The sequence below is a fragment of the Mesorhizobium sp. B1-1-7 genome (assembly GCF_006442705.1).
In the GTDB taxonomy this organism is placed as follows: Bacteria; Pseudomonadota; Alphaproteobacteria; order Rhizobiales; family Rhizobiaceae; genus Mesorhizobium; species Mesorhizobium opportunistum.
The window spans coordinates 115,343-170,383 of record NZ_VFWQ01000003.1 but is presented as its reverse complement, the minus strand read 5'-3'; the positions used below and the strand labels follow the sequence as shown (position 1 = coordinate 170,383).

Annotated in this window: 62 protein-coding genes (2 of these 62 only partly in view); 19 read left to right on the top strand and 43 right to left on the bottom strand. The window is 63.5% G+C overall.

Annotated features, from left to right (window positions below):
• On the top strand, positions 1–306 hold the 3' portion of the coding sequence (locus FJ978_RS05585; RefSeq protein WP_140570844.1) for an N-acetyltransferase. 264 nt of this gene lie to the left of the window's left edge; 306 of the gene's 570 nt are visible here — the last part of the coding sequence; the start codon falls outside the window, past its left edge; it ends in the stop codon at positions 304–306.
• An 80-nt stretch (positions 307–386) separates the two neighbouring features.
• On the opposite strand, the gene FJ978_RS05580 is transcribed toward FJ978_RS05585, so the two are convergent.
• The 4 genes from FJ978_RS05580 to FJ978_RS05565 form a co-directional block, all read right to left on the bottom strand.
• Complete coding sequence (locus tag FJ978_RS05580; protein ID WP_013529756.1) at positions 387–671, bottom strand: SCP2 sterol-binding domain-containing protein; 285 nt, start codon at positions 669–671, stop codon at positions 387–389.
• A 208-nt stretch (positions 672–879) separates the two neighbouring features.
• Positions 880–1,395, bottom strand: coding sequence for a hypothetical protein (locus tag FJ978_RS05575; protein ID WP_013893172.1), 516 nt, complete (start codon positions 1,393–1,395; stop codon positions 880–882).
• 29 nt (positions 1,396–1,424) lie between these two features.
• Positions 1,425–1,847, bottom strand: a complete 423-nt coding sequence (locus tag FJ978_RS05570) for a hypothetical protein (protein ID WP_013893173.1) — start codon at positions 1,845–1,847, stop codon at positions 1,425–1,427.
• A 13-nt stretch (positions 1,848–1,860) separates the two neighbouring features.
• A complete protein-coding gene (locus FJ978_RS05565; RefSeq protein WP_181176702.1) occupies positions 1,861–2,472 on the bottom strand; it encodes a rod-binding protein in 612 nt (203 codons plus the stop codon).
• A 137-nt stretch (positions 2,473–2,609) separates the two neighbouring features.
• On the opposite strand from FJ978_RS05565, the gene FJ978_RS05560 reads away from it, so the two are divergent.
• From FJ978_RS05560 to FJ978_RS05545, 4 genes are all read left to right on the top strand, one after another.
• Positions 2,610–4,187, top strand: a complete 1,578-nt coding sequence (locus FJ978_RS05560) for an HD domain-containing phosphohydrolase (protein ID WP_140570840.1) — start codon at positions 2,610–2,612, stop codon at positions 4,185–4,187.
• Positions 4,188–4,277: 90 nt separating this feature from the next.
• Positions 4,278–4,550, top strand: coding sequence for a hypothetical protein (locus tag FJ978_RS05555; protein WP_140570838.1), 273 nt, complete (start codon positions 4,278–4,280; stop codon positions 4,548–4,550).
• A 74-nt stretch (positions 4,551–4,624) separates the two neighbouring features.
• The gene (locus FJ978_RS05550) at positions 4,625–5,758 is read left to right on the top strand and encodes a substrate-binding protein (protein WP_140570836.1); all 1,134 of its coding nucleotides are present in this window, start codon (positions 4,625–4,627) and stop codon (positions 5,756–5,758) included.
• A 325-nt stretch (positions 5,759–6,083) separates the two neighbouring features.
• Positions 6,084–6,575: a DUF1772 domain-containing protein gene (locus FJ978_RS05545; protein ID WP_140570834.1), complete on the top strand. Its 492-nt coding sequence runs from the start codon at positions 6,084–6,086 to the stop codon at positions 6,573–6,575.
• 7 nt (positions 6,576–6,582) lie between these two features.
• Here FJ978_RS05545 and FJ978_RS05540 read toward each other — a convergent pair whose 3' ends face one another.
• From FJ978_RS05540 to FJ978_RS05530, 3 genes are all read right to left on the bottom strand, one after another.
• Positions 6,583–7,104 (bottom strand): hypothetical protein, encoded by a 522-nt coding sequence (locus tag FJ978_RS05540; protein ID WP_140570832.1) that lies wholly within the window; start codon positions 7,102–7,104, stop codon positions 6,583–6,585.
• 304 nt (positions 7,105–7,408) lie between these two features.
• Positions 7,409–7,696, bottom strand: a complete 288-nt coding sequence (locus FJ978_RS05535) for a hypothetical protein (RefSeq protein WP_013893181.1) — start codon at positions 7,694–7,696, stop codon at positions 7,409–7,411.
• A 215-nt stretch (positions 7,697–7,911) separates the two neighbouring features.
• Complete coding sequence (locus tag FJ978_RS05530; RefSeq protein ID WP_140570830.1) at positions 7,912–9,897, bottom strand: BTAD domain-containing putative transcriptional regulator; 1,986 nt, start codon at positions 9,895–9,897, stop codon at positions 7,912–7,914.
• A gap of 150 nt (positions 9,898–10,047) precedes the next feature.
• On the opposite strand from FJ978_RS05530, the gene FJ978_RS33090 reads away from it, so the two are divergent.
• The 5 genes from FJ978_RS33090 to FJ978_RS05515 are packed head-to-tail and all read left to right on the top strand — an operon-like array spanning position 10,048 to position 12,738.
• On the top strand, positions 10,048–10,341 hold the full coding sequence (locus tag FJ978_RS33090) for an EamA family transporter (protein ID WP_246678067.1): 294 nt from the start codon (positions 10,048–10,050) through the stop codon (positions 10,339–10,341).
• A 14-nt stretch (positions 10,342–10,355) separates the two neighbouring features.
• Positions 10,356–11,045 (top strand): DMT family transporter, encoded by a 690-nt coding sequence (locus tag FJ978_RS05525; RefSeq protein WP_246678065.1) that lies wholly within the window; start codon positions 10,356–10,358, stop codon positions 11,043–11,045.
• A complete protein-coding gene (locus tag FJ978_RS33375) occupies positions 11,029–11,160 on the top strand; it encodes a hypothetical protein (RefSeq protein WP_013893184.1) in 132 nt (43 codons plus the stop codon). Before FJ978_RS05525 ends, FJ978_RS33375 begins: the two co-directional genes overlap by 17 nt.
• Positions 11,157–11,852, top strand: a complete 696-nt coding sequence (locus tag FJ978_RS05520) for a hypothetical protein (protein ID WP_246678064.1) — start codon at positions 11,157–11,159, stop codon at positions 11,850–11,852. The genes FJ978_RS33375 and FJ978_RS05520 overlap by 4 nt, the downstream gene beginning before the upstream one ends.
• A 40-nt stretch (positions 11,853–11,892) precedes the next feature.
• On the top strand, positions 11,893–12,738 hold the full coding sequence (locus FJ978_RS05515) for a DUF1194 domain-containing protein (protein ID WP_140571254.1): 846 nt from the start codon (positions 11,893–11,895) through the stop codon (positions 12,736–12,738).
• A gap of 94 nt (positions 12,739–12,832) precedes the next feature.
• Here the strand turns inward: FJ978_RS05515 and FJ978_RS05510 are convergent, their stop codons facing one another.
• The 3 genes from FJ978_RS05510 to flhA are packed head-to-tail and all read right to left on the bottom strand — an operon-like array spanning position 12,833 to position 16,054.
• Complete coding sequence (locus tag FJ978_RS05510) at positions 12,833–13,216, bottom strand: hypothetical protein (protein WP_140570826.1); 384 nt, start codon at positions 13,214–13,216, stop codon at positions 12,833–12,835.
• A 1-nt stretch (position 13,217) separates the two neighbouring features.
• The gene (gene fliR, locus FJ978_RS05505; protein ID WP_023778482.1) at positions 13,218–13,970 is read right to left on the bottom strand and encodes a flagellar biosynthetic protein FliR; all 753 of its coding nucleotides are present in this window, start codon (positions 13,968–13,970) and stop codon (positions 13,218–13,220) included.
• Positions 13,967–16,054, bottom strand: coding sequence for a flagellar biosynthesis protein FlhA (flhA, locus tag FJ978_RS05500; RefSeq protein WP_140570824.1), 2,088 nt, complete (start codon positions 16,052–16,054; stop codon positions 13,967–13,969). Before flhA ends, fliR begins: the two co-directional genes overlap by 4 nt.
• Before the next feature lie 116 nt (positions 16,055–16,170).
• Between flhA and FJ978_RS05495 the strand changes: the two genes are divergently transcribed.
• Together FJ978_RS05495 and FJ978_RS05490 are read left to right on the top strand one after the other, a co-directional pair.
• Positions 16,171–16,470, top strand: a complete 300-nt coding sequence (locus FJ978_RS05495) for a putative quinol monooxygenase (protein WP_013893190.1) — start codon at positions 16,171–16,173, stop codon at positions 16,468–16,470.
• Positions 16,471–16,600: 130 nt separating this feature from the next.
• On the top strand, positions 16,601–18,382 hold the full coding sequence (locus tag FJ978_RS05490) for a chloride channel protein (RefSeq protein ID WP_140570820.1): 1,782 nt from the start codon (positions 16,601–16,603) through the stop codon (positions 18,380–18,382).
• Between the two features lie 15 nt (positions 18,383–18,397).
• On the opposite strand, the gene FJ978_RS05485 is transcribed toward FJ978_RS05490, so the two are convergent.
• From FJ978_RS05485 to FJ978_RS05335, 31 genes are all read right to left on the bottom strand, one after another.
• Positions 18,398–20,041, bottom strand: a complete 1,644-nt coding sequence (locus FJ978_RS05485) for an MFS transporter (RefSeq protein WP_140570818.1) — start codon at positions 20,039–20,041, stop codon at positions 18,398–18,400.
• A 335-nt stretch (positions 20,042–20,376) separates the two neighbouring features.
• The gene (fliQ, locus tag FJ978_RS05480) at positions 20,377–20,643 is read right to left on the bottom strand and encodes a flagellar biosynthesis protein FliQ (RefSeq protein WP_013893193.1); all 267 of its coding nucleotides are present in this window, start codon (positions 20,641–20,643) and stop codon (positions 20,377–20,379) included.
• A 12-nt stretch (positions 20,644–20,655) separates the two neighbouring features.
• Positions 20,656–21,051, bottom strand: coding sequence for a flagellar hook assembly protein FlgD (flgD, locus tag FJ978_RS05475; RefSeq protein ID WP_031250183.1), 396 nt, complete (start codon positions 21,049–21,051; stop codon positions 20,656–20,658).
• A gap of 11 nt (positions 21,052–21,062) precedes the next feature.
• On the bottom strand, positions 21,063–21,506 hold the full coding sequence (gene flbT, locus FJ978_RS05470; RefSeq protein ID WP_013893195.1) for a flagellar biosynthesis repressor FlbT: 444 nt from the start codon (positions 21,504–21,506) through the stop codon (positions 21,063–21,065).
• The gene (gene flaF, locus FJ978_RS05465) at positions 21,503–21,850 is read right to left on the bottom strand and encodes a flagellar biosynthesis regulator FlaF (RefSeq protein ID WP_013893196.1); all 348 of its coding nucleotides are present in this window, start codon (positions 21,848–21,850) and stop codon (positions 21,503–21,505) included. The genes flbT and flaF overlap by 4 nt, the downstream gene beginning before the upstream one ends.
• Before the next feature lie 28 nt (positions 21,851–21,878).
• Positions 21,879–22,922: a flagellar hook-associated family protein gene (locus FJ978_RS05460; RefSeq protein WP_140570816.1), complete on the bottom strand. Its 1,044-nt coding sequence runs from the start codon at positions 22,920–22,922 to the stop codon at positions 21,879–21,881.
• A gap of 4 nt (positions 22,923–22,926) precedes the next feature.
• Positions 22,927–24,381 (bottom strand): flagellar hook-associated protein FlgK, encoded by a 1,455-nt coding sequence (gene flgK / locus FJ978_RS05455; protein WP_140570814.1) that lies wholly within the window; start codon positions 24,379–24,381, stop codon positions 22,927–22,929.
• 27 nt (positions 24,382–24,408) lie between these two features.
• On the bottom strand, positions 24,409–25,665 hold the full coding sequence (locus FJ978_RS05450; RefSeq protein WP_140570812.1) for a flagellar hook protein FlgE: 1,257 nt from the start codon (positions 25,663–25,665) through the stop codon (positions 24,409–24,411).
• A 79-nt stretch (positions 25,666–25,744) separates the two neighbouring features.
• On the bottom strand, positions 25,745–26,413 hold the full coding sequence (locus FJ978_RS05445; protein ID WP_023765757.1) for a response regulator transcription factor: 669 nt from the start codon (positions 26,411–26,413) through the stop codon (positions 25,745–25,747).
• Positions 26,414–26,634: 221 nt separating this feature from the next.
• Positions 26,635–27,222, bottom strand: a complete 588-nt coding sequence (locus FJ978_RS05440; RefSeq protein ID WP_246678062.1) for a transglycosylase SLT domain-containing protein — start codon at positions 27,220–27,222, stop codon at positions 26,635–26,637.
• Entirely contained in the window at positions 27,152–28,543 is a 1,392-nt protein-coding gene (locus FJ978_RS05435) for a flagellar hook-length control protein FliK (RefSeq protein WP_140570810.1), read from the bottom strand. The genes FJ978_RS05440 and FJ978_RS05435 overlap by 71 nt, the downstream gene beginning before the upstream one ends.
• Positions 28,540–29,907 (bottom strand): chemotaxis protein MotC, encoded by a 1,368-nt coding sequence (locus tag FJ978_RS05430; protein ID WP_140570808.1) that lies wholly within the window; start codon positions 29,905–29,907, stop codon positions 28,540–28,542. Before FJ978_RS05430 ends, FJ978_RS05435 begins: the two co-directional genes overlap by 4 nt.
• Positions 29,904–31,289 carry a MotB family protein gene (locus FJ978_RS05425; RefSeq protein WP_140570806.1) on the bottom strand — a complete coding sequence of 462 codons (1,386 nt, stop codon included), beginning with the start codon at positions 31,287–31,289 and terminating at the stop codon, positions 29,904–29,906. Before FJ978_RS05425 ends, FJ978_RS05430 begins: the two co-directional genes overlap by 4 nt.
• A complete protein-coding gene (locus FJ978_RS05420; protein WP_140570804.1) occupies positions 31,286–31,912 on the bottom strand; it encodes a hypothetical protein in 627 nt (208 codons plus the stop codon). The genes FJ978_RS05425 and FJ978_RS05420 overlap by 4 nt, the downstream gene beginning before the upstream one ends.
• A 3-nt stretch (positions 31,913–31,915) precedes the next feature.
• A complete protein-coding gene (gene fliF / locus FJ978_RS05415; protein WP_013893205.1) occupies positions 31,916–33,565 on the bottom strand; it encodes a flagellar basal-body MS-ring/collar protein FliF in 1,650 nt (549 codons plus the stop codon).
• Positions 33,566–33,696: 131 nt separating this feature from the next.
• Complete coding sequence (locus FJ978_RS05410) at positions 33,697–34,770, bottom strand: flagellin (protein WP_013893206.1); 1,074 nt, start codon at positions 34,768–34,770, stop codon at positions 33,697–33,699.
• 280 nt (positions 34,771–35,050) lie between these two features.
• Positions 35,051–36,037, bottom strand: a complete 987-nt coding sequence (locus FJ978_RS05405; RefSeq protein WP_013893207.1) for a flagellin — start codon at positions 36,035–36,037, stop codon at positions 35,051–35,053.
• A 353-nt stretch (positions 36,038–36,390) separates the two neighbouring features.
• Positions 36,391–37,122: a flagellar type III secretion system pore protein FliP gene (gene fliP / locus FJ978_RS05400; RefSeq protein WP_013893208.1), complete on the bottom strand. Its 732-nt coding sequence runs from the start codon at positions 37,120–37,122 to the stop codon at positions 36,391–36,393.
• Positions 37,119–37,613 carry a flagellar basal body-associated FliL family protein gene (locus FJ978_RS05395; protein WP_140570802.1) on the bottom strand — a complete coding sequence of 165 codons (495 nt, stop codon included), beginning with the start codon at positions 37,611–37,613 and terminating at the stop codon, positions 37,119–37,121. The genes fliP and FJ978_RS05395 overlap by 4 nt, the downstream gene beginning before the upstream one ends.
• A 16-nt stretch (positions 37,614–37,629) precedes the next feature.
• Entirely contained in the window at positions 37,630–38,340 is a 711-nt protein-coding gene (gene flgH, locus FJ978_RS05390; RefSeq protein WP_013893210.1) for a flagellar basal body L-ring protein FlgH, read from the bottom strand.
• Positions 38,337–38,921 carry a MotE family protein gene (locus FJ978_RS05385; protein ID WP_041164050.1) on the bottom strand — a complete coding sequence of 195 codons (585 nt, stop codon included), beginning with the start codon at positions 38,919–38,921 and terminating at the stop codon, positions 38,337–38,339. Before FJ978_RS05385 ends, flgH begins: the two co-directional genes overlap by 4 nt.
• Positions 38,922–38,924: 3 nt before the next feature.
• Entirely contained in the window at positions 38,925–40,013 is a 1,089-nt protein-coding gene (locus tag FJ978_RS05380; RefSeq protein WP_224730695.1) for a flagellar basal body P-ring protein FlgI, read from the bottom strand.
• A gap of 149 nt (positions 40,014–40,162) precedes the next feature.
• The gene (flgA, locus tag FJ978_RS05375; RefSeq protein ID WP_140570800.1) at positions 40,163–40,699 is read right to left on the bottom strand and encodes a flagellar basal body P-ring formation chaperone FlgA; all 537 of its coding nucleotides are present in this window, start codon (positions 40,697–40,699) and stop codon (positions 40,163–40,165) included.
• A gap of 2 nt (positions 40,700–40,701) precedes the next feature.
• Positions 40,702–41,490: a flagellar basal-body rod protein FlgG gene (gene flgG, locus FJ978_RS05370; RefSeq protein WP_013893214.1), complete on the bottom strand. Its 789-nt coding sequence runs from the start codon at positions 41,488–41,490 to the stop codon at positions 40,702–40,704.
• A 10-nt stretch (positions 41,491–41,500) separates the two neighbouring features.
• Positions 41,501–41,824: a flagellar hook-basal body complex protein FliE gene (locus FJ978_RS05365; RefSeq protein ID WP_181176703.1), complete on the bottom strand. Its 324-nt coding sequence runs from the start codon at positions 41,822–41,824 to the stop codon at positions 41,501–41,503.
• On the bottom strand, positions 41,821–42,237 hold the full coding sequence (gene flgC, locus FJ978_RS05360; RefSeq protein WP_140570798.1) for a flagellar basal body rod protein FlgC: 417 nt from the start codon (positions 42,235–42,237) through the stop codon (positions 41,821–41,823). The genes FJ978_RS05365 and flgC overlap by 4 nt, the downstream gene beginning before the upstream one ends.
• Before the next feature lie 2 nt (positions 42,238–42,239).
• Positions 42,240–42,620, bottom strand: a complete 381-nt coding sequence (flgB, locus tag FJ978_RS05355; protein WP_013893217.1) for a flagellar basal body rod protein FlgB — start codon at positions 42,618–42,620, stop codon at positions 42,240–42,242.
• Positions 42,621–42,790: 170 nt separating this feature from the next.
• On the bottom strand, positions 42,791–43,636 hold the full coding sequence (locus FJ978_RS05350) for a hypothetical protein (RefSeq protein WP_140570796.1): 846 nt from the start codon (positions 43,634–43,636) through the stop codon (positions 42,791–42,793).
• Positions 43,617–45,017, bottom strand: coding sequence for a flagellar protein export ATPase FliI (fliI, locus tag FJ978_RS05345; RefSeq protein WP_140570794.1), 1,401 nt, complete (start codon positions 45,015–45,017; stop codon positions 43,617–43,619). Before fliI ends, FJ978_RS05350 begins: the two co-directional genes overlap by 20 nt.
• A 1-nt stretch (position 45,018) precedes the next feature.
• Entirely contained in the window at positions 45,019–45,741 is a 723-nt protein-coding gene (flgF, locus tag FJ978_RS05340) for a flagellar basal-body rod protein FlgF (RefSeq protein ID WP_013893220.1), read from the bottom strand.
• Positions 45,742–45,743: 2 nt separating this feature from the next.
• Entirely contained in the window at positions 45,744–46,865 is a 1,122-nt protein-coding gene (locus FJ978_RS05335; RefSeq protein ID WP_140570792.1) for a DUF1217 domain-containing protein, read from the bottom strand.
• Positions 46,866–47,024: 159 nt separating this feature from the next.
• Between FJ978_RS05335 and motA the strand changes: the two genes are divergently transcribed.
• From motA to FJ978_RS05305, 6 genes are read left to right on the top strand one after another with little or no spacing between them, the layout of a single operon-like run.
• Positions 47,025–47,900 carry a flagellar motor stator protein MotA gene (motA, locus tag FJ978_RS05330; RefSeq protein ID WP_013893222.1) on the top strand — a complete coding sequence of 292 codons (876 nt, stop codon included), beginning with the start codon at positions 47,025–47,027 and terminating at the stop codon, positions 47,898–47,900.
• Between the two features lie 32 nt (positions 47,901–47,932).
• Positions 47,933–48,880 carry a FliM/FliN family flagellar motor switch protein gene (locus FJ978_RS05325; RefSeq protein WP_140570790.1) on the top strand — a complete coding sequence of 316 codons (948 nt, stop codon included), beginning with the start codon at positions 47,933–47,935 and terminating at the stop codon, positions 48,878–48,880.
• Between the two features lie 18 nt (positions 48,881–48,898).
• On the top strand, positions 48,899–49,285 hold the full coding sequence (fliN, locus tag FJ978_RS05320) for a flagellar motor switch protein FliN (protein ID WP_013893224.1): 387 nt from the start codon (positions 48,899–48,901) through the stop codon (positions 49,283–49,285).
• A 46-nt stretch (positions 49,286–49,331) separates the two neighbouring features.
• Positions 49,332–50,342, top strand: a complete 1,011-nt coding sequence (locus tag FJ978_RS05315; protein WP_013893225.1) for a flagellar motor switch protein FliG — start codon at positions 49,332–49,334, stop codon at positions 50,340–50,342.
• Positions 50,343–50,345: 3 nt separating this feature from the next.
• Positions 50,346–51,428 carry a flagellar biosynthesis protein FlhB gene (gene flhB, locus FJ978_RS05310; protein WP_013893226.1) on the top strand — a complete coding sequence of 361 codons (1,083 nt, stop codon included), beginning with the start codon at positions 50,346–50,348 and terminating at the stop codon, positions 51,426–51,428.
• Positions 51,425–51,859, top strand: a complete 435-nt coding sequence (locus tag FJ978_RS05305; protein ID WP_013893227.1) for a hypothetical protein — start codon at positions 51,425–51,427, stop codon at positions 51,857–51,859. Before flhB ends, FJ978_RS05305 begins: the two co-directional genes overlap by 4 nt.
• A gap of 45 nt (positions 51,860–51,904) precedes the next feature.
• Here FJ978_RS05305 and FJ978_RS05300 read toward each other — a convergent pair whose 3' ends face one another.
• The gene (locus FJ978_RS05300) at positions 51,905–52,675 is read right to left on the bottom strand and encodes a helix-turn-helix transcriptional regulator (protein ID WP_140570788.1); all 771 of its coding nucleotides are present in this window, start codon (positions 52,673–52,675) and stop codon (positions 51,905–51,907) included.
• Positions 52,672–53,382 (bottom strand): helix-turn-helix transcriptional regulator, encoded by a 711-nt coding sequence (locus FJ978_RS05295; protein WP_013893229.1) that lies wholly within the window; start codon positions 53,380–53,382, stop codon positions 52,672–52,674. Before FJ978_RS05295 ends, FJ978_RS05300 begins: the two co-directional genes overlap by 4 nt.
• Before the next feature lie 506 nt (positions 53,383–53,888).
• Between FJ978_RS05295 and FJ978_RS05290 the strand changes: the two genes are divergently transcribed.
• A protein-coding gene (locus FJ978_RS05290) for a TMEM43 family protein (protein ID WP_140570786.1) crosses the window boundary here: on the top strand, positions 53,889–55,041 show its 5' portion. Its footprint extends 41 nt past the window's final position; the window shows 1,153 of its 1,194 coding nt (coding positions 1–1,153); it begins with the start codon at positions 53,889–53,891; its stop codon lies beyond the right edge, outside the window.

Genomic DNA, 55,041 nt, shown 5'->3' with positions numbered 1-55,041 from the left:
CTTGGCCCGCTTGCGGTCGACCCATCGCTCAAGAATGCCGGCATCGGTTCGGCGCTGATGCGTCACGCCATCGCCGAGGCGGCGCGCCTCGGCCACGCGGCGATCCTTCTGGTCGGCGATGCGCCCTACTACGGACGCTTCGGGTTCTCGGCCGCCAGGACCGGTTCGCTCGCCATGCCCGGACCTTATGAGCGGCATCGCCTGCTGGCGCTGGAACTGGTGGACGGGGCGCTGGATGGTGCCGTGGGCACGCTGAAGGCTGCCGGCCGCAAGCTGAAGGCGCAGGCGCCGACGCTGGCGGCCTGAGGCACCAACCCCTCAAACGAACGCCGCCGAAAGGCGGCGTTTGTCTGACCTCAAAGAGCCGCGTTCAAGCGGCCGCGCACTCAGCCGATCAACTGGCTCAGCGCCATGGCGACCGTCATGTCGCCTTCGACTTTGATCTTGCCGGTCATGAACGCCATGGTCGGGTTCAGATCGCCCGCGATCAGCGAGTCCAGGTCGTCGAGCGAGAGCTTGATGGTGCAGTCGGTCGGGGCATCGGTGTTCGAGACGGTGGCACCGTCGATGACGATGACGCCGTCGCTGCCGGTGTCGAACTTCACGGAACGATCGAACCCGCTGCTGGCCACGCGTGACTTGATCTTCTCGGCAATCTCCTGAACGCTCACGCTGTTCTCCTGTCTGGTTGCATCTGCTTGTCTGGTTGTATCTGTAGCGCAGGGCATTTCGGTCCGGCGGAAGTCCGTGCCGCATCTTTGGCGATCATGATCGCTGCCGCATATAGCTTTGGATTGACGTTTACGTCAACGCGGTTTGCAGGGGCTGGTTCCTATCGCCGCACATGCCGGCGTCGGCACGAGTAGCACCTTGCGGGGCTCAATGGTCCTTGAACGCCTTGGTCATCTCGCTTGCCGTCTCGCTTTTCTTGCGGCGCAGCCAGTTGTCGCGGATTTCGTCCTTCGACAGGAAGTTGACCTGATCGATCAGGACCTCATGCACCAGGTTCGCGCCGACACGGGTGTTGATGGTGTCGCGGATCGCGGCGCGAAAGGCATCGAGGTCGATCGTTTGCTTGTTGGTGAAGTCGATCTGGGGATTGGAATAGAGGTAGGTGTAGACCTGATCGGTGATCAGCGCGTCGGCCGGGATCGACAGCTTCTTTATCTGCTCCGGCTCGACAGTGTAGACGAGCTTGGTCAGGAAGTAGCCGTCGATCGAGGCGTTGTGGATCAGCGGCACCGAAATGATGTCGGTCTTGACGTAGTCCAACCCGCCCAGCATCGGCTTCGGGGTTTCGCCGACACCTTTTTCACCCGCTGCCTGGAACGAATAGAACACCGCGCCGAGCGTGGCGGCGCAGATCCAGACCGCGATGGCAATGACCTTGATCATCGAGAGCCCGAGCCCGAAATCATCGCGCCCTAACCTTTCCTGCCGAATTCAACGGCGGAGTAGGTGCCGTCGGTCTCGGCGCGCTGAATGGCCGTCCGCAACAGGCCGGCAACCTCGTTGACGGCGGAGAGATGCGCCAGGATCGCCGCCTCGTTCCTCGCCAGCTTCTGGCGCAGCCTGGTCAGGCCCTCGCGGTGCTGCTCGAGGAATTCGACCTCGCTGCCGCCCTTCATGGCGCGAGTCAGTTCATAGAGATAGCGGCTCTTGCGGGCGTTCGACGCCTTGAGGTCGTAGCTGGTGTCGCTACGGATGCCGGCGGTCTCTTCCTCGACCACTTCCTCGATGCGGCCGATGATGGCGGCCAGGTTTCCAGGCCGTGCGAACTGGATCGGCGTTTCCGATTCTGTCGTGCGCGCCGGCAGGTTTGGGGTGAATTCCGTGATGTCGGCCATGGCGTTTCCCAGTTTAGATCTTGATGTCTGTTTTTGTGGTTATCTCGTCGCCGGTCATCGACCTTGCGGCCTTGCGCTGCAATTCCTGGACGAGCGAGATGGACAGACGGGTTTGCTGGTCGATCTCGGTCTTCTCCGGTCCATTTGAAACCGGGCCGATCGGCACCTTGCGCTTGCCGTCCATGTAGTGGTCGGCGAGCAGCGACTTGGCGATGCCGATGCCGCCGCGATCGGCCATGACGTCGGCGACACGCTCGGCAAGCTGCGATTTCCACATGTCGCCGGCGAGACCCGTGCCGTAGACGCCTTCGGTGTCCTTGGGCAGCATGTTCTGGATGAAGGTCTGCAAGACCATCGCTTCGAACTTCTTGAATTTCTTGGCCGGGTCGGCTGTCGCGGCCGCCTTGTCGGCCGTGGCGCGCGACAGGATCGAGCCGGCATCGACCGACGCGGCGGTATCGACCGAGAACGTGCCCGCAGCACCGCCGGCGCGCTTCGTCAGCGCGGCGCGGGCAGCCTCGATGTCCGCCGGCTCCGCGGCTCGGGCAACATCCATAACGATGTCGCTGGGTGGAGAAATTGCCAAGAAAGTCCGCCTTTTGCCGGGTTTCCTTGGCCAGACCATGCCTCAACAAGCTTGTGGCAGGCTTGCGAGGGAGAGGGGAGGCGGAATGCAGGCGCGCGTCAATACGTCAAGCTTGCGATTTTCCCTAGGTATTGACGGCCCACGGGGCTAGCATAGAGCTCACTGGGGGGTGTGCGATGACAGACGTCTCGATACGCCGCGCGGACTTCATGATGGTCCTGGCTTATGCTTCCGATCTCGCCACTGGCCATTCTCGCGACTTCGCGCTGAAATCTTGTGTGCTTGCAATGCGGATCGCCGCGCTCGGGGGTGTTTCCGATGAGGTTCGGCGCAATGCCTACCATCAGTCGATGCTGCGCTATGTCGGCTGCAATGCCGACACGGACCTTTTGTCGGCCACCTTCGGCGACGAAATCGCGCTCCGTCAGGATCTTGTCGGTCTTGACATGGGCAATCGGGCGGAACTGGGCAGGGTCTTCGTGCAGGCTTTCAAGCGGTTCTACTACGATCTCGAGCCTGACGCGCAGGCCAGGGCGATCGAGGCCGCGATGTCGCAGGCGCTCGCGGTCGCGCGCCCGGTGCTTACCGCGCATTGCGAGGTCGCGCAGCGGATCGGCCAACGGCTCGGCCTTTCCGAGGAGATTCGGCACAATCTCGGGCAGATCTACGAACGCTGGGACGGCAAGGGCCTGCCGCGTGGATTGAGCGGCGAGGATGTCCTGCCAGCCGTGCGCCTGATTACGCTGGCGCAGGATGCCATCGCGCTCAGCGAAGCCGTCGGCATCGAGGAAATGGCCGAAACCATAGCCAGTCGCGCGGATGGCCCATACGAAGCGGATCTGGCCCGGCTCGTCTCAGCCAACGCGCCGGCGCTGATGGAGGGGATCGGCGCGACGGTCGACCGCGAGACGATACTGGCGCTCGAGCCCGATCCGCCGGTGACGCTGGACGAGGCAGGCTGCGACGAGGCGTTCCTTGCTATCGCGGACATGATCGATATGCGCATGCCGCTTACCTACGGCCATTCACGGATGGTGGCGCAACTGGCCGAGGGAGCCGGGGGACAAATGAAGCTTCCCGCCGCCGACCTGCGTGCGCTGCGCTGGTCGGGTTGTATCCACGACATTGGCGAACTCGTGGTGCCGGTGGCGACTTGGATGCGTAACGGCCCGCTGTCTGTCCGTGAGCGCGACGCGGCGCAGCTGCATGCCTATTACGGCGAGCGGGCGCTGGCCTCGTTCGGTCGCGAGGGCGAAGCGATGGCCGCTCTCGTGCTTCGCCATCACGAACGCCTGGACGGCTCGGGCTATCACCGCAAGGTCCACGCCTCCGACCTGTCCCCGGCGGCGAGGATCCTGGCCGCTGCCGAAGCATTCCAGACGTCGCGAGAGGAACGCCCTCACCGCCGGGCACTGTCCAGTGATGCGGCGGCAAGTCAGTTACGCGCCGCCGTTCGCGAGGGCTGCATCTGCCCTGACGCTGCCGAGGCCGTGCTGTCCTTCGCCGGGCAGCCGTCGCGCCGGACGCCGCCCCGGCCGCTGGCTGGAATGACGCCGCGCGAAATCGAGGTGCTGCGCTTGATTGCCGCCGGCCTTACGGCGAAGGAAGCGGCGCGCAAGCTGGATATCTCGCCCAAGACCGCCGACCACCATATCCAGAGCGTCTATGCCAAGATCGGTGTGACCACCCGCGCGGCAGCAGCGCTCTATGCGGTCGAGCATGGCCTTGTCCGGCCAGGCGAGACGCAGACATAGGGAATCCACCCCATGTGCGCCCGCTCCGGGGCGCGCATCGTGATCCTGTCGACGGACCAATGGTGGCCGCGACCGACAGGAGGAAATCAAATGCTTCTCGCAACGACCAAAGTGGCTGATATCGACCACTTCATCCGTATCTTTTCGACCAAGGGCGCCGATAAGCGCCGGCTGCACGGCTCGAATGGTGCGACCGTCTTCCGCGACCCAAGCGAGCCAGACCGCATCTGGGCGATCTTCGACTGGGACGCCGAGGGCTGGAAGAATTTCGTGTCGGATCCGGAGGTGCCCGCGATCCTGCAGGAAGCCGGCCATGTCGGCAAGCCGCAGGCGGCATTCCTGCTCGGCCATTACGAGGCCTGAGGTCCCCTCGCTGAGCGCCGCCTGCCACCGGCGGCGGCGCGCGCCCGACGAACCCCCAGATTTGGAGAGATCAAATGAATCCGAAACCCATCAAGATCGGCCTTATCGCCGAACTCACCGGCCCGTTGTCTTTCATGGGCATCGCCAATGCGAACCTCACCACCATGCTCGTCGACGATATCAACGCCAGGGGCGGCTTGCTCGGCCGGCCGCTGGAGCTTGTCATCGAGGATGGCGAAACCATCGACGGCGCCGCCAAGGCAAGGACCGCGAAACTGATCGACGTCGACAAGGTCGACCTGGTCGTCGGCGGCATCTACAGCTCAACCCGACAGGCCATCAAGAGCGAGGCGGTTACGCGGGGCAGGACGCTCTACATCTATACCGAGCAGTATGAGGGACAGGAAAACCATCCCCTGATCTTCTGCACGGGACCCGTCCCCGCGCAGCAGGTTGAGCCATTGATACCGTGGCTCATGAACAGCACCGGCGCGAAGCGGTTTTATTTGCCGTCGGCCGATTACATCTGGCCCCATTTGCTGAACAAGGCGGCGAGCCGGATGGTGCGCGCCAATGGCGGCGAGATCGTCGGCGAGGAGTATTTTCCGCTGGACACCGTCGATTTCAGGCGGACTGTGCATCAGATCATGGCGAGCGGCACCGACGTGATTTTCAATACCATCGTTCCGCCGGGCCTGACACCGTTCTTCGAAGAGCTGTACAAGGCCGGTTTCGGCAAACGCGGCGGCAAGATCGTCTGCACCTACTTCGACGAGAACTTCTTCAATCTCGTGCCGTCCGAACAGATCGAAGGCCTCTACAGCTGCCTCGACTACTATCAGGAGCTCGAGGATCCGTTTGGCCGAGCGCTCCTGCGTCGCTACCAGGACCGATTCTCCGGCAGCGCCATGTTGACCGCAGGCAGCGGCTGCACTGGCCACTACCGGGCAATCAAGATGTGGGAAGCAGCAGTGAACGAAGCCGGCACGCTCGATCAGGGCGCGGTCATCCGGGCACTCGATCACGCCCGCATCAGCGAGGGCCCGGGTGGCCCGGCCGAAATGGTCCCCGGCCAGCACCATGTTCGCATGAACATGTACATCGCGCAGGCGCAGGGCGGTCGCTTCCGGGTCGTCAAGAACCTGGGTCCGATCGATCCCAACGAACGTGTACTTGCCGATGAACTCCACCTCAGCAAAGCTGGCTGAGCCACGGCGTCGATCAGTGTTCCTGGAGGGTGGCGGACGGGTGGTTGCCCTCGCCACCCAACGGCACAGAATTCCGCGGCTACTCCTGACTTCGCTTCTGCGCGATCAAATTCAGCCGTTCGCGGTCTGAGCGTTCGCGTTCGTCTCGGTTGCGCACGTCCTTGCAGGCGCGCTCGACCTTGTTTGTGTGCGCGTTTGCCATGGCAATCAGGCCGGCCTGTTGCCTGGCGCCAAAAGGCCTCAAATCCAGATGCTACAACGGAACATCGCGCGCCCATCGGCGTTCGCCCCATAGTATTGTCGATGGCGAACCCGGAGGCGAGGAATGTTCAGCCTGCTGCAAGTCGTGGCTGTCGTGATCGCCGCGCTGCCCATGGCGCTATCGGTCGCGCACGCCCTGGAGCTTCCAGGCAAGATGCGCCTCGACGAGCGCACATATCGCGCCGTGCAGCACATCTATTATCCCGGCTTTACGATCGGCGGCGCGGCCGAACCGCTGAGTGCCGTCGTGACTGGTCTCCTGCTATTTCTGGTCCCGGCTGGAACCACCGCCTTCTGGGCTGTCCTGCCCGCTTTTTTTGCCTTGCTGGCAACGGTCGCGATCTATTGGCTCGCGATCCACCCGGTAAACAAATACTGGATGGAAGGCGCGCCGGTGGGCGCGCCTGGCGCAGCCTTCTTCAGGGCTGGCGGGAAGCGCGACGGTCCGCAGCCGGATTGGACCGAACTTCGTGATCGTTGGGAATATGCCCATGTAACGCGGGCCGTTCTCACCAGCATCGGCTTGCTGGCTTTGGTGATCTCACTTGTCGTTTAGTCGCAGCCTATTCAACCGTGTGCTCAATTGTGATTCGCGATGCGTCATGCCCGTTGCGAACATAGATTCTCAGATTGTGAGCATAGAGTTTTGGCCAAATGCCAAACAAAAAAGCTACCCGCTCGTTCCACAAAGGATGTCTGTTCTTGCCTTTGATCACGAACGATGCGATCACCACCGCTTCGGGTGAGGGGTTGTGAAAGCCAGATTTGTCAACCTTTACTTCAAAACCTTGGCATTTAAGCCAAACGGAAAAGTCATTTAAGTTCCCAATGTCTGCTAACTGTTTTCTTAGGAACAGCTTTGCTTGCGCCGGATCGGCAATACCTTTCCAAACTAGATACGGATCCTGGTTGCGACCAAGGGGGCAGCGCACGTCCTGCTCTTCTGAGGAGTGGGCCACCGCCGGGCAAAACTGCATGCTGACGCTTACGGCTACAACTGCGGCTCGTTTCAATATACAGAAGGACCGGAAGCTGTTTCGCAACGCTCCCTCGAAACTCAACAAAAGCTCACTTGGCGCGAACATTGGTCTCTACCGAGATGTTTAGGTCCCAGATATGCTGGTGCTAGGGGCGTAGAGGTGGGCCTCCTGGCCCATCGCGAACAGAGGCCAAGCGGAGAACTGACCCCACCCGCGTGAATTTCAGCAGACGCAAAGGCAACAATGCCAAGCGCAATGCCCGAAGCATTGACAACCTCGGCAGAAGGCAGCTTCGGCTGTCCCGACGTTTGATGGCAACGGATGACGCCAGGGGTGCACGCCACGGCGGCGAGCCCGACACCAGACCGCGGGCGATCGGCGCGACCAGCGCCAACGGCCGTACCTGAAGCTATGTTCCCTTCACGATTCTCGGTTTAGCCGGTCGACGGGATTGAGCCGCGCTCTCGAGGGCCAAAACCAACCGCTTCTCGTCTTCGATGGCGCGATCGACGGCCTCGATTTCCTCCTGGAGCGCCTTCAGCTCGGCTCCGTAGCTAGAGCCGTCGCTGTCTCCGATCTGAAAGCCGCTTGCCCGCATCGCGTCGCGAGTATGGTGCACGTTGCGGACTCCTTCGCGTCGAGTCGCGATCAGGATTTCCCTGAACTCTTCAAGACGTTCAACGTGATTGCGAGTCATTGCGTTCTCCTATTTCATCGTCATCGTCGCCGCCGGCGATTCAGAACGGCTAAAACTTTCGGCGCAGGAGGTTCAAGTGATTACAGGAGATACTCTCGACAAAGCGTGAGTACGGAAGCTCAAATTTGAACGTCTTGGAAGAAACTGGAGAGCGGCAGGCGGAAATTGGCTTGAGGCCAACCGATCACTGACCGGCCGCGATCTCTCACCTTGCTCTAGGAATTGGGAAGGCCGGCTCTCGACAACATTTCAAGGAATCTCGAGTGCTGATGATCCTTCACGTAACGTGGCACAAAACCAGGGCAGACATTGCCCAGGTTGAGATGTGGAAGTTGTGAGAGGCAATGGTGGATGGCCCGGGACGCCTCTTCGTTGTTTCCGGTTGCCGACGCGGCCGCTGCCCAATATAGGGCGCCTCGAACGAAGCCCGGCTTTGTCCTGACCACCCTGCGGGCGACTTCGAGCGCCCGCTGATCGTCTCCGCCGGCAAACAGCGCCACAACCAAGCCGTGGTGACGCCAGAAGTCGATGACGTCATGCGCCCCGAGCCGAATTGCCTCGTTGGCCTCGCGGACTGCTTCGCTGATCTGTCCGCGGAGGGCAAACAGCATCGCAATATCGCCGTGACCGCTTGGATAGTTCGGGTTGAGGCTGATTGCATGGCGGGACTCGACGACCGCCTCGTCGATACGGCCAGAACTTTCGAGTGCGAATGACAGGATACACCGGGCAATTTCATCGTCCGGCACGGCCCTCACCGCGGCTTCCGCAAGCTGAAGCGCACGCTCGATCAGCCCTTCCTCCCGAGGCAGTGCGCCAAACGCCACGCCCATGGAGGTCACGATCGAGAGCGTCCGCTTTGCACGGGCGTTGTCGGGACCTATCAAGAGAGCCTTCTCGGCGAGTTCAATCCCGACCAACAGCGAATCCTGGGTCATCTCAAAATACTTCATGAGAGCCTCGTTCACCAACCTGCGCACTTCAGGGGGACCAGGCGGGCTTTTGTCACGGACTTTCCAGTTGGTCAGTTGAAGTTCGAGGATCACGGCCAGAACAACGGACTGCGCGATCCTGTCCTGGAATTCGAGCGCGTTCTCTGAGTTGCCGTCGAATTTCTGGGCCCAGACATGCTGGCCGCCCGCGGTATCGACAAGCTGGATGTTCACCCTCAGCCCATTGCCGGATCTCTGGACACTGCCGCTGAGCAAATATTGCGCCCGGAGCATTCCCGGCGTTTTGTCTTCTTCGCCGAGGCCTTTCTTCTCCATGGACGGAGGCGCGGACAGTACGACGTAGTCGGCTACCTCGGAGAGGGCCGTGGTGATGTCCTGGACGAGCCCCCTGGCGAAAAAATCATCGCCTTGTTTTCCGGTCAGATTGGTGAAATCGGCAACGCTGATAGACGGGCGCCCGAGGCGCTGGCCGGTCGGAATACCATTTGCCGACGGAACATTTGACGCCGTGTCGGCAGCAAGGAGCAGGGATTGCCAAAGCGCCCGCGTCTCAGGGCCAGGTTCGACACCGAACTCCTTCTTCAGCATGCTTCTGCAGGTCTCGTATGTCTTGATCGCCCTGTCGCGTTGGCCACGTGCGAGGAATAATTCCATCTTGAGCCGGTAAGATTCTTCCCGCGTCGGTTCCATGGCCAGAAGGCGATCGGCAAGGACCAGCCCGGTTTCAGAGTCGACAAGGCGAGCCAGTTTTTCGAAAGACACAAGAGCGCGGCTGAGCAGCCTGTCGCGTTCCGATGCGACCCAGTCATCGAACGCACTGCTTCCCAAATAAAGTCCGTCGAGAAATGGGCCGGTGTAGCTCTCCAAAGCCGTCTCGAGTTCGTGCGCGGACCGGGCCGCGAGACCCGCTTCGAACTCCTGCACGTCGACCCGAACCAGCTCAGGCCTGAGATTGATGGACTCCCCGCTCGATTGGATAAGATCCACTCCTGCAAGCGATAGATCCCGGCGCAAGACGCTGAGGGTTTGCCGAAGACTATTGCGCGAATGTTCGCTATCGCTGTCGCCCCATAACAGGTCCGCCAGCCTCTCCCGTGTCGCCGCCATACCCGGACTCAGGGCCAGATAAGCAATGATTGCTGGCCCCCGTTTCCCGGTCAGCCGAAGCGGACCGGCCGTTTCATTATCAATCCGGAACCCGCCGAAGAGTGAGATTCTGTTTGCAGCGCCGCTGTCCTCACTTCGCATTCGCTATCCCAGCCTGACGAAATCCTAACTCGAAACTAACGTTTCGCCGCCGTTGGCCCCCGCGCTCAAATGCTGCCGTAACGGCAAGTAACTTAGGCTTTCCTAAATTAGGGGAGCCAAGTCAACGGAAGACTTGGTTTGGGGGGGCGAGTGTCCAGGACAAAAGCCAATTTGCTGCTGCTATTTGCAGCCGCTTTGTGGGGCTTCGGCAATGTCGCGCAAAAGACGGTGCTTGTTCATCTCGACGCGCTGAGTGCGGTAGGCCTGCGCTGCCTGATCGGTGGGCTTCTTGTGCTGCCCTTCATCATGACCGAAAGGCGGCTGCCGGTTGGGCTGGGCTATTATTCCAGCTTGGCCAGGGTGGGGGCGTTGTTCGCAATCTCCATCACGCTTCAGCAGCTTTGCTATGTCGGCGCCTCGTCACCAATGCAAGCTTCCTTGTGAGCACGGCAACGGTAATGACGCCACTAGCCGCCTGGGTGCTCATCGGCGAACGCCCGACAGCGAGCCTCACAGTCGCTGCCGGGCTGACCGTGGTTGGAGCCCTGCTTTTGTCGGATGGGACCACCGGCCTTAGCGGCGGCGATCTAACCGCCATCCTGTCGGCTGCCTGCTATGCGCTCTGGACCATCGAATTGGGCCGGCACATGCAGACCCACGCGCGACCGTTCACCGCCGCCGCGACACAGTTCCTCGGTGCCGCGGCCTTTGCCCTGCCGCTCGGGGCAACGCAAGGCAACCTGTCGCTGGCCGCTGCATTCGCTGCCGCCCCGGAGCTGGCGGTCCTCGGCCTGTTCTCCACCGCAATTGCCTTCGGCATACAGACGGCTGCCCTCCGCTTCACGCCGGCGAGCCACGCCGCCGTGATCGTCAGTGCCGAATGCGTTTTCGGGGCACTGGGCGCGGCGATCTTTCTCGGCGAGCGTAACTCATCGGCGAGCGTATTGGGTGCCGGCATCATCCTGGGTGCGATCCTGTCCGTCGCAATGTCGAACCGAACGCCGCAGGCAGGCGGGCCCTTGCGGGTCGCTTCGAATGATCCCTTGGACACGGCTTCTGCCTTTGCAGCCGTGCCTGCAACCTGGGCAGGCGATCGTCGCCCCAACAGTTCAGGTCCAGTGGAGGAACGCAATGTCCCTTGCCGTTGATGCCAACTTGTTCCAGATCCGGCTGCCGCCCGGTACGGCGCCGATGATCTTGATCGGCCAGGCGGCGTTCGCCCTGTCGATGGCGGCCGGATTTGTCGCGAGGGTGCCGTGGTGACCGCGCCAGCAAACCTTCTTTCGCTCGCACAATTGGTATCGGCGCTTCGCGCCCGCATGAGGGGACCCGGCGGCTACTACAACAGCGGCAACGCGCTCGGCCTCGTCGTCGGTTTTGCAATCCAGATCGCCGTCGCGCCTGTCGGCTTGCAGGAGGGAAGCGCTGTCATCACGGCGATGATGGACCATTTCGCTGGCAGCCGTGGCACGGTTGCGCTGACCTTGGCTACTCTGGTCTTCTTCTGCGGCGGCGAAGCCTATCACCGAGCTTGGGCAAGGCAGGATCCTCCCGATCTCGCCCTCAACCGTCTCGGCGACTTCCTGTCAGGCCTGGGCGCGATCGGGCTCGGCATCGCCCTGTTGCTGCTCGGCGATCCTCTGCTTGCGGCGACGTCCGGCCTGCTGCACGCCCTGGGCAAATTCGGCAGCACCTTCCACACACCGGGCACTCAGGTTCCGGTGTGGCCGGCCGCCTGGCCCGATCCATTCCGCAGCGCGGTGCTTGCCAGCCGGTTGCCCGCGATCTTGGCGGCGGCCGTCGCCCTGGGCTGGGCCTTGCAGGAGGTCTGGTCGGGCGGATCCTTCGCGGTACTCGCCATGCCGCTGACCTTGCTTGGTTGTTACGCTCTGTGGACCAGGGCCGATCTGCTGCTGTTCGGCGTGGGGATCCCTCGCCAAATTTCCACATGCTGAAAATGACCGCTTTGAAACGACTGTTCGAATGGAGAATGACATGTGCGCAACTGTGCATCAGGACGTAACTGGCTTGTCTGTGACAGGCTCCTTTCACGAGCAGCCGCGGATGAGAGGGAAAGGCATTCCGAAGCCGGCGAAGCGATCGGTCAGGTGGCCGGCAAAGCGGGCTAGCTCGTACTTTGGACTGGCGGGAGCACTTGCCGCTTCGATGTTTTGGGGACCGCAAGCACATGCCGCCGATGTCGATGTCGCCATCGTCTTCGCGGTCGATTTCTCGTCCTCGATCGATCCGAAGATTGCCGACCTGCAGCGCGAGGGTCATGCCGCCGCACTCACGTCGCCAGAGATCATCGCGGCCATCGCGCGGAACTATGTTGGCTGCATCAGCGTGGCTTACTTTGAATGGTCGAGTCCCGGACACGCACGCACTGTGCTTCCGTGGACAAACATCTGCGGGCTGGAAGACGCCAGAGCGGCAGCATCGGTGATCAGCAAGAAAGGCGATACCGGGATCACCCGCAGAGGACGCAGAGGAACATCCGTTTCCTCAGCCATCGACATCGGCAGTCTTCTGCTCGACCAGTTTCCTGGAAAGGCGGCCAGGAAAGTAATCGACATCTCTTCCAATGGCGAGAACAACGATGGGCTTCCTGTTCAGCCGAGCAGGTTGAACGCCATTGCCAAGGGATACACGATCAACGCGATCGCCATCCCGATGGAAGATGAGAATCCCGACAATACGTTGGCATCCTATTTTGCCAAATCGGTCATTGGCGGTTCCCAGGCCTTCGTCATAACGCCGAAGGGGCCGGACGACTACATCATGGCTCTTCGCCGCAAGCTGGTCACTGAAGTAAGTATGAACGTCGACCACCCGCTGTGAAGGCTAGGCGGTGCGCCGGGAGATGGCGCAGCAGCAATCTCCAGCATGGTCGCTGCCAGCGTCAGCTTGCAGGTCATAGACAGAATTCCCCCGGCTACTCCTGGCTTCGCTTCTGCGCGATCAAATCCAGCCGTTCACGGTCGGAGCGTTCGCGCTCGTCGCGGTTGCGCACGTCCTTGTAGGCGCGTTCGACCATGTTGGTGCGCGCGTTTGCGGTGGCAATCAGGCCGGTCTCTTGCCTGGCGCTTTCCAGGCTTTCTTCCTGGCGCACGACGGCCTGGGCGATGCGCCGGTGGTAGAGATCGGGGAACAGGCTGGAGAGGGAATTGTCCTGGTCGAAATGGCCGATCAATTCCCTGGCCTCGGCCTCGGCGGCGTTTGCCGCGGCCAGGAAGGTGGCGTGGCGGGTCTCGTGCAGCGCCTTTAGCTGTTCCTGCACCTTGACCAGTTTCCGCAGGCGGTCCTTGCGCATACTCATGTCACCTCGCCAGCGTCAGGTCGACGAAGCCGTCGACAAACAGCGACAGCATGGTGCCGATGGCGAAATAGAAGATGATCATGCCGCCAGCGATGACGAAGGGCTGCGAGATGAAGTAGATCGGGATCTGCGGGGTCAGCTTGTTGACGAAGCCGATCGTCAGGTTGACGAGAAGGGCGTAGGCGACAAAGGGACTGCCGAGGCGGATGACCAGGAAGAATGTGTCCGACACCGTGTCGGCGACATCGACGAGGGCCGCCTGCGGGTTGAAGAAGATGTTGACCGGCGCGACCGTGTAGGACGTCACCAGGGCGCGTATGATTTCGTGGTCGAAATCGAAGACGAACAGCATCAGCAGCGCCGAGAACGAGATGATGGCGGCAAGGGCTGCCTGCGGTTCGGGCTCCTCGATCGCTGGTCCGCCGGAGCCGCCATAGCCGATCAGCATGGCGATGGCCGAGCCCATGAAGCGCAGCGCTTCCATGTAAAGCCTGGTCATGGCGCCGATCAGCCCGCCGACCAGAAGTTCCGAGATGATCATCGGCACCAGGATTTGCGGGCGCGCATCGACGAAGGGAAAGATCTTGTCCCACAGGAAGGCGAGCAGGCCGCCGGTGGCGGCGACTGCCACGAACAGCCTGACCTGGACCGGCACGCGGGCGCTGGACAGGCCCGGCATCAGCATGAAGCAGGCGCCGATGCGGCAGAAGGCGAGGAACGCCGCGATGACGACGCTCTGCGAGAGAACGCTCACGATATGGTCCCGAGCACCCTGATCTCGACGCCCTTGGCGATTTCGACGTGGGAGAGCACCGGCAGCGTGGTGAACAGGCGCTCGATGATCATGCGCACATAGGGGCGGGCGTCGGGCGCGGTGACGAGGACGAAACGCTCGCCGGCTTCGAGGAATTTCTTGATCGCCTTGGTGGCGTCCTGGCCGAATTCCTCGAGCTGGCGCGGATCGATGTCGAACTCGCGCACCTCGCCCTTGGCGTCGCGCTTGAGGCTCTGGTGGAAGGCGAGGTCCCAGCGGTTGCCGAGGCGCAGCACCTTGAGTACGCCGCCCTCCGAGAGGTCGCCGCAGATCTGCTGCGCCATGCGGATGCGAACATGCTCGACGATCTGCTCGGTGCGGCGCACATGCGGCGCGATCTCGGCGATGGCCTCGATGATCAGATGCAGGTTGCGGATCGAGACGCGCTCTGCGAGCAGCAGCTTCAGCACCGCCTGCAGGCCGGGATAGGAGATGTGCGTGGTGCAGATCTCATCGGCGAGCTTGCGGTATTCCTGGTCCTGGCGCTCCAGCAGCGCCTTCATGTCCTTGTAGGACAGAAGCTGCGGCAGGTTGTTGCGGATGACTTCCGAGAGATGGGTGAGCAGCACCGACATGTTGTCGGCGAAGGTGTAGTTCTCGCGCTTCAAATCCTCGGCGAAGGTTTCCATGACGGAATAGGCGCGCATGCCGAAGGCAGGCTCGCGGATCTCCTCGCCAGGTATTTCAGGCACGTCGCGATTGCCGAGCAGCACCATGATCTCGCCGACCCGCATCTGGTATTCGGCGACTACGGTGCCGTGCACCTTGATCTGGTAGCTTTTCGGCGGGATGGCGAAATCGTCGGCGACGCGCACTTCCGGCACGACGAAGCCGTATTGCTGCGCGAATTTCTTGCGCATCTTGGACATGCGGAAGACCAGCTCCTGGTGAGATACCAGGAGACGGGTCGAAAGCTGCTTGCCGATGAGAAGCTCGATCTCGGCGGTGGCGAGCGAGGCCTTGACCGAGTTCTTCTCCTCTTCGACCTTGCTTGCCTTCTCCTTGTCCTTCAGCGCCTCGGCCTCGGCGAGGACGCGGTTGGCGCGCATCGGGATGATGTAGCCAAGGCCGGCCATGCCGCCGGCCAGCGCGAAGAACGGGAAGAGCGGCAAGCCGGGCATCAGGCCGAGCAGCACCAGCAGCGCCGCCGCGACATAGAGGGCTCGCGGATGGGCGCCGAGCTGGCCGAACACGGCCTGGTTGGTCGAGCCGCGGGTGCCGCCCTTGGAGACGAGCAGGCCGGCGGCGAGCGAGACGATGAGCGCCGGGATCTGGGTGACGAGGCCGTCGCCGACCGACAGCTTGATGAACACGTCGGCGGCCTGGCCCATGCCCATGCCGTGCCTGATGTAGCCGATGGCGATGCCGCCGACGATGTTGATGGCGGTGATGATGAGGCCGGCGATGGCGTCGCCGCGGACGAATTTCGAAGCGCCGTCCATCGAGCCGAAGAAGGAGGACTCCTCCTCCAGTTCGCGTCGCCGCAACTGCGCGGTCTTGTCGTCGATCATGCCGGCGGAAAGGTCGGCGTCGATCGACATCTGCTTGCCGGGGATGGCGTCCAGCGTGAAGCGGGCGCCGACTTCGGCGATACGGGTGGCGCCCTTGGTGATGACGATGAAGTTCACCACGATCAGGATCATGAAGACGATCAGGCCGATGACGAAGTCGCTCGCCATCACCAGCTTGGAGAAGCCGGCGATGACGTAGCCGGCGGCGTGCGTGCCCTCATTGCCGTGCGACAGGATCATGCGCGTGGTGGCGATGTTGAGTGATAGCCGCAGCATGGTGGCGATGAGCAGCACGGTCGGAAACGAGGAGAAATCGAGCGGCCGCTGGATCCACAGCGCCACCATCAGGATCAGCACCGAAAGCGCGATCGAGAAGGCGAGGCCGATGTCGATGAGAAAGGCCGGGATCGGCAGGAACAGCACGGCCAGGATGACGACGATGCCGAGCGCGAAGAAGATGTCGCGGCCATTCTTGGCCACCGCGCCTGGCTGGATGCTTTCGGTGATCGCCATTGAAGTCCTCGAACCATGTGCTGCCGCGCATGCGACAACCGGGCGAGGGTAACTGGCCAAGCTTGCGCGAGGGTGGGAAAGTGGCTCGCTCCGACGTCTCGCAAAAAGGAAGACCCATGCTCCTGATCATCGGCACCATCCGCCTGCCGCCCGACAAGTTCGAGGAGGCTAAGTCCGCGATGGAGCGCATGATCTCGGGCAGCCGCGCCGAGGATGGCTGCCTCGAATATTCCTATGCACGCGACGTGCTCGATGCCGGGCTGATCCGCGTCACCGAAGTGTGGCGAGACAGGCTTGCCCTCGATGCGCATTTCCGTTCGCCGCACATCGCCGAGTGGCGCTCGAGCTGGCCGGCGCTGGGCATCGGCGAGCGCAATCTCGTGCTCTATGAGGCAGGCGAGCCGATGCCGACCTGAGCGCTTCACGCAATGAGCGGCCTCTTGGCCACAACGGCGCCTTCCATGTCGCCATTGTGGTTGCCATGCGGTGTCGGCGGGCGTATCAGCGGCTTTCCGTTGCCTTTTCCGATATCGGCGAGCCGCCCCGGTGCTTTCCAGAAACCAACCGCAAGTCTACGCCCGCCGGCTGCGCGCGGTGCTTTTGAGGTCGATCCCGCTGCTCGAGGCGCGCGGCATCGCGGTGGTCATCCTGGCCGGCATCATCGGCGTCATGGCGGGCATATTGGTCACCGCGATGAGCCAGATCGTGCAGGATATGCACGGGCTGTTGTTTGGCGTCCAACCGGGTGGCCGGCTTTCCGGCATGTTCTCGCTCGCCAATCCGATGCAGGCGCTGATCCCGCCAATCGGCGGCATCCTGCTCGGACTGAGCGTGATCTGGCTGAGAAAGCGGAAATTCCGCACGCCGGTCGATCCGATCGAGGCCAACGCGCTCTATGGCGGGCGCATGTCGCTGACCGACACCTTCATCATCGTCGGCCAGACGATGATCTCCAGCGGCTTCGGCGCTTCGGTCGGCCTGGAGGCGGGCTATACGCAGGTCGGCTCCGGCGTGGCGTCGCGGCTGGCGCGGATGTTCAGGCTGCGCCGCAACGATGTCCGCATCCTGGTCGGCTGCGGTGCCGCCGGCGCCATCGCCGCCGCCTTCGACGCGCCGCTGACGGGGGCGTTCTACGGCTTCGAACTGGTCATCGGCATCTATTCGGTCGCCAACGTCGCGCCGGTCATGACCGCCGCGATCTCGGCTTCGCTGACGGCGGAAATGTTCGGCGGCGTGCCGTTTCCGCTGGAACTTGCCGGCTTGCCGGCGCTCACCCCCAGCCAGTATGTGCCGTTCCTGATGCTTGGGCTGCTCGGGGGTGCGGCCTCGATCGCCATCATGCAACTGGTGACGCTGATCGAACGCGGGTTCAACAGGCTGTCCATCGATGCCTCGCTGCGCCCTGTCATCGGCGGCGTCATTGTCGGCCTGCTGGGACTGATCACGCCGCAGGTCCTGTCCAGCGGCCATGGCGCGCTGCATCGCGAATTCGCCATGAATTACGGTCTGGCCGTTGTCGCCAGCGTCTTCGTGCTGAAGCTCGCGGCATCAGCCGTCTCGCTCGGCTCCGGTTTTCGCGGCGGCTTGTTTTTCGCTTCGCTGTTTCTCGGCGCGCTGCTCGGCAAGGCGTTGGGCGGCGTGATGGCGCTGGTCTCGCCGGCGACCGGTATCGACCCTTCCGTGGCGGCGGTCGTCGGCATGACGTCGCTTGCCGTCGGTGTCGTCGGCGGTCCGCTGACGATGACCTTCCTGGCGCTGGAATCGACCCGCGACCTGACGCTCACCGGTGTCGTGCTGGCTGCTTCGATCATGTCGGCCATCCTGGTGCGCGAGACCTTCGGCTACTCGTTCTCGACATGGCGCTTCCATCTGCGTGGCGAGACGATCCGCAGCGCCCACGACGTCGGCTGGATGCGAAGCCTCACCGTCGGCTCGATGATGCGCAAGGACATCAGGACGATCGATGCCTCGACGACGCTGGACGTCTTCCGCAAGGAAATCCCGCTCGGCTCGGCCCAGCGCGTTATCGCCGTCGATCCGGGTGACGAGTATGTCGGCGTGCTGATCGTGGCCGAACTGCACAGCGATCAAGCCGGCGGCGAGGTGCCGGTGCGCGATCTTGCCCAGTACAAGGATGCTGTCCTGGTGCCCAGCATGAACGTGCAGGCCGCCGCCGAGACGTTCCAGCGTGCCGGGGCCGAGGAGCTGGCCGTTGTCGAGGACTTCACCGACCACATCGTGCTCGGGCTTCTGACCGAGGGCCATTTGATGCGGCGCTACGCCGAGGAACTCGAAAAGGCACGCCGGGATCTGTCGGGCGAGGGTTAGGGCGCAACTTAGGCGTCAGTGCTCGATCGGTCCTTTGGCCATCACGAGCGCCGTGCCGGCGGTCGTCGGACGCTCGATCACCCGACGCACGCGCGGCGGTTCGCTGCCGCTGTGCAGCGCCCGCAGGCGTTCGCCGACCATGGCGTCGGCATGGGTGATGCGGCTATTGTGCCTGACATATTCGAGCCAGGTCGGCGTGTGATAGTGCTCGATCCATATCGTGGGATTTTCGAGATCGCGCGCCAGCGTCCAGTTGCGGGCGCCGTCGCGGCGGCGGATGCGTCCGCGTTCGGCCATGGTGGCGAGGAATTCCGCCTCGTCCTCGTGCCGGATCACATATTCGATCATGATGGCGATGGGGCCGCTGCGCGGCTTCAAGTCGAGTGCCAGATGCGGCTCCTTGAAGCGGTTGAGCGGGTCGAGGTTCAGCACCTGCTGCTGCGGCAGCGGCAGTACGAGGCCGATGGCGCCGCCGGCCAGCATGGCGATGGCGGCCGCGATCAGCGCCGTTTCGGCGCCATGCGCATCGGCGACGACGCCCCAGATCCAGCTGCCGAGCGCGATGCCGCCGAAGGTCGCGGTCTGGTAGACCGACAAGACCCGGCCGACCACCCAGCGCGGCGTCGCCATCTGCACCGTGACGTTGAAATGCGAGAGCGCGATCACCCAGCAGGCACCGCCAACCAGCAGGCCAAGCGATGTCTGCCAGGCATGCTGGCTGATCGCCGCATTGGAGGCACAGACGGCGAAACCGGCGAAGGCGCAGCGCACCATCGTCTCGCTGGAGAGCAATTGCCGCAGCCGCACGCTGATCAGCGCGCCGCCGACGGCGCCGATGCCGAAGGCGCCGAGCATGATGCCGTAGGTCAAGGCATCACCCTTGACGACGTCGCGTGCCACCAGCGGCAGGAGCGCCAGCACGGCGCCGGCGCTGAAGCCGAAAGCCGCGCCCCTGACCAGCACCTTGCCGATGTTGGGCGACATGGCGACATAGCGCAGGCCCGCGCCCATGGCCGCGCCCAGCGACTCGCGCGGCAAGGTCGATGCCGGGACATCGGGCTTCCAGCGCGCCATCACGACGATGAGGCCGATATAGCTCACCGCATTCGCCGCGAATGCAGCCGCGGCACCAGCGGCGGCGACGATGATGCCGCCGATCGCCGGACCGACGCTGCGCGTCAGGTTGAAGCCCATGGAGTTCAGCGCGACAGCCGCAGGCACCTTGTTGCGCGGAACCATGTCGCCGACGGAAGCCTGCCAGGAGGGGCTGTTGAGCGCCGTGCCGCTGTCGATCAGGAAGGTGAAGGCCAGAAGCGTCCAGGGCGTCAGCAAATTGTAGTAGGTGAATACGGTCAGAAGCACCGAGACGACCAGCATGAAGCTCTGTGCGACCAGCATCACCTTGCGCCGGTCGAAGCTGTCGGCAATGGCGCCGGCGACGAGCGCGAACAGCATGATCGGCAAGGTGGTCGAGGCCTGGACCAGCGCGACCTGATAGGGCGAGGTGGCGATCGTGGTCATCATCCAGGCAGCGCCGACGCCCTGGATCAGGCCTCCGAAATTCGAGACGAGACTCGCGGCCCATACGGCGCGGAAGATGCCATGCCGGAAGGGCGCCAGCGCCGAGACGCCTTCGCTTTCCGGTTTTTCGTCGATCATGGATGGGTTCCTGCCACGGCGTGCTGATCCTTGCGCTGATCCGTTTCCCCGGATGGTTTGCCGAAACTATGGCATCGCGCCGCAAAGGGCGAATGTCTTGCGCGGAAGATCATGGTCCAACAAGGGGATAGCAAAGGGCCACGTTTCCGCTGGCTTGCCGGATGCCTTATCTCAACGCGCCTCGCGGCATGCAGCATCTCGGGAGGTGGCCCGCGGTCTGGCCGCCGGCATGCAAGCGAAGGAAAAGCTCCATGCCGACCCTCGCAAACGCCCTCCTCAAAGCGCAGCAAGAATGGGTCCCCAAAACCCCTTGATCAAAACGGATACTTCTAGGCTCAGAACCCGTTCTGGATGCGCTCGAAGATGACGTTGGTGAAGGCCGATATCTGGCCCCCGATGAACGGGCCGGTCAGCGCCACCACAAGCATGATGGCGACGATCTTCGGGACGAAGGTCAAGGTGATTTCCTGGACCTGCGTCAGCGCCTGGATCAGGGCGATGCCAATGCCGACCGCCATGGCGACCAGCACGACCGGAGCAGACGCGGTCAGCACCGTCCACACCGCATACTGGACGATGTCGAGTGCGTCGGCCTCGTTCATGTGGCGGTTGGCCTAGCTTGCCGGCTTGATGGACACGCCTGCGCCGACGGGAACCTGGGTGCCGTCCTGCAGCACAGCGATAAGTCCGTTGCTGGCGAGCGTCACCGAAGCCACCGTTCCGGTGGTCTTGCCGTCGGCCGAGGTGATCGTGCGGCCGATGATCGCGTCGGCCTGCGACAGTGCCGAGGACTGCATGATCTGCTCGAGCTTGGTGTTTGTCTGAACCGACTGCTCGACCTGCGAGAAGGTGGCGAGCTGGGCGACGTATTGCGTCGAATCCATCGGCTTGGTCGGATCCTGGTTCTTCATCTCGGCGATCAGAAGCTTCAGGAAGGACTGGTAGTCGACCGCTGTCTTCGAGGTCGACGTGGTGGTCGAATTGGAGCCAACCGGTATCGTCGTCGTCATGTCCACGGTCATTAGCAGCGTGCTCCCACGGCAAGCGGGCGCGACGCGCCCGGAACATCGTCATTGCCGCCAAGCGCGCGGCGTTCGAGAGGATAAAGCGAACGGATCGCCTTCAATGCCTCGTAGATATGGTCCTCGCCGACCATGCGGTCGATCTGCTTCAGCGTGCGACAGATATCGGCGTCCTCGAAGCTGGCCAGGAATAGCGGCAGGGAGCGGCGGAACATCTCGCGCGCTTCGTCCGCGCCGGCCGGGTTCATCAGCATGACCTGCAGGATGAAGTACAGCTGCCTGAGCGGTGTCGAGGCCTCTTCGGCCTGGATCACATGGCTCTCGAGCAGGAATTGCACATCGTTCATCAGTTCGACGGTAACCTTGCGGTCGACTCGGATGACGGCGCCGTTGATGTAGATCTTCTCGTTCGGCTTCAACGAGATCTTCAGCGTGTTGGTCATTGAATGCCGTCGCGGATGATCTGGGATACTTCGATCAGCCCTTCGAAATTGTCGGTGCGGCCCTGGCGGATATCCTCCGCCTCGCGCAGCAGCCACAGGCCGATGGAAATCAGGTTGGCGCGCAATTCCTTGGGAAGCGCGTTGTCGCTGGAGCCGAGATCCTCGACGAAGGTCGTCCAGACACGGTTGGTGAAATGCAGCGCCTCCACCGCCTCCATCGAATCCTGGCCGGCGGCGGCCGCCGCCGACAGCATGTCGATCGAGCGGGTCAAGAGCTCACGCTCACGGTCCTTGGCGTCCGAGACGGAGGTGCTTTGGACGTCGGCGTAGGAGAATTGGTACATCGTTGGCTCTACCGTTCCGCTGGAGTTGTCAGGTCAGGTAATTCAACAGGCTGAGCTGCTGCAGGCGCGCTGTCAGAGCAAAGGACGTCTCGATATGCTGCGTCAGATCGGCGACGCGGGTCGCGGCTTCCGCCGGGTCGACGGCTTCGAGATCGAGAATGTGCCGTTCGAACAGGTCGACCTGCGTCTTCATGCGGTCGCTGGCGTCCGAGACGCGCTTCTGGACGATGCCGGTTTCCGACTGGACCTGGGCGATGCCGCTCAGCGCCTCGCCGACCAAGATCTGCGAGCGGCTAACGATCGTATCTTTCGCAGCCTGGCTGATGTTGCTGGACATCAGGCTGCTGACCATGGCAGCGGCCATGGCAAGCTTCTTGATGCCGTCGCTGTTGGCGCCGGTCGAGGTCTCGGTGGTTTCGTTGAGCGCGATGCGGCTGACGATCTGCTGGTCGGTGGCATTCGACATGTTGGTCTGCCAGCCAGAGCCGAGGAACTGCGGCTCGACGTCGTTGGTGATGAAGTCGTCCATCTGGGCAGCGGTGATGTCGGCCGCGAGCGGGTCATTGGGCGGGAAGCCGAAATTGGCGACGAAAGAGGCGTCGAAGGCGGCCTTGGCGGGTGAGCCGGGCGCGGTGAAATCGTTGATCGGCTTGACGTCGGTGTTGGTGCCGGCAAACAGGTATTCGCCGTTGACGCTGGTGTTGAGGATCGAGGCAAGCTGCTGGATCGTCGTCTGGCCGGTCGACTGGGTCAGGCTGTCGGAGTTGTCGCCCGACGATGCCGTGGTCAGGCTGGACAGGAAAGTCTGCGCGACGCTTGAGAGCTGGCCGAGCGAGGTCTGGGTCGATGAAAGCCGGGCCGCGACCAGTCCGTTCGAATCGACAATGACGTTGAGCCGGTCGAGATCGCGCGAAAAGGTGACGGACTGGGCGGTGCGTCCACCCAGCGCAAGTCCAACATCGGCGATCCTGCCGGTCGAGGATTCTTTCGTGGCTTTGACCAGATCGGCCTGCATGCGCATCTGCTGATAGCGCATGGCGTTCGAAAGGGCGGCAGAAGAGACGGAAGTCATGGCTTTATCCCACCGCGCTCAACAGCGCCGTCATCATGTCGTCGACAGTCTTCATCATCCGGGCCGATGCCTGGTAAGTGTGTTCGAGATCGAGCATCAGCGACATTTCCTGGTCGATATTGACCCCGGTCGCGTTGGACAACGCGTCGGCGCTGCGCTGGGCCAATGCCTCCTTGGCGTCGGCGGCGGTCGAAGCCTGCTGGCGCACGCTTTGGAGCCAGCCGATCGAATTGGCGGCGTAGTCGGAAACGCTGGACGTTGCCGAAATACCCGCCGCGGAATCGAACGTCATCGGCTTGTCGAGTCGGTCGCCATAAGCGATCAGGAGGTTGGAATAGGAGGCGCCGCCGGTGGTGTTGGCGACATAGGCCAAACCGTTGGCGCCGCCATCGCGCAGCAATGTCGGATTGCCGCCGACGCTTGGATCCATCGCGGCATTGATGCTGATCGTGCCGGCAAGGCCGTTGACGAGCGTGCCTGCCGCCGGTACGGCCGGCGCGCCAGACCAGGTGAACAGGCCGGCGGCGTTGGGCATCGACGGTGCGGTCTCGGCAAAGGCGGTGATCAAGCCGCGCGCGGTTTCGTCGAGCTGGCTCTGCATGGTCGAGGCGACGCCGTCGCGCAATTGCAGCAGACCGGCAAGCGTGCCGCTGGCGGTTGTGTTGCCACCGGTTCCCGCCGAAATCGGCACGTTGTCGATATAGACGGTGTTGCCGGCGGCTCCGGCGGCATAGCCGGCCGCCGGCGTGAAGCTCACCGTGCGCGGTATCGTCTCGAACAGCGTCGTGCCGTCGCCCGTGGTGATGACCATATCGTTGTCGCCGCGCGTGAAGGTCGAGATCGGAACATAGTTCGAGATCTTCTTCAGCAGCGCGTCGCGCTGGTCGAGAGCGTCGGAAACATCGGTGCCGGAACGGGTTCCGGACATGACTGCTTGGTTGGCGTCCTGGAACTGGCCAAGCAGCGAGTTGAGGTCCTTGACCGCCGTGTCGATCTGGCCGTCCGTCTGGGTTCGAAAATCCTGAACGGCCTTGGAGCCTTCATTCAGGGAGCGCACGACCTGCTTGGCCGCGTCGATGACGCTCGAGCCGAGATTCTGATTGGACGGCGATGTGGCGTAGAGCTGCAGCGCCTGCTGCAGATTGGCGATCGCCGTCGAGGGCGAGGACGCGTTGTCGACACCGTTGACCGAAACGTCCAGCTGATCCATGCCGCTGTAGAGCGCGTTCTGACCGCTGTACGCCGACAGGGCACCGAGGTTTTGGCGGAACAGCAGGTCGTTGGCCGCACGCTGGACATCAACGAAACGAGCGCCGGGCGCCGTGCTGGTGATGACGGAGATGCGGCGCGTGTAATCCGGATTGGAAGCGTCGGCGATGTTGCGCGAGACAACGCTGGTCTGCCGCGCGGTATTCATAAGCGCCGATTGGGCGATACTCAATGCGGAGGATAGCGACATGCTGGTCTTTCACGGGCGACGCCCGGTTTATCTCTTCAGGTTGACAAGGACGTCCATCAGGTCGGAACCGGTCTGGAAGACCTTCGAATTGGCGGTGTAGCTGCGCTGCGCCGCGATCATGTCGGTGAGTTCCTCGGCGATGTCGACATTGGAGTTTTCGAGCGCGCCGGAGATGATGGAACCGGCCTTGCCTTCATTGGCGAAGCCGACACGGACCGCACCGGAATCGGTGCCCTGGGCATAGACGTTGCCGGGAAGGGCCTTGAGCTGGTCCGGGCTCTGAACGTCGGCCAGCGGTATCTTGTAGAGCGGCTTGGAGGTGCCGTCCTTGTATTGGGCGTAGATGGTGCCGTCCTTGCTGATCTGGACCTTGTCGATGGTGCTCGGCGCATTGCCGTTGACCTGGGCGTCGGAAACGGTGAAGCCGGTCCCGAGCTGGGTCAGTGTCGACAGGTCGAGATTGAGGCTCGCGCCGCCCGGCACGGTGAATGAAACGCTGGTGGGCGTGCCGGTGAGTTTGCCGGTGGTGGTGTCGAAGGTCAGGTTGGCCGTGCCGAGTGCGCCGCCGGTGTAGGGGAACGATGTTCCAGCCGTCGCCTTCGACTGGTCGAAAACCGCCACCTGCCAGGTGCCTGTACCCGTGTTGGTGAAATAGACGTCGAGCAGCTTCTTGTTGCCGAGGTTGTCATAGGCGACCATCGACGATTTCGAGGTGTACTGTGCGGTGGCCGCGTTGGCGCCGGGCAGGTTGGCAGTGGCGACCGCTGTCGCACCTGCAGGCAGATTGCCGCTGAAGCTACCCGCGCTGCTCGGAGTCGCGGTCAATCCCTGGTCGGAGATGACAACCGGCTCCAGACCTTCGAAGCCGTTCACTGTCGCAGCCGGCGTGCCGTTGGCGTAGCTGTAGGCCATCAGCTGGAAGCCGGCCGCGTTGACCAGGCGGCCCTGCGCGTCGGGAACGAAGGCGCCGGCGCGGGTCAGATAGGGCGTACCGCTGGGATCCTGGACGACAAAGAAACCATCGCCGCTGACGGCAAGGTCGGAGACAGACGTGGTGTATTGGAGCACGCCCGGATCGCTGACCGCCTGCCGGATCGTCGTGGTGACGCCGCCGGAATTGTAGGCGCCACCCGTCGACGGCATGATCAGCGTCGAAAATTCGGCGGAGGATCGCTTGTAACCGGTGGTATCGGAATTGGCGATGTTGTCGGCTGTCGTCGACAGGCGGTTGGCCTGTGCGTTCATGCCGGAAACGCCGGTCCGCATCATTCCGTAGAGGCTCATCGAGATGTCTCCGCAATATCCATGCCACTGGCGGCGAGGCTACGCGCCTTGTCTTGCGCGAAGCTGGCGCGATACGGCATCAGAACACCAGCCGGTAGCCGAGGAAACGTTTGGAATCGATCGGGTCGGTGCCCAGCTTCTCGCGCAGCTTCTTGCGCAGTTTGCTGATGTGGCTTTCGACCACGTTCTCCTCGACCTCTTCGTCGAAGATGCCGTATATGGCGTTGAACACCTGGGTCTTGGTGACGCGGCGGCCGCGGTTGCTCGCCAAATATTCGAGGATGCGGCGTTCACGGCGCGGCAAGGGCAGCGGCTGGCCGTCGATCTCCGGATCGCGGCCGTCCATGAAGATGCGCATGGCGCCGATCTCGGTGTAGGCGACATCCTCCTGGGCGCGGCGGCGGATGGCGGTGATGCGGGCCAGGATCTCTCTGATGTGGACGGGCTTGCGGACGACGTCGTCAACGCCGCTCTCGAACAACCGCAGCGTGTTTTCCAGCGAATGCTGTTCGCTGAGAGCAATGACGGGAGCTCCGGTGCGGTCGCGGATATGGCGTGGAGAGATCGAGCCTTCGCGGCAGTCGCCGATAAGGAAGGCGCGGACCGAGCGCAGATCGGCGTCGGCGGCCGAGTTCACCCACTCGCCGAACTCGCCGGGCGCGAAACCTGCGCAGGCGACCCCCTCGCGGTCAAAAAGTGAGTTGTATCCCTCTGTTACGAGCTCTCGCTCGTCAACGATAACGATCATCGGCCCCGCCTCCGAATCAGCACATTTGCCCCGTGGAAAGAGGCGTAACCGGTGGCGGGAATCCTGAACACGGTCATTTCTTGTAACTAGTTTCTTGGGAGTCTGGAATCGTGCCGGTTGCATTAGCGTGCAGCCAGATGTGCTTGGGAGGCCAAGTCTTGTCGAAGTCAAAATGGCGCCCCGGTGCGGCGCGGCGAGCATATTGGAGGTTGAAAATACGCCTATGGGTTGCAGAAGGAGCGGGCGTTGGCTGTCCATTTGCCAAAACCGGTGGCAACCATGTTGGCGATGACCCGGCAGACATAGACCTTCTGCGCCGGATCGTTGTCGGGACCGGCATGATAGCGCGCGACGGCCATCGACCAGGTCTCGTGGCGGGCATGGAGATCCGCCAGGAAACGTGCCGCGTAGTCGACATTCTGGCGGGGGTCGAGCATGTCCTCGACGCTGCGGAAATGCGAGGCGTGGTAGTGATGATTGATCTGCATGCAGCCGAGATCGATCAGCGTCTTGCCCTCGCGCTGGGCGTTGGCGAAAGTGGCAAGTGCCTCGGTACGGCTTTTCGGGAAGACTGCTTTTCCTTCTATATTCAATGCATTAGGCTGAAGGCTGCCTTTCTTGCCGGTCTCTGTCAGGCCAACCGCGTAGAGGATGCCGGCGGGTATGCCGTAGCGGTCGGCGGCACGCAGGATCTCGGGCTCGCAGGGATTGGTGGCGGCGGCGGCGCCGCCCGCAAAGCTAGATAAAGATATCGCCGCCAGCGCGCTCGCGAGAAGGCGAAACGGCGCGGCCGTGTGCTTGCGCGTCATCGTGGTTACCCCTTGCGGACTGCTGGCCCGGTTGCTGGCCGCCGGCTCCGCCATTGCCGCCGCTGGAATTTCCGGGCTGAAAGGACGACTGGTCGCGGCCAGGCACCGCGGTCATCGACGCGGTTGCATCCGTCCGGCTTGCAGCCGCAACGGCCACCGACGGTTGCATGATGGTGACCTTATCAACCTCGAAGCCCAGGCCGCGCAGCGACTTGACGATAGCCTCGCTATCGCTGGAAAGCCGACGGTAGGCGTCGTGTGTTTCGGGCTTCAGTTCAATCGTGAGTTGTTCTCCGGAGAGGCGAAGGTGTGCCGTGACCATGCCCAGTTCGGCCGGGTGGAGTTCGATCTTCAACACATGTGTCGGAACGGCAACAGGGCTGGCCAGTTGGGTGGCCGCGGAAGCCGTCGAATGCACCTGCCGCGGGCCGCCATCGGCGGTTATGGCGCCGATCTCGCTGAGCGCTGCCTGGCTCATCGGCGCCTGCGGCGGGGCAGGGAAGCTGCGCTCGGAAACCACTTCGATGCGCCCGGCCGTCGAGAGCCGTTTTCCTGGTTCGGAATGCAACGAAGACTGAACGTCGGCGATGGACTTCAGCTGTGGCGTCGCCTGTTTCGGATCCACGCCCGGTACGTCGGCCGGGGTCGTCTCCGGCAATGGGCCGGCGGCGATCGCATTCTCGCCCCGTGGCGCGCCAGCAGCGGCGTCGCGCGCGGAAGGCTCGTCAAGTTTCGTCAACGGCCCATCGACGAGCGACGCCCGCTCAGGCTTCGACATAGGTTCGACGTCGCCATTCTCGGCGGCCGACTTCGGCCGGTAGCCCTTCGGCAGAACCTGCCCCTCGACAGCGGCGTCCTGGCCGGTTTCGCCGACGTCGGCCGACTTGGTCGATGTCGAGAAATGGCGCAGGTCATGAAATGCCATCAGAAGCGGCAGATGATCGTCAAGCGGCATTGAACCGGCATCGGACACTGGTGTTTCAGCGTCGGTGTCCTTGGCAGCCCGGGCATCCTTGCCGTCTTTCGTGGATTTCGCCGCCGTCAATCCGGTCGGTGCGGCCCGTGCGGCCCGAGCTTTGCCGTCCGGCATCGGCTTGTCCTCGCCCGCCTGCGCCGCAAGGCCAGCGGCGAGCTTGCTCCAGCGCGGATCGCGCGACCCGGCCTCGGTCGGCGGCTGCTTTTCCGGGCGGGCCGGGTTCGCGCCGGCGTGCACCATCTTGCCGAAACCGTCATCATCCTTCTTTCCCGGCGCGGCCGGCTGGTCCGCCGTGGTGCGCGCGGCGGTAAATCCTGGCAGGCCTGGGCCGAGGCTGGGTGTCATTTCGGGGCGGCTCCAAGCATCTGGTCGATTAGGTCGAGCTGTCGACGGGTTTTCATCATGGCGGCGTCGGTCGGGTCGGTCTTGTCAGGGCTGGCCGAGGCCGCGGGCGCCGAGGCCGGGAGGACGGTTGCGGTTTCGGCCGAAGGAACCGGCGCGCTTGGCGCACCGGTCGCGACGCCGCTGGCTGGCGCAACTGCGGGCTGTTCGGAGGCAGCGCCTTCGACGGGTGGCAACCCGGCGGTGTCGGCGGCCTGCGCGGCGGTAACTTCGGGTTGCGTCGGCGCAGTTGCCGCGGGCGCCGGACTTGCGGCTGGAAGAGAAGCGGGTGGCGCCACCACTTCACCGGCGATGGCCTGTGCGGCGTCGAGCAGGTCGCGGTCACCGTCCGACAGCTTGCTGCGATCGATCTTGCCGAGCTTGGTGCGCACATCCTCGATGGTGTCCGAGGTCACGGTGGACAGGCTGGAATAAAGCAGGGCGCGCGGATCGTCCTGATTGGTGTTGCCGTCGCGGCCCTGTTCGGCTCGCGTCGAGGCGAAGGCCGACAACTCGTTCAGGCCGTCGATCGCGGCACGGCGGGCGATGCGCAGATAGATCACCTTCTCGCGCTCGGGATCCATCATCGAGGTGATGTCGGCCAGCTTGTCCTGGCTGATCGACATGTGCAGTGCGATGACCCCGGAGACGAAAGAATCCGCGAACTGGCTGGCATAGGGCGAATAGAGGTAGCGCTCGACATACTGCGTGGAAGCAAGCGCGAAACGCGCCGCGTCGCCTTGCGCCACGGCAATGCCGACCGAGCGCCGCAAGGCCGCTTCCTCGACCAGCGTGCCGGGGCTGAGCAGCTTGGCCTCATCGAGCAATTTGAGTGCCGCCGCTGGATCGTCGCCGGCTAGAAGCGATCCCTTGACCAAGGCCAGGAATGCGCCGAGATCGCCGGGCAGCGCCATCGGATCGATCGGCCCGAGGGCTGTGATCGCGTCGCCGGGCCGGCCATTCAGATACTCGATCACGCCCTTGGCGATGGCCAGGTCACCCGGATCGGCGGCGGCACGTGACACGGCTGCCTCGACAGTCACCGGATTGCCGCCGCTCATGCCATAGACCAGGAGCGCGCGAAAGTTCTTTGGTTCCTGGAAATCCTGCGCATCCGCCTCGCGCAGACGCGCATCGGTCATCTCGAGCAGCTTGGCCTGCATCGGCATGGCGGCGTGATCGCCGGCGGCGATGCGGTCCTGGATGAGCTGCAGCGAGCGCACCAGCTGATAGGGCTGCAGCGCATCCTGGGCGAAGCCGGACGATGGATGTCCGGCGGCCAGCAGCAACAGGCCCATCAAGCGGCTGGTGACGGCCACCCGCCTCATCCGCCGGCCGCCATCAATATCTCGATGCGACGGTTGACCGCCGCCATGGGATCGGCCGGATCCTTTGGTTGGCGGTCGGCGAAGCCTGCGACTTCGGTGATGCGGCGTTCGTCGACGCCGCCGCGCACGAGCATGTAGTAAGCGGAATGGGCGCGCGCCGTCGACAGCCGCCAGTTGTCGTAGCTGTCACTGCGGAAGGGGCGTGCATCGGTGTGGCCGTTGATGCTGATGGTGCCCTTCTGGCTGTTGACGATGCGGCCGATCTTTTCCATCGCCAGCACCAGTTCGCGGCTCGGCAGGGCCGAGCCGACTTCGAACATGCCGAAGTCGAGCCGATCGGTGATGGAGATGACGACGCCTTTGTCCGTGGCCTCGACCGAGACGCCATCGTGCAGCTTGTCGCCGGGCTTGAAGGCATCGGCCAGCTGCCGCTTGACATCGGCCGCCGCCTTCAGCGCGGCGGCGGTCGGAGCTTTTTCCGCGGCTTCGGGCTTCGCGGCTTCTCGGCTGGCAAGGGTGGCGTCCGCCTTGGCCGCTTCCGCGGCGTTGCCTTCTCCAGCCTTTGCATCGCTGGCCTTGGTATCGCCGGCCTTGATATCGTCGGCCTCGACATCGCTGGCCTTGGCCATCGTCGCGGCCGCATCCTTGGCCAAGGGCTCGAGGGGCGCGTCCTTGAGAGGCGGTGCCGGCGGCACGGCCTTGACCTTGGCGACCTGTGTCTCGGCGGCCTTGTCGCCCGGCTTGACCGGGTCGCCTTCGATCCTGGGGCGCTGGGCACTCGCCTCGGCGCCCGGTGCCGCGACCTGCTGCGACCAGAAATCTGGCTCGAAGGGATCGCGATAGGACGCGCCACCGGAGGCGCCGGTCGCCGGGCCGGCACTTTGCGCGCCGCCGTCGCCCTTCTGGCTGACGTTCTGCATGACGCCGGTGTCGGTGGCGATCTCCGAGAGCACCGCGTAAGGGTCGGCGAAGAGATGCTCGTCGGACCTCTCCGACTGCTGTTGTTCCTGCTTGTCCTGTTTGCGTTCGGATGTGCCCGCGCCACCGGTGCCGTCCTGCCCGCTCTTGCCTGTCGCCTGTTGCGGGCTTTCGGCGGTCGCGCCGATTGCATTCGGACCGTCACCAAGGTCCTCCAGGCCCTTGCGGCTCGAGTTGCGGTCGACCAGCTTGACGGGGTTGAAATAGCTGGCGACAGCCGCCTTGGTCTGTTCGTTGGCGGCGTTGATCAGCCACATGACCAGGAAGAAACACATCATCGCCGTCATGAAGTCGGCGAAGGCGATCTTCCAGACGCCGCCGTGGTGACCTTCGTCGTGGTCGCCATGGGCATGCCGCACGATGATGATCTCGTGCCTGCCGTGATCGGCTTCAGCGACGCTCACGACAGAACCTCGGACAGAGTTTCCGACCACTCGGCCATGCGGGTCTCGAACACCGCTTCGTCGATGTTGACGGTCAGGTCGAAGCCGGGCGCCTCGGTGAAGTCGAGATTGGCAGTGCGCGGCCCGAGCGATGCCTTCAGTGTTTCGAACAGCGAGAGCGGCCCGCGCACGGCGATACGCACCGCTTCGCTGTCGCCGATAGCTTCACGAACCGCGCCGGCCAGCGCTTCAAGCGAACGCTTCTGCACGTCGTCGCTGACGACGCCGCCAAGGATGCGGGCGACCGTGGCGGCGACGAGATCGGTGACACGCGCCTCCATGGCGTCGATGCGCGACGACACGGCGTTGCCGACATCGCCGCCGAAGCTCTCCAGAAAGATCCTCGCTTCCTCGGCATTGGCCTGGCGCTCCGCTTCCAGCGCGGCTTCATGGGCGGCCGAGAAGCGTTCCGTGAGTGTGGCCTCCGCCTGGGCAACCGCCTCGGCGATCAGGGTGCCGATATCGGCCTGGGATGCCGCCGGTTCAGGGGCCCGCCGAGGGTCGACCGTGGCCTGAGGCGGGCTGACGCGCTGCGCGCGCGTACCGAAATCAGGGAGGAGATCGAAAAGGGTTGCGGAGGGCATGGTCTAGGCCGCGACTTCCTGGGCCGCCCATTTGCGCAGGATCTGCGCGGTGCGTTCCTCGTTGATGTCGACCATGCGGGCAAGCCGCTCCTGCGGCGCGGGCCTGATTTTCTGGCGAAGATCGTCGAGCGGGGTGGCGCCGGGCCTTGCACTGGGCAAGGCGCCGACGGCGGCATTGGCTGAAGCGGCTGCCTCCGGTGTCGGCAACGAGCGCTGGACCTCATCGAAGTTGGGGCCGGATATGGCGGGCGTCGGCGTCGCCTTTGCCGTCAGCGCGGCCGCCATCGGCCGCAGGCCGAAGAAGGCGACCAGGAACACCACGACGATAAAGGCACCGGCATTGATCAGCGTGCCGGCATGCTGGCCGATGGAATCGAGCATTCCAGCTTGCGGAACCGCCTCGCCGTCCAGCCCATCGATGAACTCGACCGCCGAGACGTCGATGACGTCGCCGCGCTTGTCGTCGAAACCGGTGGCCGAACTCACCATCTTCTGGATCTCGGCGACGCGCTTGGCGATCTGTTCGGGCGTTGCGTCCTTGCCCAGGATCGTTTTCAGCCGGTCCTGGTTGACGACGACGGCGATCGACATCTTGGTGACGGTGTAGCCATTGGAGACGGTGGCGATCTTCTTGGAGTTGATCTCGTAATTGGTGATCTCCTCCTTGCGGTCGTTCGCCGAAGAGGTCTGCGGACCCTCGGTGCTGGCCGCCTGGGTCTCTGGCAGGTTCTGCTCGACGCTGGCCGGGGTCGAAGCCTGCTTCTGGTTGCTGTTTTCGTTGGCCCGCACCGACTGCACAGAGCGTTCGACGCGGGAATTCGGGTCGAAAATGGTCTCTTCGGTCTGGCGGGTGTCGGTGTTGACCTCGGCCTTGACGCTGGCGCGGAAATTGTCCGGGCCGAGATAGGGGGTGAGCGCGCGGCGGATGTTGTCGCCGATCTGTGCCTCCACCGTCTGCTCGACGCCGAGCGTGCGGGCAGCACTGGTGTTGGACGGATCGTCGCCCGCGGCCAGCAAATTGCCGTTGGAATCAAGCACCGTCACCTTGTCGGCCGACAGGCCCGGCACGGCGGCGGCGACGAGATGGCGGATCGACATGGCGCTTTTCTCGGCGTCGATGCCGGCATAGCGGATGACGACCGATGCCGAGGGCTGTTGTTCGTCGCGGCGGAAGTTGGCGCGTTCGGACATGACGATGTGGACGCGCGCCGCCTTGATTCCTGCGATGGACTGGATGGTGCGGGCGATCTCGCCTTCGAGCGCACGCACGCGAGTGATCTGCTGCATGAAGGAGGTGAGGCCCATCGCGCCGACATTGTCGAACAGTTCGTAGCCGGCATTGGCGCTGGTGGGCAGGCCCTTTTCGGCCAGCAGCATGCGCGCCTGCGCCGTGGTGCCGGCCGGCACCAGCACCGAGGTTCCGTCGGCACCGACGTCGAAGCCGATGCCGGCCTCGCCCAGCACCAGCCCGATCTGGTTCACATCGGAGCGATCGAGCCCGACATAGAGCGTGTCGTAGGCAGGGCGGTTGAGATAGACCGAGGCGATGCCGATGACGCCCATCACCAGCACGGCGATGCCCGCAAGCATGGCGAGGCGCTTCACACCAAAACCGCGGAGATTCGAGATGATGCTCTGGATCTGTTCCGGCACGATAGAGCGACTCCCAGCATGACTGTTCCGCCGGAACACTAATCTCCGAAGCTTGTGCGAAAATGAAATCGGGCCGCGCTTGCGGCGCGGCCCGTGAATTGGAGGTGGGGTATCCGTCAGCTACGGCTGGATTAGCCGTTCTTGAAGAGCGACAGGATCGACTGCGAGGAGCTGTTGGCGATCGACAGCGACTGGATGCCGAGCTGCTGCTGGACCTGCAGCGCCTGGAGGCGCGTCGATTCCTTGTTCATGTCGGCATCGACGAGTTGGCCGACGCCGCGGTCGATGGAGTCCATCAGGCTCTGCGTGAAGGTCTTCTGCAGGTCGATGGAGCTCTTGGCGGCGCCGAGGATGGTGGCCTGGTCGGTCAGCTGGCTCATGACATTGTCGATCTTGCCGATCATCTGGGTGATGATGTCATCGGTCACGCCGGACGCCGTAATGTCGAGATTGAAGGCGGAAACATTGTCGATCTTGGTGGGCGTCGTGTTCGTCACGGCGGCCTGGCCGGCGGCGTTGGCGGCGATGTCGGTGCCGCCGGTGGCGAGCGCGGCCGCATAGGCGGAGTCGTACTGGGCTTGGTCGGCGGCGGTGGAGTAGACGGAGGTCTGGCGGTCGAGCGTGCCCTGGTTCTTGACGTCGGCGGCGAGGCCTGAATCGAACAGTTTGGTGCTCTCGACATTGATGTCGATCGTTCCGAGCGAGATGGCGCCCGACGAGGAGCGATTGAACGAGGACACGATATGGGCGTCGGGCTGGACGCCGTCATTATTCCCGGCGACCTGCTTCGACGTCACCGACAGGAAATTCGAGCCCGAGAAGGTTGCGGAATCGGCAAAGGATTTCATCTGCGCCTGGAGCGCCGTGATTTCGGTCTGCGTCTTTGCCTTGGCGGCATCCGTCTGGCCAACGGTCGAAAGCAGCTTGGTCTTGATCTTGCCGATCGCATCCAGCGCATTGTTCATGCCCGTGTAGGCGGTGTCGACCTTCGAGGCGCCGAGACCGAGCGCATCCTGAACGGTCGACAGCGCCTGGTTGTCGGAGCGCATCGTCGTGGCGATCGACCAGTAGGCGGCGTTGTCGGAGGCCTCGGAGACCCTGTAGCCCGTCGAAATCCGCGACTGCGTCTGCTCGAGCGACTTGTTGGTGGCGTTAAGGCTTTGAAGTGCTGTCAACGCCGCAGCGTTTGTCATGATGCTCGCCAAGAAACTCGCTCCTTTTTCCCGAGCCGGTCTCTCAAAACCGGCATTGCCCTCGCGAGCCGCTGGCCCGCCCATGGATTGCCATCGTGCCGACCAGGCCGATTCGCCAATCCATTGTAAGCTAATGGTTAACCATGACTAGCGCGTTATGGTTAACGGCCTGTTAATGGCTCGCTTTCGAGGGTTAAGGAACGAGCGTTGCGCGGGGCTGGAGCAAACGCAAATCGGGCCGCGCTTTTTGGCGCGGCCCGATATTCTAGTGCTGTTCGTGGTTGGTGAACGATCAGCCGCGGAAGAGCGACAGGATCGACTGCGACGAACCGTTGGCGATCGACAGCGCCTGGACGCCGAGCTGCTGCTGGACTTGCAGAGCCTGGAGGCGGGTCGATTCCTTGTTCATGTCGGCGTCGACGAGCTGGCCGACACCGCGGTCGATGGAGTCCATCAGGCTCGAGGTGAAGGTCTTCTGCAGGTCGATGGAGCTCTTGGCGGCGCCGAGCTTGGTGGCGGCGTTCGTCATGTCCTTGAGCGCGGCATCGACGACGGTCATCATCTGCGCGATCTGGGTGTCGCTGGCGGCCGTGGTGCCCGAGAAGATTTTCAGCGAGGCGACCGAATAGGTATCGGTGGCCGCCGCGGCAGCGCCGAGGGTCGGGGCCGAGGCCGCTGCGGCAACACCGCTGATGCCGAGGCGGTCGGTGTCGAGGATGCCCTTGGCGGTCGCCGAAGCACCGGCTTCATACAGCTTGATGCTTTCCACGTTCACGTCGATCGTGGAGATCGAAACCGCGCCGGCGGAGCTGCGGTTGAAGGCCGAAACGACCTTGACGTCGGCAGCCGTGGTGGCCGTGCCGCTGTTTACCGACAGCATGTTGGTACCCGAGAAGGTGGCGCCGTCGGCGTAGGCCTTCAGCTGCTTCTGAAGAGCGGCGATTTCGACCTGGGTCTTTTCCTTCGACGCATCCGTCTGGCCGTAAGATGCGGTCAGTTTCTGCTGGATCTGGTTGATGGTGGTGATCGCGCTGTCCATGCCGGTGTAGGCGGTGTCGACCTTCGAGGCGCCGAGGCCGAGCGCGTCCGAAACGGTGGACATGGCCTGGTTGTCGGAGCGCATCGTGGTAGCGATCGACCAGTAAGCGGCGTTGTCCGAAGCCTGGGAGACGCGATAACCCGTCGAGATGCGGGACTGGGTGGTGTCGAGGTTCTTCTGGGTGGCGTTCAAGCTCTGCAGCGCGGTCAACGCAGCGGCGTTCGTCATGATACTGGACATGGCTACTCGTACCTTGTTTTTACAGGTGTTTTTTTGACATACCGGCTTTCCCGGTATGACGGAGCGGCATCATGCCAATGACCGTTGTTTCGATCACCCGCCATCTGCGAGCGAATATGGCGGCAAGTCCCTACCAAAGGACTAAACCTGAGGGTTAACCGAAAATAATTTGGGAAATTTCGACGATGCCGCACACCCCGTCCAGCCTCTTCGGCGAGCGGTGCTTCTAGAGCATTTCACCGTTTCACGGAAACGGCGAACCGCTCTATCTCTTTGTTTTTACGCAATTCCGGACGGAAACCGTGTCACACTTTTCCTGGAATTGCTCTAGCGAGGCGTTACGGTGCGGACGATCAGTTGAACGAGCGCACCAGGCTGCCGACGAGCAGGTTCCAGCCGTCGATCAGCACGAAGAACAGGATCTTGAATGGCAGCGACACCACGGTCGGCGGCAACATCATCATGCCCATCGCCATGGTGATGGTGGCGACGATCAGGTCGATGACCAGGAACGGCAGCACGATCAGGAAGCCGATCTCGAAGCCGCGCCGGATCTCGGAGATCATGAAGGCAGGCACCAGGATGCGCAGGTCGACGGTGTCGCGCGAAACGGTCTGGCCGCGCTCGCGGGCGAGGTCGGCGAAAAGGTCGAAATCCTTGTCACGCACATTGTGCAGCATGAAGGTGCGGAACGGATCCGAGATCTTGTCGAAGGCCTCGGTCTGGCTGATCTGGTTGTCCATCAGCGGCTTGACGCCGGTGTTCCAGGCCTGGTCGAAGGTCGGCGCCATGACATAAAAGGTCATGAAAAGCGATAGCGAGATTAGGATAAGGTTTGCCGGTGTCGATTGCAGGCCGATGCCGGCGCGCAGGATCGAGAAGGCGATGACGAAACGGGTGAAGCTGGTCACCATGATCAGCAGGCCCGGCGCCACCGACAGCACGGTCAGCAGGCCGAACATCTGGATGATGTAGCCGACGGTGGTGCCGTCGGCCTTGCCGATGCCGCCAAGGTCCAACTGCTGGGCCGCGGCAATCGATGTGGTGGCGCCGATCAGCGCCGCGGCGAGAAGGAACTTTCTCATTCGAGCAGCAATGTCCTGATGAGTACTTGCTTGGCATGTCCCTGACTGCGGATCGACGCGCGTTCGTCGAGATCTGCCTTCAGGTGCTGATAGCCGCTGGCGCCCTCGATCTGGTGCATCTTCAAGGTGCGAACGAAGGCCAGAAGATCCTGATGGATGTCTTCCGACATGGCCGGCGGCTGCGGCGCGTCATAGACCACCGACACTTCCATCCTGAGCCAGGTTTCCGCAGGCGAGGCGATGTTGGTGGTGATCGGCGCCAGTACAACGAGCGTCGATCCCGCGCCAGGTTCATGCGTGGCGGCGGGCTCGGCCGTCTTGCCCTCATTCTCAGGCGCAGCCGGCACCGATGACGGTGCGCCGACACCCTTGAGATAGCCGCCCGACATCCAGCCCATGCCGATGGCGGCGGCCGTCACCACCAGCAGCATGGCGCCCTGGACGGCAAGGGAAGGACCCTTGCGAGGCTGAAGCTGTTCGACATTGGCCACGTTTTGCTTCCCAATCCTAGAACGGAAGAACCTGGTCGAGAACCTGCTGGCCGTAGGCGGGTTGCTGGACCTCGGTGATACGGCCGCGTCCGCCGTAGGAAATGCGCGCTTCGGCGATGCGTTCGTAGGGGATCGTGTTCTCGGCGCCGATATCGGCCGGCCGCACGATGCCGGCGATCGTCAGCACCCTGAGTTCGGCGTTGACACGCACTTCCTGCGAGCCTGTGATCATCAGATTGCCATTGGGCAGGACGTCGGTGACGATGGCCGCCACGTTGAGCTCCAATGTCTCGGATCGCTTTATCTCACCATCGGCGGTCGTGTCCGTTTGGGAATTCAGTGCTCCAGCGCCTTTGCCGGCAGTGCTGCCGATCTTGTCCCATTGCGCGCTGATATCGAAGCCGAGCTTGCGGTTGGCGGTACGGCTCCGGTCGTTCTGGTTCTTGAAGTTGGCGCGGTCGTTGATCTTGATCCTGACCGTCAGGATGTCGCCCTGCGACAGTGCCCGTGGGTCGGTGAACAGCCGGCTCTGGCGATCATCCCACAGCGAGAATTTCTTGACCGGCGCGCGTGGCGTCTCGGGATATTTGTAAAGGGAGCCGGTATCGCCGCCGTCTATGCCCGAGCCGACCGGAGAGAGCGCCGGTTCCTTGCCGACTTCCTTGAGGTTGGTGCCGCAGCCGGACAGCGCCGCGACCGCGCACAGGACAAGCATTCTGCGGATCATGACGGATCTACCCTTCGAGCTGCGCTGGCCATGATGCCGGTGAGCGCCGCCGCCGCCTTCTGGTCCATTTCATTGAGGATGACGCTGGCCTTGCGTGAATCGAGCTTCATCAGGATGGCCGCGGCGAGGTCTGCGTTGACGATTGCCAGACGCTCGGCCGCGGCATCGGGCTTCATGCCTGCATAGATCTTGACGACGCCGTCTTCTGCCCGGGCCAGGAAGACCTCGCGCCGCTTCAGCCAGGTCTCGTATTCGGCCTTCTTTGCGTCCAGAGCCTTCATGCGCTCGTCGATGCCGGCCTGGAGCTGCTTCAGCTCCTCGGCCTGCAAGGCATAGCGGCGGTCACGGGCGGCATCGGCTATGTTTGAGCAAAAGCGCTCGATCTCGCTTTGGTCCGGTGCCTTCTGCCGTGTCAATTGCTGTGGCGCCACGGCGGGCTGCGCTCCGGGCAGAACCTGGCGAACGGTGTCCTCGCCGCGCGCGCTGCCGGAAAAGGACATGGCCGCAAGGGCAGCTGTGGCGAGCAGGATCGCGCCGGAGCGGCGTCTTTCATGGGGTGAGAGGGAAAGGATCATCGGCATCGCCTATTGGAGAACCAGATCGGCTTGCAGGGCGCCAGCCGACTTGATGCCTTGCAGGATGGCAATGATGCCGTCCGGCTTGACGCCGAGCCGGTTGAGGCCGGAGACGAGGGTCTGCAGGTCCGGCCCGTCCAGCACGGCGACACGCGCGTCCGGCCGGCTGGCATCGATGGCGGTGAATGGCTCGACGGCGGTTTCGCCCTTGGAGAAGGGTTCGGGCTGCACGACGCGCGGCGCTTCGGTAATGCGCACGGTCAGCGTGCCGTGGCTGATGGCGACACGCGAAATCTTGACGTCGTTGCCGATGACGATGGTGCCGGTGCGCTCGTCGATGACGACGCGGGCCGGCGTGTCGGACTCGACCACCAGATTCTCGATCTCGGCGTAGAAGCGCGCCGCCGAAACATTCTTCGGCCGCCTGATCTGCACGGTTCGGGAATCGCGCTCGCCCGCCACGCGCATGCCGAAGCGCTGGCTGGTGTAGTCGTTGATTGCGTCGGCGATGCGGATGGCCGTCGAAAAATCGGGATTGCGCAATTGCAGCGTGAGGATCGCCTGGTCGTCGAACTCGGCTTTCACCGAACGCTCGACGATGGCGCCGTTCGGCACCCGGCCGGCGGTCGGCACGCCTTGCGTCAATTGCTCGGCCTGCCCCTGGGCGGTGAAGCCCGAAACGATGACCGCGCCCTGGCCTACGGCGTAGATCTCCCCGTCCGCCGCTTTCAGCGGCGTCATGATCAGCGTGCCGCCGGCAAGCGAGGTCGCGTCGCCCATCGAGGAGACGTCGATGTCGATGCGCGCGCCCGACTGCACATAGGGCGGCATGTTGGCGGTGACGATAACGGCGGCGACGTTCTTGGCGCGCGCGCTGCCGCCTTCGGTGGCGATGCCGAGGTTTTCGAGCATGGCGCGGATCGATTGTTCGGTGAACGGCGAATTGCGCAGGCTGTCGCCCGATCCGGCAAGCCCGATGACCAGGCCGTAGCCGACGAGCTGGTTGTCGCGCGAACTCTGCAGCTGGGCGATATCCTTGATGCGCGAGGCGACCTGGCCAGGCGGCAGCGAGCTCGGCCCGGGCGAAACGCGGAACATGCGGGTGGTGGTGGCCGGATCATATTCGGGATCGTCGTAGACGCCGCCATTCCTGGCCGCGAGTTCGCGCTTGGCCTTGGGCGTCAGGCCGTCAGCCAGCGCCGGCTGCAGGCCGAGCAAGGCCGCCAGTAGAAGGGCAAGCGGACGCATCATGAAGCGCTGACCTGGATGGTTCCGTCGGCCATCACCGTGCCGGAGAGGATCTTGCCACTGTCGCTGTTGCGAACCTTGATGAGGTCGCCGGCGGAACCTGGCTGCAACGTCACGGCTGTGGCCGATATCGTCAGGCCGCCCGAGATGAAGAAGACCTGCACGGCAGCACCCTGTTCGACCAGCCAGGCGTCGCGAATGGCCGTCGAAGGAATATAGCGGCCGGGCAGCAGCGTGCGCTTGGCGACCTTGCCCTGGAGTTCCTCGGCCACAGTCGCCATCGCCTCGGGCTTGTGCTTGCCCGGGATCAGGGTCACCTGTTTCAAGGCGGTGAGCTCGATGGTCTCGCCGGGATAGATGACCCGGTTGGGGATCAGCACGACCTCGCCGACGGCTTGATTGCTGGCGATCTGAGTGGCTGATTGATTTGCCGATTGACCTGCCGATTCCTGGGCGAAAGCCGGCATGCCACCGGTCACCAGCGCAAGGACGAGCGCGGTGCGGCGGAATGCGGAGCAGGAGATCGGCATGGCCATCGTTACCTGATGTTCTTGGAGACGACGGAGGCCATGTCGTCGGCGGCCTGAATGACCTTGGAGTTCATCTCATAGGCGCGCTGCGCCGAGATCAGCTCGGTGATTTCCTTGACCGGATCGACGTTGGAGGCCTCGAGGTAGCCCTGCTGGATGGTGGCGAAGCCGGGGTCGCCGGGGACGCCGACATTGGCCGGGCCGGAGGCGGTCGTTTCCTGGAACAGGTTGTCGCCGAGCGGGGCGAGGCCCGCCTCGTTGGCGAAGTTCGCGATCTGAAGCTGGCCCAGGTTCTGCAGGTCGGTCTGGCCATCGATGCGGGCGAAGACCTGGCCGGTCTTGTTGACGATGACCTCGACGGCGTCGACAGGCACGTTGATGGCCGGAATGACACTGGCGCCGTCCACGGTCACCAACTGACCGGTGGCGTTGGTGTTGAAGGCACCGGCGCGGCTGTAGAGCGTGCCGCCATCGGCGCCCTCGATCTGGAACCAGCCCCGGCCGGTGAGCGCCATGTCGAAACTGTTGCCGGTGCTGGTCAGTTCGCCCTGGGTGTGGACGTTGCGCACGGCCGTCGTCTTGACGCCGAGGCCGATCGAGACGCCTTCCGGCACCAGCGAGGCGTTGGAGCGGTTGGGCACGCCTTGCGTGCGGTCGACCTGATAGAGCAGGTCGGAGAATTCGGCGCGTGCCCGCTTGTAGCCGGTGGTGTTGATGTTGGCGATGTTGTTGGCGATGACTTCCAGATTTGTCTGCTGGGCATTCATGCCGGTGGCGGCGATGGCGAGTGCTTTCATGACCTACTCCTCAGATGCCCATACGACTGACTTCGAGATAGGCCGAAACGACCTTGTCGCGGATGGCGACGGCGGTCTGAAGCGCCTGCTGCGCGCTCATCACGGCATCGACGACCTGGCGGGTATCGGCGTCGCCCTTGAGCGCCTGCATGGACACCTGCTCGGCCTTCTGCATCGTGCTGACGGTCTTGGAGGCGGCCTGGCTCAGCGCCTCGGCGAAGGACGTGCCAAGGTTACCGGGCGCCGCGGGCGCAACGCCGCCTTGAAGCAGGTCCGTCGCCGTGTCGCCCAGCCCAGGCTTCAGGTTAAGCGCGCCGATGCCGTTTACGATCATTGGTTCCTCATCAGGTCGATGGTCATGGAAATGAGGTCGCGCGCCTGCTTCACGACTTGCAGGTTGGCCTCGTAGGAGCGGTTGGCCTCGGTCATGTCGGCCATTTCGATCAGCACGTTGACATTGGGCATCTTGACGTAGCCCTTCTCGTCGGCGGCTTCGTTGCCGGGCTGGAATTCGACGGGAAAGTCACTCGGGTCGCGGTCGATCGAGTTCACTTCGACGGTCGAGCTGCCCGAGGTCCTGTCGAGTTCGGAAACGAAGCTGATGGTCTTGCGGCGATACGGGTCGGAGCCGGGCGTGGTGCCGGTCGACTGGGCATTGGCGAGGTTTTCAGAAACAACACGCAGGCGCTCGGACTGGGCGCCAAGGCCGGATGCTGCGACTTTCAGGGCTGCGGTCAGCGCGTCCATGGTCAGCTCTTAACCGCCATCATCATCATCGAGTGGAACGCCTTGACGATGGCCGTGTTGAGCTCGAAGGAACGGCGCACCTCGCCGGCCTTGAGAAGCTGGTCCTCGAGCACCACCGAATTCTTGGACGGCATGACAACACCGTCGTCTTCCTGTGGCTTGATGGCGAAACCGGCATTGGTCGCGGCGCTGCCGAGATGGCCGGCCTGGGTGGCCTGCAGCGACACTGCGGCACGGTCGAGCACCTTTTCGAACGGCTCGACATCGTTTGCCGTGTAGCCCGGCGTGTTGGCGTTGGCGATGTTGCCGGCGATCGCCGACTGGCGCACGGCCAGCCACTGCGCTTGCTTGGCGGCGAGATCGAAAAGGGAAACGGGCTCCATGGGAATCTCCGGGCAGATGCCCAGAGACTAGGCCGCCAGTCTTGCGCGGACCTTGCGGACGACCGCTAAAGCGGGATGCCCAAAAGCGTGACCCGGTTTTCTCGGATAAACGGGCACTGTTTGTCCAGGCATCAGGCTTTACCCCTTTGATTTAAGACAAACCGCGTCGACTACCTGGAAAGCTCGATCACCTGGTTGGTGCTGGTGAGCATGACCCATTTGCCGTTGCGCTGTTCGATCGCCGACACCTTGCTGGAATCGGGCAATTTCGAGCCGCGCTGGACGAGCCACAGGCCGGTGTCGTCCTCGATCATGGCGCGGCCGTTGGCGACGTGGACCATACGGAATTTCGCGACGTCGGCCGGAAAGGGCTGATCGCCAGGCGGCGATGCCGGCCTTGAATCGTCCTGCACCGTTGCCGTGGCAAACAGGTCGAGATTGGCGTTGGGAACGTCCTTCGCCGTCAGCGGCGCACTGCGTTCGGCGACCACGCCGCCACCCTCGCGCCCCGAATTGGTGCCGGTGCCGCCGAACTTGATCGCCTGGACGCCGAACTGGTCCTGGTTGAAGAAGATGTACCAGGGAAACAGGGCGCAGGTGAGACCGAGCGCAATGCCGAGCGCGGCAATAACGACATCGCTTCGCCGGTCGGGCTTCTTGCCCACCCTGGGAAATTGCGCCTTTGGCGGCTGCGGCCACTCGGTGACGCGGAACAGGTCGTCGATCAGCAAGTTGCGGCTGGCCTGCGCCATCTCGGCAGCCTCTACATGAGGAACCTCGTGAAGGGTGGGCTCGAGAACCCTGGGCGCAATAGGCTCGGCTCTGCCAGCCCGGGGCAGGATCGGCTTGACAGCCCTGGCCAGAACAGCCTCGGCCTTGGCGGCTATGGCGCGAGCGGCTTTTGTCTTGGCCGCATTCGCTTCCCGTGTCCTGGCTTCCTCCGCGGCGTTCGCGTCGGCGATCATCTCGCGCAGGACGCGCTCGGTGTACTGTCGTTCACTCTCCTGGTTCGGCATTCTGCTTTCCCTTGAGATGACGGGCAAGGTCGGAGAACGGATCGGTCGAAGGACGGTCCCTGGGCGACTGCGTCAGCGCCTCGTAGATCAGCGGCACCTGGCGCACGGCGATGTCGAGCTCGGCATCGACGCCACCCTGATAGGCGCCGAGCAGGCGAATGTCGCGTGTGTCCTCGAAGCGCGAGATCATCGACTTCAGCCGGGTCACCAGGGCGCGCTGCTCGAGGCTCCACGCCTTGCCGGCTAGACGCGATATGGACGACAGCGGATTGACCGGCGGATAGCGGCCCTGTTCGGCGATCGCGCGGTCGAGCACGACATGGCCGTCGAGGATGCCGCGCACGGAATCGGCGACCGGATCGTTGTGATCGTCGCCATCGACCAGCACGGAAATGATGGCGGTGATCGAGCCTTTTCCCTCAGCTCCTGGCCCGGCTCGCTCAAGCAGCTTCGGCAGTTCGGTGAAAACCGAGGCGGGATAGCCGCGGGCGACCGGCGGCTCGCCGGTTCCCGTCGCCACTTCACGCAACGCATGGGCGAAGCGGGTGATCGAATCCAGCACCAGGAGCACGCGGTGGCCCTGGTCGCGAAAATGCTCCGCGACCCGCATGGCGGTGTCGGGTGCGCGCCGGCGCATCATGGCGCTCTCGTCGCTGGTGGCGACCACGGCCACGGTCTTGGCCATGCTGTCGCCGATCGTATCCTCGAGGAATTCGCGGACCTCGCGGCCGCGTTCGCCGATCAGCGCCACGACGACGGTGTCGAAAGCGTCGGCACCGGCGAGCATGGCAAGCAGCGTCGACTTGCCGACGCCGGAGCCGGCAAACACGCCGAGGCGCTGGCCTAGGCACAGCGGCGTGAAGATGTCGATGACCTTGACGCCGGTCATGAACGCCGTGCCGACACGCTGCCGGGCCATGGCACCGGGCGTGGTGGCGCTGGCCGCCATGTCGTCACCCCTGACGAGCGGCGGGCCTCCGTCGATCGCCCGGGTCAGCGCATCTATGGTGCGGCCGCGCCACGAGCCGTGCGGAGCCACGGCGAGCGGGCCGCGGCGGAAGACGGCATCGCCGATACCGGCATCGGCACTGCGTTCGAAGGGGGCTACGACAACCTCGTCGCGGCTGATCTTGACGATTTCGCCGCGGCGCGCGCCGGCCAGGCCGCGCTGCTCGACGATGTCGCCCAACCGAGCGAAATCGGAAAGGCCGCGCACCTTGTAGTGCGTGGGCGTAACTTCGGTGACGAGGCCGCCACGCTTGACCAGCGCGTCGGCGCCGCTGAAGCGGCGCCATACACGCTCGAGCGCGGCCAGGCGGTCTTCCGGCGCCGGCTGCGGCTGTCTCTCGGGTGCGCGGATGGATGGCTGTTCGAGCGACATGCTACTTCGAGCCGAGCGTCTTGATCGCCTCGTCTGTGGAGGAATCCGTCTGCCGCATCAGGGCCGCGGTGTTTTCGAAGGCACGCTGGACCATGATCAGCCGCGTCATCTCCAGCACCGGATTGACGTTGGACTCCTCGACGAAGCCCTGGGCGATGCCGACATCGGAGCGATCGGTGACCGGTTCGGGCGTGCGTGCCGGCACGATGCCCGAATTGCCGTAGCGCACGAAGTTTACGCCCGGATCGAAATTGTAGAGGCCGATCGAGCCGACAAGCTGATCGTTCTGGCGCAGCGAGCCGTCGGCGCCTGCCTTGGGCGGGCCGTTGCGCGGGTCGAGCTGGATCGGCGCCCCGCCGGCATCGAGCACCGGATGGCCCTCGATCGACATCAGCTCACCATTCTCGTTCATGGAAAACCGGCCGTCGCGGGTCATGACGGGGCCGGCGGGCGTGTCGATGGCGAACCAGGCGTCGCCCTGGATGGCGAAATCGAATGGGTTGCCGGTCTCGTTCAGGGGGCCGTGGGCGCCGGAAAGATAGGTCTTGCCGGACGAAGCGAAGGAGACCGATTTCTGCCCGGTGCCGGACACCACGTCCTCGAATTTCACGCCCGTGGCGCGAAACCCGACGGTATTGGCGTTGGCGACATTGTCGGCGATCGTGTCGAGCCGGCGCTCAAGGGCCATTTGCGCGGAAAGGGCGACGTAGAGACTGTCCCGCATGGTCAGAACTTCAACTTCTGCATGGCCATCATCAGGTCGGTGGAGATGCCCGACGTGACCGGCTTGGCGAAGAGCACGCTGATCGACGACACCGCGGTCGAGGTCGGGTTGTTGATCTCGTACATGCTGGTGAAGCGGGTCAGGAACTTGGTGAGCTTCGCGGGATCGGTGAAATCCGTGAGGTCGAGCTTCTGCTCGAACAACTGCGCCTGCTTGTCGATATTGGCGGTGGCGAAGGAATCGGGCAGGCCGAGCGCGGTGCGCACGACGCTGGCAAGAGCCGTGTCGGCCAGCACGTCGTACCAGCTGGTTATGTCAGGCGCCTTGCGTTGGAAATAAAGGGCCAGCCGCACGCCCTGATTGGTCTGGCCGGCATCCTCTTCGAGCGTCTGGCGCAGATACTTGTCGACGGTGGGCTGCTGCGCCGGATTGATGGTGGTGGCGTTCTCGCCATTGGCTTCGAAATTGAAGGCCAAAGCCAGTCCCGCGTAAGCTGGGTTCGTCTGCTTGTTGGCGACACTGTCAGGATCGCTCACCTTGCTTTGCAGAACCTGCTTGATCAGGTCCTTGTCCTCGGTCGCGGAGTCTAGACCATATGCAGCCAGCGCGTAGGTGTAGAGCCGGCTGTTCGACATCAGATCGTCGACGGACTTCACCTTGGTGATGTTGGCGAGATAATAGGTCGTCTCGCCCTTCACATAGTCGGAATTCGGATCGAGACCGGCGATCTGCGCCTGCGTGGCGTAGTTCTTCGTCACCAGCTGCTGCGCCTTGTTGTAGATCGTCGCATCGGCGCCGTTGGCGGCAAAATTAAATGCGCTGACGAACTGGGCGTAGCGCTTGTCGGTCAGCTTGTTGGCGAAGCTGTCGGGATCGGTGACGCCTTCCTTGAGCGCCTTGACCATGAACGCCTTGGCGTAGTCCATGTCTTCAAGCCCGTAGGCCTTCATGGCATATTTGAACAACCGATCGTTTTTGACGAAATCGTCTATCGATTTCACCTTGGTGATGTTGGCGAGATAATATTGCGTGTCGCGATCGACCGTCGGCTGTTTCTCGATCCGGTCGATCGACTTCGAGATGTCTCTGGTGATCAACTGGTAGCTGGTAAAGGTATTGAGCAAGGACGCGCCTCCGGCCGAAGCAATGCCAGCACAATAGCGCCACTTCCTTGCGCGAAACTGAATCGCCTCAATTCGGTTCCATGACGGCTCCGATTCAAGCCTCACACAAGGCACGGGGACTATCCCTTGCACCTGATGTGAAATGCGGAAGGACCTGTCGTGGGCATTCTGATTGGACTGGTGGTAACGCTCGGCTGCGTCCTCGGCGGCTTCATGGCCATGGGCGGGCATCTGCACGTGCTGGTCCAGCCGTGGGAAGCCGTGGTCATCTGCGGCGCCGCACTGGGCACCTTCCTGGTCGCCAACCCGATGAAGACGGTCAAGGATACCGGCAAGGGCATCCTTGAGGCCTTCAAGCAGGCGGTGCCGAAGGAACAGGATTACCTGGAGACGCTCGGCGTGCTGCACAGCCTGATGCGCGAGCTGCGCTCGAAATCGCGCAGCGAGGTCGAGGCGCATATCGACAATCCGGAAGAATCGGCGATCTTCCAGGCCTTTCCGACCGTGCTCAAGAACCACGATTTGATGGCCTTCATCTGCGACTACTGCCGCATCATCATCATCGGTAATGCCCGCTCGCATGAGATCGAGGCGCTGATGGACGAGGAAATCCAGACCATCAAGTCCGACAAGATGAAGGCCTATCACGCGCTGGTCGCGGTCGGCGACGGCCTGCCGGCGCTGGGCATCGTTGCTGCTGTGCTTGGCGTGGTCAAGGCGATGGGCGCGCTCGACCAGTCGCCGGAAATCCTCGGTGGCCTGATCGGCGCCGCCCTGGTCGGCACGTTCCTCGGCATCTTCCTGTCCTACGCCGTGGTCGGGCCTGTCGCCACCAAGATCAAGACGGTGCGCGAGAAGAAGAACCGCCTCTATATCATCGTCAAGCAGACGCTGCTCGCCTACATGAACGGCGCCCTGCCGCAGGTGGCGATCGAGTTCGGCCGCAAGACCATCTCGTCCTATGAGCGGCCGACCATCGACGCCGTCGAGCAGAGCACGATGAACACCGGCGCCGCCGAGAAGAAGGCCGCCTGAGCGATGCACGACAGATCGGTGCCCACACGGTCATGACCAGTCCAGGCAGCCCCGCGCAAGCGCGCTCGCTGATCATAGAGCGTCTGGTCGGTGACAGCGGCGAGGCCGATCAGGTCATCGACGCCGGCCGTGCCGTGGCCGAACGCGCCGTGCCGCTGCTGCAGAAGGGGCTGTCGAGCGGGCTTGGCGTCCCCGTCATCGTCGATCTCAAGGCGGTCGAGGTCAGCCGCGTTACCGAGGCGCGCTCGCGCGCCGGCGACAATTTCGCCATGACCGTGGTCGGCTCGCCGGCGTCGTCGGACGCGATGACACTCGTCATCGACGCAGCCGCGATCGCGATCATGGTCTCCACGTTGTTCGGCGGCGACCCGGACATGCCGGTGTCGCCGATCGAGCGCGACCTGTCGCCGCTCGAGGCCGATGTCTCGACGATGGTGTTCCAGGAGGTGGCGCAGGCGCTGAACGGATCGGGGCAGCGCTCGCTCGAACTGCGACTGCCGGCCCCGCGGGCCATGTCCGGCATCGAGGCCAGGCGGCATGTTTTGCGCGACGGCGCGGCAATTCGCATCGTCCTTGGCATCTCGACGCCGGCCGACAGCGGCAGCATCACGGTGACGATGCCGCAGCGTATCGTGCTGGCCGGCCGCGACGGCATCGCCAGCGCCAGCGAGGCCGATCCTGGCACCAGTTGGCGCGCACGCTTTTCTGAAGAGGTGATGCGCTCGACCGTGGCGCTCGAAGCCACCATGCCGCTGGCGCGGCTGACGCTGGGCGACCTTGCGAAGCTGGAAGTCGGCCAGGTCATCGATTTCGAGGAAACGGCGCAATCGCGGGCTCGCCTCAGTGCGCGCGGCCAGACGCTGTTCGTATGCGACTTCGGCAAGCTGGGGCAGAATTACACCGTCCGGATCAGGCATCCCTTCGATGCCGGGCAGGACTTTATCGATGGGTTGATGCCGGCTGGCGCCGGGCGCGCCTGAGCATTTTGGAGACGATTGATGGCCAAGACCAAGGCAGAACCAGACCTCGACCAGCCGGACGAGCAGCTCGACCGCGCCATCGAGGAATTGCGCGGGGTCCTGCATGAAGAGGAACAGCGCCCCGACGCAGCCTTCCGGGCCGCGGCAGGAGCCAATTCCAGCGTCATCATGAACATCCCCGTCGATGTCCAGATCATTCTCGGCAGCACCGAGATGGCTGTGTCCGACCTGATGGCGTTGCAGAAAGGGTCGACGGTCGCGCTCAACCGCCGCATCGGCGAACCGGTCGACGTCGTCGTCAACGGCCGCAAGATAGCGCGTGGCGAGATCACGGTGCTGGAAAGCGATCCCTCGCGCTTCGGCATCAGGCTGACCGAAATCATCGCCGGTACGAAGGGCGCCTAGACATGGTTTGCGGGGCTTGCCGGTGGCAGCGGAGGCGAGAGGCAATATGACGACGCCGGCGACCCTGACGCGCGCGCAGAAGGCGGCCGCCATCCTGGTGGCTATGGGCAAGCCGTCGGCCAGCCGTCTCCTGAAATTCTTCAAGCAGGAAGAGCTGAAGGCGCTGATCGAGGGTGCGCGGCTGCTCAGGACAATTCCACAGAGCGATCTCGAGCGCATCGTCGCCGAATTCGAAGCCGAGTTCACCGAGGGCGCGGGCTTGCTCGATTCCGCCGATAGGATGGACACGATCCTCAATGAATCGCTCTCGCCCGAAGAGATGAGCGCGATCATGGGCGACAAGAAATTCGAGGTCGCTCCGGAAGGCCCACCACCGATCTGGCCCGAGCTCGAGAAGCTCGAGCCGGCGCGACTGGGCACGTTCCTGGCCGGCGAACATCCGCAGACGGCGGCCATGGTGCTGTCGAAGCTGGCGCCGCAGACGGCGGCGGGGGTGCTTTTGACCCTGACCAAGCCGATGCGTGGCGAAATCATCAAGCGCATGGTGACCATGGCCAATGTTCCGGATGCCGCGGCCAGGATTGTCGAGAACCGGCTGCGCACCAGCGTGCTGGCCGAAACCTCGACCAAGGACACGTCGGTGGGGCAGGCGCGCGTCGCCAGCGTGCTCAATGAACTGGACAAGCCGCTGCTCGAGGAGGTCATGCAGGATCTGGAAGCCGCCGGTACGCCTGATCTAGACGGCGTGCGCGCGCGACTGTTCGCTTTCGACGACCTGCCGCTGCTTACGCAGAAGGCACGCGTGCTGCTGTTCGACGGACTGTCGACCGAACTTGTCACGCTGGCGTTGCGCGGCACGTCTGCGGCGCTCGCCGAGGCGGTGCTGTCGGCGATCGGCGCACGGTCGCGACGCATGATCGAAGCCGAACTCGGGGAGGGGTCGGAAGGCATCCCCGCCGCCGACATTACAGCGGCACGCAAGACCATCGTGACGACGACGATCCGTCTGTCGCGCGAAGGGGCGTTCGAGCTTCCTTCGACGCAGGACGCCGCCTAAGGCATGTCCGACGCCGTCGACAAGGATTCGAAAACCGAAGAGGCGACGGAAAAGAAGATCCGCGACACCATCGAACAGGGCAAGCTGCCCCATTCGAGGGAAACCGCGCTTCTCGCCTCCTTCGTCGCCATACTGGTGTTCACCGTCTTCTATGCCAAGGATGCCATCATCGACCTCGGCATGTTCCTGGCGACATTTCTCGAGAAGCCGGAAGCCTGGCCGATGGACACCGAGACCGATGTCATCGCGCTCTACAAACTCGTCATGCTGGAAGTGGGCCGCGCCCTCGTCAGCCTGCTGGTGCTGCTGAGTGTCGCCGGCATCGGCGCCTCGGTGCTGCAGAACATGCCGCAGATCGTCGGCGAGCGCATCAGGCCGCAGTTTTCGCGCATCTCGATCGTCAAGGGCTGGAACCGCATGTTCGGCGTTCAGGGCTGGGTCGAGTTCCTGAAGTCCCTGGGAAAGGTCGGCTTCGCCATTGCCGTGCTCTCCTTCACGCTGTCGGAAGATCACCGCAAGCTGCTCGCCGGGATGATCACCAATCCCGTTGCCTTCGGCCTCGTCATCCGCGGCATCGCGGTCGACATATTGGTGGCGATCGTCTTCGTCATGGGGCTGATCGCGGCGATCGATATCGTCTGGTCGCGCTTCCACTGGAAGCAGGACCTGCGCATGAGCAAGCAGGAGGTCAAGGACGAGTTCAAGCAGTCCGAGGGCGACCCGATCGTCAAGTCGCGGCTGCGCTCGCTGGCGCGCGACCGCGCGCGCAAGCGGATGATGACGGCGGTGCCGCGCGCGACGCTGATCATAGCCAACCCGACCCACTTCTCGATCGCACTGAAATACGTGCGCGACGAGGATTCGGCGCCGCTCGTGGTGGCCAAGGGGCAGGACCTGGTGGCGCTGAAGATCCGCGAGATCGCCAGGGAACACAACATCCCGATCTTCGAGGACGTGGCGCTGGCCCGCTCCATGTACAAGCAAGTTTCGGTCGATAATGTGATCCCGTCGCAATTCTACCAGGCCGTCGCCGAACTGGTGCGGATCGTCTACTCGAAAAAGGCTGAGCGCAGACAGATTTCATGAACCGCCAACCGCACGCAAAATCCCGCGAGATCATCGTCGCCAGCGCCATCGAGCAAGTGGTGGGCGAACTGAGGCTGATCGATGTCGCCGACTATATCGCCTTCATCCGGCTGGAGCATTTCGCCTGCCTGTCGGACCTGGTCGATTCAGCGGCGGAGCTGTTTTTCATGCCCGGCACGCTCAGGCTCGGTCATGGCGGCGAGGCGCATGTCGACTGGAGCGGCAGCCCGCGCATCGTGCTCGACCTTGAGCTGCGGCCGCCTGGGGCGACGGTCTATTTCCAGCTGACGCTGAGCGAGAACGGCAACTCGGTCGTGGTCAACTACGTCTCGTTCGAGAAGCCGGGCGAAGATCCCGAGCACAATACGGCCTTGCTCGAGACTGTGATCGAAGAGGCTCGTATCCGCAGGGTCGAGCCGCTGGCCTTCTGATATCTACTTGAACCTCAACAGACCTCGACCGCTCTGATCGTTTCACTATTCGATCAAACCGAGCCGCAGCGCCTTGGCCACCGCCTGGTTGCGGTTGACGGCGTTGAGCTTCTGCGTCGACTGGGTCAGGTACTGGTTGGCGGTGTGCACCGACAGTTTCAGCAGCCGCGCGATCTCTTCGCTGGTGTTGCCGTTGGCGGTCAGCTTCAGGCATTCGAGTTCGCGCTTGGAGATGGCGCGCATCCTGCCGGCATCGCTCGGAAGGATCCGGGCGACAGCGGCGAACAGCGAAAAACAGCGGGCATGGATTTCGTAGAGCGTATCCTGGGGGAGGGCGATCTCCGATCCGAGGAAGACGACAAGACCGCACTGGCCGCGATCGGCATGGACGGGCAAGGCGATACCGCTGGTGCCGGGCGCCAGCGGCGCCATCTGCTCGGTCCAGGCGAGTTTGCCGAACATCTCAGCCATAGCCGCGACGCCGTCATCCGCCCACCAGCGCGGCTCCGTCGAGTTTCGGGTGTGACGCACGATCTCCTCGCCATTGGCGCCCGAGATGAACTTCGTCGCCACCGCGACGCCGGGATAGTCGGAATCGAAACACGGGACCAGCCGTGCCCGCTCCGGTGACGGGCTGACGAAGAACAGGCCGAAGGCCGAGGCGTTGATGTCGACCGATATCCAGCGGCAGCGGCGCACGGCATCGGGAATGGTGACCGCGTGATGCGTTTCGGAGCCGAGCGAGAAGGCGCCGAACGGGTTGCGCTGCTCGTTGAAAAGGGCTTCGGCTGCTTGCTTGATGTCGGCGTTTTTCAAATGATGCCACTCCTGATCGCCGTGGCGATGGCCATCGCGCGGTTGCTGGCGGCAAACTTCTGGATGGCGTGGGTGATGTAGCTGTTGACGGTGTTGGACGAGACGCCAAGGATGACGGCGACCTCATCGGTGGTCTTGCCCTCCGAGACCCAGAACAGGCATTCGCGCTCGCGGTCAGACAGCGGATCCTGCATGGCGGCGGCGGCGATCAGCTGCGGAATGTGCGAGAGCGCATAGCAGCACTTCAGTTGCGCCTTCATCAGTGCCGGCTGGTCGATCTTGCCGGCACTTGCCGCCGAGAACAGGGCGAACAGGCGCTGACGACCGACATTCAGCCGCAGCGAATAGATCTCGGCATGGCCGAGCACGTCGAGCAGGCGGGCCTCTTCGCCGGAGACCAGTCCATCCGCATCCGGCGCCTGCGCCGCCACCAGCGGTCTTGGACGGGTACCGGGCGCAACGGTGAGCGTGCCCTGGGCAAGGCCGGCGATCAGCCGCTTGCCGATCAATTCGATGGCGTCGAAGATCCAGTTCGAGGAGACGATGCGCGCGTCGTTGCGGTCCTGGTCATGGACCATGGCGACCAGCATGTAGCTGTCGGCGCCGATCTCGGCGGTCAATTCCATGAAAAAGCTGGTGAGATCACCGCGCGACGTCAGGCGCGAGCCTAGTGTGTCGGATTGAAGAAGCGCGGCGGGACTGCTCATCTGATGCTTTTGGCCGGAATCGATTCTGATGTCCGGATGCTGGAGAGCCAGCCGCCGAACCCGAAAACGCGTTACTTTTACGAGACACACACGAGGCGCGGGGCCGCGCCCAATCAGACGGAATCCATTCAGGGAACGCGAAGCCGTCCGCGTCTGGCGCCGGAAAATTTCCGGAACGTGAGACTTTGGGTGGTCGCCGCGCCCCCCGAGGACCGGCTGATTCGGTTCTAATCTACCCGCAGATGAATCCGACATCAAACGCGATTTGACAAAATCGAATCTGATGGACTCAGGTGCGACTCAGGAGGCGATTTTCGTAGCCTTCGAGGCGTGAAAATGTCGGGACTGTGCAAGCCGGCCATATCGGCGGCCGGCCCGTTGCGATAGATTCGAAAATGCCGAAGGGATGGGCATCTCCGGCAATCGAGCCTGTAGACGGCATGAACGACGAAGTCGTCGGGGCAGTCGTACGCAGGCTCATGGCATGGTCGGTTTCGGGGGAAACAATGAGCGATTCATTTCGGGAAGTTACGTCCGTCTCGTGGTTCGGGCGGATCAAACGCGCGGTCGGCGGGGTCATATTCGGCCTGCTTCTGGTCGTGCTGATGGTGATCGGGCTGTTCTGGAACGAAGGCCGCGCGGTGCAGACGGCGCGCTCGCTGGCCGAGGGCGCCGGCGCCGTCGTCTCCACGGGCGCCGACAGTGTCGACGCCGCCAATGACGGCAAACTGGTGCATGTCAGCGGGCCGGTGACAGCCGATAGCGGGCTGTCGGATCCGGATTTCGGGATCGCGGCGCAAGGCCTGCGCCTGTCGCGCAGCGTCGAGATGTATCAGTGGAAGGAAGACTCCAAATCCGAGACCACCAAGAAGCTCGGCGGCGGCGAGGAGAAGGAGACGACCTACAGCTATTCGAAGGTGTGGGACGACAGCCAGATCGACTCGTCGGATTTCAAGAAGCCGGATGGCCATCAGAATCCGCCGATGGCGATCCACAGCCGGACCTTTCAGATTCCGGAAGGCAAGCTCGTCGCCTTCGATCTCGATGCGCCAGTGCTGGATCGCATCGAGGGCGACAAGGATCTTTCGCTATCGCCAAGCCAGTCGGCCGCGATAAAGGCCGCCTATTCCGGGACGAAGCCGCTCAGCATCGTCGACGGCAGGATCTATCTCGGTACCGACAACACAACGCCGGCGCTCGGCGACTACCGCATCGGCTACGAGCTTGCGCCGCTCGGCGTGATCAGCATCGTCGCGCGCCAGGCCGGCAGCCGGTTCGAGCCTTACCAGACGGAAGCAGGCGATGCGCTGCTGATGGTCGATACGGGCCAGGTGCCAGCCGACAAGATGTTCGCCGAGGCGGTCAGCGCCAACACGCTGATCACCTGGCTGCTGCGTGCCGCCGGCCTGCTGCTTTTGACGATCGGCTTTGCGCTGTTCCTCAGCCCGATCGGCGTGATCCTCGACGTCATCCCGTTCCTCGGCAGCATGGCGCGGATGGGAACCGGCATCATCGCCTTCTTCCTGGCGATCCTGGTCGGCACGACGACGATCGCGATTGCCTGGTTCTGGTATCGGCCGGTTCTGGCGGTTGGCATCCTGGCCGCCGGCGTCATCGCTGCGGCGGCGGTCTATTATCTCGGGCGGTCACGCAAGCCAG

Excerpts from the sequence above, each read along its gene's own strand:
- FJ978_RS05575 (WP_013893172.1), bottom strand. The coding sequence starts at position 1,395 with ATGATCAAGGTCATTGCCATCGCGGTCTGGATCTGCGCCGCCACGCTC.
- FJ978_RS05570 (WP_013893173.1), bottom strand. The coding sequence starts at position 1,847 with ATGGCCGACATCACGGAATTCACCCCAAACCTGCCGGCGCGCACGACA.
- FJ978_RS05565 (WP_181176702.1), bottom strand. The coding sequence starts at position 2,472 with ATGGTCTGGCCAAGGAAACCCGGCAAAAGGCGGACTTTCTTGGCAATT.
- FJ978_RS05560 (WP_140570840.1), top strand. The coding sequence starts at position 2,610 with ATGACAGACGTCTCGATACGCCGCGCGGACTTCATGATGGTCCTGGCT.
- FJ978_RS05555 (WP_140570838.1), top strand. The coding sequence starts at position 4,278 with ATGCTTCTCGCAACGACCAAAGTGGCTGATATCGACCACTTCATCCGT.
- FJ978_RS05550 (WP_140570836.1), top strand. The coding sequence starts at position 4,625 with ATGAATCCGAAACCCATCAAGATCGGCCTTATCGCCGAACTCACCGGC.
- FJ978_RS05545 (WP_140570834.1), top strand. The coding sequence starts at position 6,084 with ATGTTCAGCCTGCTGCAAGTCGTGGCTGTCGTGATCGCCGCGCTGCCC.
- FJ978_RS05540 (WP_140570832.1), bottom strand. The coding sequence starts at position 7,104 with ATGTTCGCGCCAAGTGAGCTTTTGTTGAGTTTCGAGGGAGCGTTGCGA.
- FJ978_RS05535 (WP_013893181.1), bottom strand. The coding sequence starts at position 7,696 with ATGACTCGCAATCACGTTGAACGTCTTGAAGAGTTCAGGGAAATCCTG.
- FJ978_RS05530 (WP_140570830.1), bottom strand. The coding sequence starts at position 9,897 with ATGCGAAGTGAGGACAGCGGCGCTGCAAACAGAATCTCACTCTTCGGC.
- FJ978_RS05525 (WP_246678065.1), top strand. The coding sequence starts at position 10,356 with ATGACGCCACTAGCCGCCTGGGTGCTCATCGGCGAACGCCCGACAGCG.
- FJ978_RS33375 (WP_013893184.1), top strand. The coding sequence starts at position 11,029 with ATGTCCCTTGCCGTTGATGCCAACTTGTTCCAGATCCGGCTGCCGCCC.
- FJ978_RS05515 (WP_140571254.1), top strand. The coding sequence starts at position 11,893 with ATGTGCGCAACTGTGCATCAGGACGTAACTGGCTTGTCTGTGACAGGC.
- FJ978_RS05510 (WP_140570826.1), bottom strand. The coding sequence starts at position 13,216 with ATGAGTATGCGCAAGGACCGCCTGCGGAAACTGGTCAAGGTGCAGGAA.
- flhA (WP_140570824.1), bottom strand. The coding sequence starts at position 16,054 with ATGGCGATCACCGAAAGCATCCAGCCAGGCGCGGTGGCCAAGAATGGC.
- FJ978_RS05495 (WP_013893190.1), top strand. The coding sequence starts at position 16,171 with ATGCTCCTGATCATCGGCACCATCCGCCTGCCGCCCGACAAGTTCGAG.
- FJ978_RS05485 (WP_140570818.1), bottom strand. The coding sequence starts at position 20,041 with ATGATCGACGAAAAACCGGAAAGCGAAGGCGTCTCGGCGCTGGCGCCC.
- fliQ (WP_013893193.1), bottom strand. The coding sequence starts at position 20,643 with ATGAACGAGGCCGACGCACTCGACATCGTCCAGTATGCGGTGTGGACG.
- flgD (WP_031250183.1), bottom strand. The coding sequence starts at position 21,051 with ATGACGACGACGATACCGGTTGGCTCCAATTCGACCACCACGTCGACC.
- flbT (WP_013893195.1), bottom strand. The coding sequence starts at position 21,506 with ATGACCAACACGCTGAAGATCTCGTTGAAGCCGAACGAGAAGATCTAC.
- flaF (WP_013893196.1), bottom strand. The coding sequence starts at position 21,850 with ATGTACCAATTCTCCTACGCCGACGTCCAAAGCACCTCCGTCTCGGAC.
- FJ978_RS05460 (WP_140570816.1), bottom strand. The coding sequence starts at position 22,922 with ATGACTTCCGTCTCTTCTGCCGCCCTTTCGAACGCCATGCGCTATCAG.
- flgK (WP_140570814.1), bottom strand. The coding sequence starts at position 24,381 with ATGTCGCTATCCTCCGCATTGAGTATCGCCCAATCGGCGCTTATGAAT.
- FJ978_RS05450 (WP_140570812.1), bottom strand. The coding sequence starts at position 25,665 with ATGAGCCTCTACGGAATGATGCGGACCGGCGTTTCCGGCATGAACGCA.
- FJ978_RS05445 (WP_023765757.1), bottom strand. The coding sequence starts at position 26,413 with ATGATCGTTATCGTTGACGAGCGAGAGCTCGTAACAGAGGGATACAAC.
- FJ978_RS05440 (WP_246678062.1), bottom strand. The coding sequence starts at position 27,222 with ATGACGCGCAAGCACACGGCCGCGCCGTTTCGCCTTCTCGCGAGCGCG.
- FJ978_RS05435 (WP_140570810.1), bottom strand. The coding sequence starts at position 28,543 with ATGACACCCAGCCTCGGCCCAGGCCTGCCAGGATTTACCGCCGCGCGC.
- FJ978_RS05430 (WP_140570808.1), bottom strand. The coding sequence starts at position 29,907 with ATGAGGCGGGTGGCCGTCACCAGCCGCTTGATGGGCCTGTTGCTGCTG.
- FJ978_RS05420 (WP_140570804.1), bottom strand. The coding sequence starts at position 31,912 with ATGCCCTCCGCAACCCTTTTCGATCTCCTCCCTGATTTCGGTACGCGC.
- FJ978_RS05405 (WP_013893207.1), bottom strand. The coding sequence starts at position 36,037 with ATGTCCAGTATCATGACGAACGCCGCTGCGTTGACCGCGCTGCAGAGC.
- fliP (WP_013893208.1), bottom strand. The coding sequence starts at position 37,122 with ATGAGAAAGTTCCTTCTCGCCGCGGCGCTGATCGGCGCCACCACATCG.
- flgH (WP_013893210.1), bottom strand. The coding sequence starts at position 38,340 with ATGATCCGCAGAATGCTTGTCCTGTGCGCGGTCGCGGCGCTGTCCGGC.
- FJ978_RS05385 (WP_041164050.1), bottom strand. The coding sequence starts at position 38,921 with ATGCCGATGATCCTTTCCCTCTCACCCCATGAAAGACGCCGCTCCGGC.
- FJ978_RS05380 (WP_224730695.1), bottom strand. The coding sequence starts at position 40,013 with ATGTTCCGCGTTTCGCCCGGGCCGAGCTCGCTGCCGCCTGGCCAGGTC.
- flgA (WP_140570800.1), bottom strand. The coding sequence starts at position 40,699 with ATGGCCATGCCGATCTCCTGCTCCGCATTCCGCCGCACCGCGCTCGTC.
- flgG (WP_013893214.1), bottom strand. The coding sequence starts at position 41,490 with ATGAAAGCACTCGCCATCGCCGCCACCGGCATGAATGCCCAGCAGACA.
- FJ978_RS05365 (WP_181176703.1), bottom strand. The coding sequence starts at position 41,824 with ATGATCGTAAACGGCATCGGCGCGCTTAACCTGAAGCCTGGGCTGGGC.
- flgC (WP_140570798.1), bottom strand. The coding sequence starts at position 42,237 with ATGGACGCGCTGACCGCAGCCCTGAAAGTCGCAGCATCCGGCCTTGGC.
- flgB (WP_013893217.1), bottom strand. The coding sequence starts at position 42,620 with ATGGAGCCCGTTTCCCTTTTCGATCTCGCCGCCAAGCAAGCGCAGTGG.
- FJ978_RS05350 (WP_140570796.1), bottom strand. The coding sequence starts at position 43,636 with ATGCCGAACCAGGAGAGTGAACGACAGTACACCGAGCGCGTCCTGCGC.
- fliI (WP_140570794.1), bottom strand. The coding sequence starts at position 45,017 with ATGTCGCTCGAACAGCCATCCATCCGCGCACCCGAGAGACAGCCGCAG.
- flgF (WP_013893220.1), bottom strand. The coding sequence starts at position 45,741 with ATGCGGGACAGTCTCTACGTCGCCCTTTCCGCGCAAATGGCCCTTGAG.
- FJ978_RS05325 (WP_140570790.1), top strand. The coding sequence starts at position 47,933 with ATGACCAGTCCAGGCAGCCCCGCGCAAGCGCGCTCGCTGATCATAGAG.
- fliN (WP_013893224.1), top strand. The coding sequence starts at position 48,899 with ATGGCCAAGACCAAGGCAGAACCAGACCTCGACCAGCCGGACGAGCAG.
- FJ978_RS05315 (WP_013893225.1), top strand. The coding sequence starts at position 49,332 with ATGACGACGCCGGCGACCCTGACGCGCGCGCAGAAGGCGGCCGCCATC.
- flhB (WP_013893226.1), top strand. The coding sequence starts at position 50,346 with ATGTCCGACGCCGTCGACAAGGATTCGAAAACCGAAGAGGCGACGGAA.
- FJ978_RS05305 (WP_013893227.1), top strand. The coding sequence starts at position 51,425 with ATGAACCGCCAACCGCACGCAAAATCCCGCGAGATCATCGTCGCCAGC.
- FJ978_RS05295 (WP_013893229.1), bottom strand. The coding sequence starts at position 53,382 with ATGAGCAGTCCCGCCGCGCTTCTTCAATCCGACACACTAGGCTCGCGC.